The sequence below is a fragment of the Mesorhizobium sp. M0633 genome, assembly GCF_040320645.1.
GTDB lineage: Bacteria > Pseudomonadota > Alphaproteobacteria > Rhizobiales > Rhizobiaceae > Mesorhizobium.
In genome coordinates this window covers 1-56,069 of record NZ_JAMYQC010000019.1, presented here as the reverse complement: position 1 = coordinate 56,069, position 56,069 = coordinate 1, and the positions used below count along the sequence as shown (strand labels likewise).

Annotated in this window: 52 protein-coding genes and 1 pseudogene (1 of these 53 running past the window's edge); 20 read left to right on the top strand and 33 right to left on the bottom strand. The window is 61.9% G+C overall.

The window, feature by feature from the left end:
• From NKI47_RS20200 to epmA, 5 genes are all read right to left on the bottom strand, one after another.
• On the bottom strand, positions 1 to 273 hold the start of the coding sequence (locus NKI47_RS20200; RefSeq protein WP_023674379.1) for a lysophospholipid acyltransferase family protein. Its footprint begins 507 nt before the window's first position; the window shows 273 of its 780 coding nt (coding positions 1–273); its start codon is at positions 271 to 273; the stop codon falls past the left edge of the window.
• 5 nt (positions 274 to 278) lie between these two features.
• Positions 279 to 524, bottom strand: a complete 246-nt coding sequence (locus NKI47_RS20195; RefSeq protein ID WP_023674378.1) for a DUF4170 domain-containing protein — start codon at positions 522 to 524, stop codon at positions 279 to 281.
• Positions 525 to 598: 74 nt separating this feature from the next.
• Positions 599 to 1,405, bottom strand: coding sequence for a 3'(2'),5'-bisphosphate nucleotidase CysQ (locus tag NKI47_RS20190; RefSeq protein ID WP_352569792.1), 807 nt, complete (start codon positions 1,403 to 1,405; stop codon positions 599 to 601).
• On the bottom strand, positions 1,392 to 2,735 hold the full coding sequence (locus NKI47_RS20185) for a TldD/PmbA family protein (RefSeq protein WP_352457105.1): 1,344 nt from the start codon (positions 2,733 to 2,735) through the stop codon (positions 1,392 to 1,394). Before NKI47_RS20185 ends, NKI47_RS20190 begins: the two co-directional genes overlap by 14 nt.
• A 167-nt stretch (positions 2,736 to 2,902) precedes the next feature.
• Positions 2,903 to 3,949: an EF-P lysine aminoacylase EpmA gene (epmA, locus tag NKI47_RS20180; protein ID WP_352593087.1), complete on the bottom strand. Its 1,047-nt coding sequence runs from the start codon at positions 3,947 to 3,949 to the stop codon at positions 2,903 to 2,905.
• Positions 3,950 to 4,063: 114 nt separating this feature from the next.
• Here epmA and efp point away from each other — a divergent pair, with 114 nt between their 5' ends.
• Positions 4,064 to 4,630, top strand: coding sequence for an elongation factor P (efp, locus tag NKI47_RS20175; protein WP_352569791.1), 567 nt, complete (start codon positions 4,064 to 4,066; stop codon positions 4,628 to 4,630).
• Between the two features lie 131 nt (positions 4,631 to 4,761).
• Here the strand turns inward: efp and NKI47_RS20170 are convergent, their stop codons facing one another.
• Positions 4,762 to 5,769 (bottom strand): AraC family transcriptional regulator, encoded by a 1,008-nt coding sequence (locus tag NKI47_RS20170; protein WP_023674373.1) that lies wholly within the window; start codon positions 5,767 to 5,769, stop codon positions 4,762 to 4,764.
• 224 nt (positions 5,770 to 5,993) lie between these two features.
• Here NKI47_RS20170 and NKI47_RS20165 point away from each other — a divergent pair, with 224 nt between their 5' ends.
• The 6 genes from NKI47_RS20165 to NKI47_RS20140 all read left to right on the top strand — a co-directional run bounded on the left by NKI47_RS20165 (position 5,994) and on the right by NKI47_RS20140 (position 11,188).
• Positions 5,994 to 7,376, top strand: a complete 1,383-nt coding sequence (locus NKI47_RS20165) for an FAD-binding oxidoreductase (protein ID WP_352452295.1) — start codon at positions 5,994 to 5,996, stop codon at positions 7,374 to 7,376.
• A gap of 648 nt (positions 7,377 to 8,024) precedes the next feature.
• Positions 8,025 to 8,177 (top strand): hypothetical protein, encoded by a 153-nt coding sequence (locus tag NKI47_RS20160; RefSeq protein WP_352578310.1) that lies wholly within the window; start codon positions 8,025 to 8,027, stop codon positions 8,175 to 8,177.
• Between the two features lie 142 nt (positions 8,178 to 8,319).
• The gene (locus NKI47_RS20155; RefSeq protein WP_352593083.1) at positions 8,320 to 8,646 is read left to right on the top strand and encodes a hypothetical protein; all 327 of its coding nucleotides are present in this window, start codon (positions 8,320 to 8,322) and stop codon (positions 8,644 to 8,646) included.
• A 30-nt stretch (positions 8,647 to 8,676) separates the two neighbouring features.
• A complete protein-coding gene (locus NKI47_RS20150; RefSeq protein WP_352593080.1) occupies positions 8,677 to 9,300 on the top strand; it encodes a hypothetical protein in 624 nt (207 codons plus the stop codon).
• On the top strand, positions 9,300 to 10,334 hold the full coding sequence (locus tag NKI47_RS20145) for a hypothetical protein (RefSeq protein ID WP_352593077.1): 1,035 nt from the start codon (positions 9,300 to 9,302) through the stop codon (positions 10,332 to 10,334). Before NKI47_RS20150 ends, NKI47_RS20145 begins: the two co-directional genes overlap by 1 nt.
• Before the next feature lie 113 nt (positions 10,335 to 10,447).
• The gene (locus NKI47_RS20140) at positions 10,448 to 11,188 is read left to right on the top strand and encodes a gamma-glutamylcyclotransferase (protein ID WP_352569789.1); all 741 of its coding nucleotides are present in this window, start codon (positions 10,448 to 10,450) and stop codon (positions 11,186 to 11,188) included.
• Here NKI47_RS20140 and NKI47_RS20135 read toward each other — a convergent pair.
• The 9 genes from NKI47_RS20135 to NKI47_RS20095 form a co-directional block, all read right to left on the bottom strand.
• Positions 11,175 to 13,166 (bottom strand): glycoside hydrolase family 127 protein, encoded by a 1,992-nt coding sequence (locus NKI47_RS20135; RefSeq protein ID WP_352593074.1) that lies wholly within the window; start codon positions 13,164 to 13,166, stop codon positions 11,175 to 11,177. The two genes, NKI47_RS20140 and NKI47_RS20135, sit on opposite strands and share 14 nt — an antisense overlap.
• Before the next feature lie 27 nt (positions 13,167 to 13,193).
• Positions 13,194 to 14,051 (bottom strand): carbohydrate ABC transporter permease, encoded by an 858-nt coding sequence (locus NKI47_RS20130; RefSeq protein ID WP_352593071.1) that lies wholly within the window; start codon positions 14,049 to 14,051, stop codon positions 13,194 to 13,196.
• The gene (locus tag NKI47_RS20125) at positions 14,051 to 14,977 is read right to left on the bottom strand and encodes a carbohydrate ABC transporter permease (protein ID WP_023674365.1); all 927 of its coding nucleotides are present in this window, start codon (positions 14,975 to 14,977) and stop codon (positions 14,051 to 14,053) included. The genes NKI47_RS20130 and NKI47_RS20125 overlap by 1 nt, the downstream gene beginning before the upstream one ends.
• Positions 14,978 to 15,158: 181 nt before the next feature.
• Positions 15,159 to 16,412, bottom strand: a complete 1,254-nt coding sequence (locus tag NKI47_RS20120) for an ABC transporter substrate-binding protein (protein WP_352593068.1) — start codon at positions 16,410 to 16,412, stop codon at positions 15,159 to 15,161.
• Between the two features lie 70 nt (positions 16,413 to 16,482).
• Positions 16,483 to 17,538 carry a LacI family DNA-binding transcriptional regulator gene (locus NKI47_RS20115; RefSeq protein ID WP_352593065.1) on the bottom strand — a complete coding sequence of 352 codons (1,056 nt, stop codon included), beginning with the start codon at positions 17,536 to 17,538 and terminating at the stop codon, positions 16,483 to 16,485.
• A 239-nt stretch (positions 17,539 to 17,777) separates the two neighbouring features.
• Complete coding sequence (locus NKI47_RS20110) at positions 17,778 to 18,581, bottom strand: HNH endonuclease family protein (RefSeq protein WP_352593062.1); 804 nt, start codon at positions 18,579 to 18,581, stop codon at positions 17,778 to 17,780.
• The gene (locus NKI47_RS20105; RefSeq protein ID WP_352593059.1) at positions 18,578 to 20,227 is read right to left on the bottom strand and encodes an AAA family ATPase; all 1,650 of its coding nucleotides are present in this window, start codon (positions 20,225 to 20,227) and stop codon (positions 18,578 to 18,580) included. The genes NKI47_RS20110 and NKI47_RS20105 overlap by 4 nt, the downstream gene beginning before the upstream one ends.
• The gene (locus tag NKI47_RS20100) at positions 20,214 to 21,818 is read right to left on the bottom strand and encodes a restriction endonuclease subunit S (RefSeq protein ID WP_352593057.1); all 1,605 of its coding nucleotides are present in this window, start codon (positions 21,816 to 21,818) and stop codon (positions 20,214 to 20,216) included. Before NKI47_RS20100 ends, NKI47_RS20105 begins: the two co-directional genes overlap by 14 nt.
• Positions 21,815 to 23,395, bottom strand: coding sequence for an HsdM family class I SAM-dependent methyltransferase (locus NKI47_RS20095; RefSeq protein ID WP_352593054.1), 1,581 nt, complete (start codon positions 23,393 to 23,395; stop codon positions 21,815 to 21,817). The genes NKI47_RS20100 and NKI47_RS20095 overlap by 4 nt, the downstream gene beginning before the upstream one ends.
• A gap of 610 nt (positions 23,396 to 24,005) precedes the next feature.
• On the opposite strand from NKI47_RS20095, the gene NKI47_RS20090 reads away from it, so the two are divergent.
• Complete coding sequence (locus NKI47_RS20090) at positions 24,006 to 24,398, top strand: dihydrofolate reductase family protein (RefSeq protein WP_352593051.1); 393 nt, start codon at positions 24,006 to 24,008, stop codon at positions 24,396 to 24,398.
• An 81-nt stretch (positions 24,399 to 24,479) separates the two neighbouring features.
• Positions 24,480 to 26,210: an adenylate/guanylate cyclase domain-containing protein gene (locus tag NKI47_RS20085; protein ID WP_352593048.1), complete on the top strand. Its 1,731-nt coding sequence runs from the start codon at positions 24,480 to 24,482 to the stop codon at positions 26,208 to 26,210.
• 1 nt (position 26,211) lies between these two features.
• On the opposite strand, the pseudogene NKI47_RS20080 reads toward NKI47_RS20085, so the two are convergent.
• Positions 26,212 to 26,454: pseudogene (locus NKI47_RS20080) on the bottom strand (hypothetical protein); the annotation flags it as partial.
• A 36-nt stretch (positions 26,455 to 26,490) separates the two neighbouring features.
• Here NKI47_RS20080 and NKI47_RS20075 point away from each other — a divergent pair.
• Positions 26,491 to 27,027 (top strand): dihydrofolate reductase family protein, encoded by a 537-nt coding sequence (locus NKI47_RS20075; protein ID WP_352593045.1) that lies wholly within the window; start codon positions 26,491 to 26,493, stop codon positions 27,025 to 27,027.
• Positions 27,028 to 27,197: 170 nt separating this feature from the next.
• Here NKI47_RS20075 and NKI47_RS20070 read toward each other — a convergent pair whose 3' ends face one another.
• Both NKI47_RS20070 and NKI47_RS20065 read right to left on the bottom strand, forming a co-directional pair.
• Positions 27,198 to 28,103, bottom strand: a complete 906-nt coding sequence (locus tag NKI47_RS20070; RefSeq protein ID WP_352593042.1) for a LysR family transcriptional regulator — start codon at positions 28,101 to 28,103, stop codon at positions 27,198 to 27,200.
• A 30-nt stretch (positions 28,104 to 28,133) separates the two neighbouring features.
• Positions 28,134 to 28,265 (bottom strand): hypothetical protein, encoded by a 132-nt coding sequence (locus NKI47_RS20065; RefSeq protein WP_023674354.1) that lies wholly within the window; start codon positions 28,263 to 28,265, stop codon positions 28,134 to 28,136.
• Between NKI47_RS20065 and NKI47_RS20060 the strand changes: the two genes are divergently transcribed.
• Positions 28,243 to 29,139, top strand: coding sequence for an MBL fold metallo-hydrolase (locus NKI47_RS20060; RefSeq protein ID WP_352593039.1), 897 nt, complete (start codon positions 28,243 to 28,245; stop codon positions 29,137 to 29,139). The genes NKI47_RS20065 and NKI47_RS20060 overlap by 23 nt on opposite strands.
• An 89-nt stretch (positions 29,140 to 29,228) precedes the next feature.
• On the opposite strand, the gene NKI47_RS20055 is transcribed toward NKI47_RS20060, so the two are convergent.
• The 5 genes from NKI47_RS20055 to NKI47_RS20035 form a co-directional block, all read right to left on the bottom strand.
• Positions 29,229 to 30,098 carry a patatin-like phospholipase family protein gene (locus NKI47_RS20055; RefSeq protein WP_352579217.1) on the bottom strand — a complete coding sequence of 290 codons (870 nt, stop codon included), beginning with the start codon at positions 30,096 to 30,098 and terminating at the stop codon, positions 29,229 to 29,231.
• A gap of 270 nt (positions 30,099 to 30,368) precedes the next feature.
• Positions 30,369 to 31,613, bottom strand: coding sequence for a M16 family metallopeptidase (locus tag NKI47_RS20050; RefSeq protein ID WP_502898060.1), 1,245 nt, complete (start codon positions 31,611 to 31,613; stop codon positions 30,369 to 30,371).
• Between the two features lie 166 nt (positions 31,614 to 31,779).
• Positions 31,780 to 33,144, bottom strand: coding sequence for a M16 family metallopeptidase (locus NKI47_RS20045; RefSeq protein WP_352593032.1), 1,365 nt, complete (start codon positions 33,142 to 33,144; stop codon positions 31,780 to 31,782).
• A 97-nt stretch (positions 33,145 to 33,241) separates the two neighbouring features.
• Entirely contained in the window at positions 33,242 to 33,796 is a 555-nt protein-coding gene (gene rsmD / locus NKI47_RS20040; protein ID WP_352593029.1) for a 16S rRNA (guanine(966)-N(2))-methyltransferase RsmD, read from the bottom strand.
• Entirely contained in the window at positions 33,777 to 35,705 is a 1,929-nt protein-coding gene (locus tag NKI47_RS20035; RefSeq protein ID WP_352593026.1) for a pseudouridine synthase, read from the bottom strand. The genes rsmD and NKI47_RS20035 overlap by 20 nt, the downstream gene beginning before the upstream one ends.
• Before the next feature lie 76 nt (positions 35,706 to 35,781).
• On the opposite strand from NKI47_RS20035, the gene NKI47_RS20030 reads away from it, so the two are divergent.
• On the top strand, positions 35,782 to 36,234 hold the full coding sequence (locus tag NKI47_RS20030; protein WP_352593023.1) for a nucleoside deaminase: 453 nt from the start codon (positions 35,782 to 35,784) through the stop codon (positions 36,232 to 36,234).
• Positions 36,235 to 36,306: 72 nt separating this feature from the next.
• Here NKI47_RS20030 and NKI47_RS20025 read toward each other — a convergent pair whose 3' ends face one another.
• Both NKI47_RS20025 and ileS read right to left on the bottom strand, forming a co-directional pair.
• Complete coding sequence (locus NKI47_RS20025) at positions 36,307 to 36,987, bottom strand: hypothetical protein (RefSeq protein ID WP_352458053.1); 681 nt, start codon at positions 36,985 to 36,987, stop codon at positions 36,307 to 36,309.
• Positions 36,988 to 37,182: 195 nt separating this feature from the next.
• On the bottom strand, positions 37,183 to 40,173 hold the full coding sequence (gene ileS / locus NKI47_RS20020) for an isoleucine--tRNA ligase (RefSeq protein ID WP_352593020.1): 2,991 nt from the start codon (positions 40,171 to 40,173) through the stop codon (positions 37,183 to 37,185).
• 309 nt (positions 40,174 to 40,482) lie between these two features.
• Here ileS and NKI47_RS20015 point away from each other — a divergent pair, with 309 nt between their 5' ends.
• Together NKI47_RS20015 and NKI47_RS20010 are read left to right on the top strand one after the other, a co-directional pair.
• Complete coding sequence (locus NKI47_RS20015) at positions 40,483 to 40,857, top strand: Xre family toxin-antitoxin system antitoxin (protein WP_352593017.1); 375 nt, start codon at positions 40,483 to 40,485, stop codon at positions 40,855 to 40,857.
• Between the two features lie 2 nt (positions 40,858 to 40,859).
• Positions 40,860 to 41,294 (top strand): RES family NAD+ phosphorylase, encoded by a 435-nt coding sequence (locus NKI47_RS20010; protein ID WP_352593014.1) that lies wholly within the window; start codon positions 40,860 to 40,862, stop codon positions 41,292 to 41,294.
• On the opposite strand, the gene NKI47_RS20005 is transcribed toward NKI47_RS20010, so the two are convergent.
• Entirely contained in the window at positions 41,287 to 42,114 is an 828-nt protein-coding gene (locus tag NKI47_RS20005) for a MipA/OmpV family protein (protein WP_352593011.1), read from the bottom strand. The genes NKI47_RS20010 and NKI47_RS20005 overlap by 8 nt on opposite strands.
• Positions 42,115 to 42,312: 198 nt before the next feature.
• Entirely contained in the window at positions 42,313 to 43,218 is a 906-nt protein-coding gene (locus tag NKI47_RS20000; RefSeq protein ID WP_031211148.1) for an alpha/beta hydrolase, read from the bottom strand.
• A 343-nt stretch (positions 43,219 to 43,561) separates the two neighbouring features.
• On the opposite strand from NKI47_RS20000, the gene NKI47_RS19995 reads away from it, so the two are divergent.
• Positions 43,562 to 44,116 (top strand): HdeD family acid-resistance protein, encoded by a 555-nt coding sequence (locus tag NKI47_RS19995; RefSeq protein ID WP_023674340.1) that lies wholly within the window; start codon positions 43,562 to 43,564, stop codon positions 44,114 to 44,116.
• Positions 44,117 to 44,194: 78 nt separating this feature from the next.
• Here the strand turns inward: NKI47_RS19995 and NKI47_RS19990 are convergent, their stop codons facing one another.
• Complete coding sequence (locus tag NKI47_RS19990) at positions 44,195 to 45,178, bottom strand: bifunctional riboflavin kinase/FAD synthetase (RefSeq protein WP_023674339.1); 984 nt, start codon at positions 45,176 to 45,178, stop codon at positions 44,195 to 44,197.
• Between the two features lie 9 nt (positions 45,179 to 45,187).
• On the bottom strand, positions 45,188 to 46,048 hold the full coding sequence (locus NKI47_RS19985; protein ID WP_352593008.1) for a TIGR01459 family HAD-type hydrolase: 861 nt from the start codon (positions 46,046 to 46,048) through the stop codon (positions 45,188 to 45,190).
• 332 nt (positions 46,049 to 46,380) lie between these two features.
• On the opposite strand from NKI47_RS19985, the gene NKI47_RS19980 reads away from it, so the two are divergent.
• Positions 46,381 to 48,336 (top strand): pilus assembly protein TadG-related protein, encoded by a 1,956-nt coding sequence (locus NKI47_RS19980; protein WP_352593005.1) that lies wholly within the window; start codon positions 46,381 to 46,383, stop codon positions 48,334 to 48,336.
• Positions 48,337 to 48,455: 119 nt separating this feature from the next.
• Positions 48,456 to 49,088 carry a LysE family translocator gene (locus NKI47_RS19975; protein ID WP_023674336.1) on the top strand — a complete coding sequence of 211 codons (633 nt, stop codon included), beginning with the start codon at positions 48,456 to 48,458 and terminating at the stop codon, positions 49,086 to 49,088.
• Positions 49,089 to 49,094: 6 nt separating this feature from the next.
• Here NKI47_RS19975 and NKI47_RS19970 read toward each other — a convergent pair whose 3' ends face one another.
• Together NKI47_RS19970 and NKI47_RS19965 are read right to left on the bottom strand one after the other, a co-directional pair.
• On the bottom strand, positions 49,095 to 49,919 hold the full coding sequence (locus NKI47_RS19970) for a DUF2189 domain-containing protein (protein ID WP_352453716.1): 825 nt from the start codon (positions 49,917 to 49,919) through the stop codon (positions 49,095 to 49,097).
• A gap of 143 nt (positions 49,920 to 50,062) precedes the next feature.
• Positions 50,063 to 50,767 (bottom strand): glutathione S-transferase family protein, encoded by a 705-nt coding sequence (locus NKI47_RS19965; RefSeq protein WP_352593002.1) that lies wholly within the window; start codon positions 50,765 to 50,767, stop codon positions 50,063 to 50,065.
• A 105-nt stretch (positions 50,768 to 50,872) separates the two neighbouring features.
• Between NKI47_RS19965 and NKI47_RS19960 the strand changes: the two genes are divergently transcribed.
• Positions 50,873 to 51,238, top strand: coding sequence for a winged helix-turn-helix transcriptional regulator (locus NKI47_RS19960; protein WP_023674333.1), 366 nt, complete (start codon positions 50,873 to 50,875; stop codon positions 51,236 to 51,238).
• Between the two features lie 276 nt (positions 51,239 to 51,514).
• Here NKI47_RS19960 and NKI47_RS19955 read toward each other — a convergent pair whose 3' ends face one another.
• Positions 51,515 to 51,964, bottom strand: a complete 450-nt coding sequence (locus NKI47_RS19955; protein ID WP_352592999.1) for an SgcJ/EcaC family oxidoreductase — start codon at positions 51,962 to 51,964, stop codon at positions 51,515 to 51,517.
• Between the two features lie 62 nt (positions 51,965 to 52,026).
• Here NKI47_RS19955 and NKI47_RS19950 point away from each other — a divergent pair, with 62 nt between their 5' ends.
• Together NKI47_RS19950 and NKI47_RS19945 are read left to right on the top strand one after the other, a co-directional pair.
• A complete protein-coding gene (locus NKI47_RS19950) occupies positions 52,027 to 52,482 on the top strand; it encodes a MarR family winged helix-turn-helix transcriptional regulator (RefSeq protein ID WP_352592996.1) in 456 nt (151 codons plus the stop codon).
• Between the two features lie 235 nt (positions 52,483 to 52,717).
• The gene (locus tag NKI47_RS19945; protein WP_352592993.1) at positions 52,718 to 53,233 is read left to right on the top strand and encodes a CAP domain-containing protein; all 516 of its coding nucleotides are present in this window, start codon (positions 52,718 to 52,720) and stop codon (positions 53,231 to 53,233) included.
• Between the two features lie 43 nt (positions 53,234 to 53,276).
• Here NKI47_RS19945 and NKI47_RS19940 read toward each other — a convergent pair whose 3' ends face one another.
• Complete coding sequence (locus tag NKI47_RS19940; RefSeq protein ID WP_352592990.1) at positions 53,277 to 55,961, bottom strand: EAL domain-containing protein; 2,685 nt, start codon at positions 55,959 to 55,961, stop codon at positions 53,277 to 53,279.
• Between the last annotated feature and the right edge of the window lie 108 nt (positions 55,962 to 56,069).

The following is a 56,069-nucleotide window of genomic DNA, read 5'->3' as shown; positions in this document are numbered from 1 at the left end:
GTAGGCCGGGGTCAGCAGGTGCTGGCCGTGCCAGAGCGCGATGATGCCAGGCTCGAGCTGCGCATAGGCGCCGCCGGAAAACTTGGCCGATCCGTCGACCATGCGGTTGGTCAAGCGGACAAGGCGGACGAAATACGCAAACAGCGCGGCAAGCGCATTCTTGACGAATCGCGACTGCGCCAGCGGTTCGCGGATCTTGCGCCAGAACGTCTTCGGCTTGCGACGTCTGACCGCCGACCGCGGGGCTGATCGCTTGACCGCTTCATGGTTCATCGATGTCAACCGACAGCCTTGTTTTCGGGGTCGAGCAGGCGGTGCAGGTGAACGACGAAATAGCGCATATGGGCATTGTCGACGCTAGCTTGCGCCTTGGCCTTCCAGACGGCGTGCGCCGATTGATAGTCCGGATAGATGCCGACAATATCGAGCGCGTCGAGATCGCGGAATTCGGTGCCGCCCAGCTTCTTGAGTTCGCCGCCGAACACCAGGTGCAAAAGCTGTTTCTTTCCGTCTTCAGCGGCCATGTCGATCCTTCACATATCGTGAGTTTGGGACAGGTCTAGACCAAAGCCGCCGACTTTGGAACTATTGATAGTGGTCAATTGTCCAGCCCGGCGATGACGCCGGCGAGCACGGCGAGGAGTTCGCCGCTGCCGGCGGCGAGCGGTCCGTGACGGATCACTTCGCCGGCATAGAGCGGCGCGCGGCCATGCCGATCGAGCAAGGCGCCGCCTGCCTCGCGCAGGATGAGATCGGCCGCGGCGATGTCCCAGTCATGCGCGTTGGCCTTGACGAAGGTGGCATCGAGCTGGCCGCCGGCGATCATCGCCAGCCGGTAGGCGAGCGAAGGAATATAGAGCACGCGCTTCAGCCGTTTGTGCCATTTCGCCGGCATCAGGTCGATCATCGCCTTCGGTCCGGCGATTTCGGCCGTTTCCGACGGCGGACGCACGCTGATGCGCCTGCCATTCAGGAACGCGCCCTCGCCCGGCAGCGCCCAATAGATTTCGCCCTTCGCCGGGCAGTCGAGCACGCCGGCAAGCGTTCGGCCGTTCTCGACCACAGCGACGCTGACGCACCATGTGGGCAGCCCTTCGAGGAAGCCGCGCGTGCCGTCGATCGGATCGACGACAAAGGTGCGGCGCGCGACGAGCCTTACCGGGTCGTCGACGGTTTCCTCCGACAGCCAGCCATAATCCGGCCGGGCCGCCAGCAAGGTCTCGCGCAGATATTTGTCGGCGGCGTGATCGGCTTCGCTGACCGGCGAGGTGCCGCCCTTCATCCACACCTGCGGATTGTTGTTGAAGTACTGCATGGCGATGAGTCCCGCCTCGCGGGCGGCATCGCGCAACAGCTGCAGGTCTTCAGTAGCGCCGGCCGAGACGGCCGGGTCAAGCTCCGGCAAGGGTCATTCCTTCGATCAAAAGCGTGGGCGCGGCAGTGCCGAAATTGCGGTCGAGATCGCTCGCCGGAACCATGTTGAGGAACATCGTCTTCAGATTGGAGGCGATGGTCACCTCGGCGACGGGATAGGCCAGCTCGCCATTTTCGATCCAGAAGCCGGAAGCGCCGCGGCTATATTCGCCCGTCACCATGTCGACGCCCTGGCCGAACACTTCGGTGACGTAGAAGCCGGTCTTGAGCGACTTGATCAGCTCTTCCGGCGTATTTTCCCCGGGCTCGATGGCGAGATTGGTCGACGACGGCGAGACCGACGAGCCGCTGCGCGAGCCGCGCCCATTGGTGACGAGGCCGAGTTCCCGAGCCGCCGAAGTCGACAGGAACCAGTGGTTGAGCACGCCCTTGTCGACCATGAACAGTTTTTCGCCCTCGACGCCTTCGCCGTCGAACGGGCGCGAGGCCTGTCCACGGCGCCGGAGCGGCTCGTCGGTGACGGTGATTGCGGCCGAAGCCACCTTCTTGCCCATCATGTCGCGGAGAAAGCTGGTCTTGCGCGCCACCGCGGCGCCATTGATGGCACCGGCAAGGTGGCCGGCAATGCCGCGCGCCACACGCGGATCGAACACCACGTCGACAGGCCCGGTCGCCGCCTTGCGCGCGCCAATGCGGCGTACGGCGCGCTCACCGGCCTTGCGGCCGATGTCTTCCGGCGCGTCGAGATCGGAAAAATGCTGGCGCGAGGAGAATTCGTAGTCGCGCTCCATGCCGGTGCCCTCGCCGGCGATCACGCTGGTCGAGCGCGAAAAACGCGAGGCGACGTAATGGCCGACGAAGCCGTGCGAGGTGGCGAGCACCAGGCCGCCAAGCCCGGCACTGGCGCCACTGCCGGCCGAATTGGTGACGCCCTTGACGGCAAGCGCCGCCGCTTCGGCGGCAAGCGCTGCTTCCTTCAACTGGTCCGCCGACACCTCGGTGGCGTCGAACAGATCGAGGTCGCGCGGTTTCTTGACCAGCAAGGCCGGGTCGGCGAGGCCCTGATAGGGATCCTCGGGGGACACCTTGGCCATGGCGACCGCGCGCTCGGCCAGCATATTGGGGTCGGATGCCGCCGTTGCCGAAACGCTCGCTACCCGCTTGCCGACGAAGACGCGCAGCGAGACGTCCTCGCTCTCGGACGCCTCTGTGCCTTCGACCTTGCCAAGCCGCACCGACACGCCGGTCGAGCGGCCGCGCACCGCAACGGCATCGGCGGCATCGGCGCCGGCCCGTTTGGCAGCCTCGACCAGGGCCGCGACGCGATCGGTCAGTTTCGCTGCGTCGAGCGTATCGGTCATGCGCATGATCCTGTTATTTCCGGCCGGCTGAAGGGCAGCCGCTGCTGCACCATCTATTGTCCCGATGCCGCTTCTGCAATGGCGAAGCGGGCAAACCGGGTGCATCAAGCGCCCAAACAGGACCGCAGGCCGCAGGCGGATGAACGGCGAGCGAGATCGACAATCCCTCAGGAAGCGGCCACCGGCGTCCAGATCACGTCGTCGATCCTGAGCGCGCCGGTGGCGAGCATCACCAGCCGGTCGAAGCCGAGCGCGGCGCCGCTCGCCTGCGGCATGATGGCGAGCGCGGCGAGGAAATCCTCGTCGATCGGGTAGCGTTCGCCATAGACGCGCTGCTTCTCATCCATTTCGGCGGCAAAGCGCCGGCGCTGCTCGGCCGGATCGGTCAATTCGCCAAAGGCGTTGGCGAGCTCGACGCCGCAGCAATAGAGCTCGAAGCGCTCGGCGGTGCGCGGATCGTCGGCGCTCGGCCGGGCCAATGCCGCCTCCGAGATCGGATATCCGAAAAGAATGGTGTTGCGCCCCTGCCCCAGCGCCGGCTCGATTTTTTCGACCATCACCCGGCTGAACAGGTCGGCCCAATTGTCATCGGGCGCGGTCCGCAATCCGGCCTGGACCAGGGCGGCATGCAACCCCGCGCGGTCGGTGCTGCCATCGGCTGCAACCGTCGCCAGCAGATCGATGCCGGCATGGCGCATGAAAGCTTCGGCGACGCTCAACCGTTCCGGCTCGGCGAACGGATCGGCTTCACGGCCGCGGAAGCTAAAACGCTTCGCTCCGGCCCGTTCGGCCGCCAGCGCTACGAGCTCGGCGCAGTCGCGCATCAGGCTCTCATAGGTCTCGCCGACGCGGTACCATTCGAGCATGGTGAACTCAGGATGGTGCAAGGGGCCGCGCTCGCGGTTGCGCCAGACAGCCCCGAGGCTGAAGATGCGCTCCTCGCCGGCGGCAAGCAGCTTCTTGCAGGCGAATTCCGGCGACGTGTGGAGGTAGAGCGGCTGGCGCTGCCCGTCCGGCCCGATCGCCTCGGTGGCAAAGGCCGACAGGTGCGCTTCATTGCCGGGCGAGACCTGCAGGGCCGATGTCTCCACCTCGACGAAGTCGCGGCGGGCGAACCAGTCGCGCATCCCGGCGGCAATGGCATTGCGCAGGATCAGCCGTGGCCGGCGGTCGGCGTGGACATGCGGCGTCCACCACGGCGAGGCGGCGGTCATCGGCTTCAGGGGAATTGCACAGAGGGCTGGCGATTGCGGCCAAGATGCGCTAGGCCGCACGCAACGGCCTCTCCAGCCGATTTGCGCCAACAAATTTTATCAGGATGGAAACCCGTGAAGGTCATCGCCAGCTCCTTACGCAAAGGCAACGTCGTCGAAAAGGACGGCAAGCTTTATGTGATCCTCTTTGCCGAAAACATTCATCCTGGCAAGGGTACGCCGGTCACCCAGCTCGACATGCGGCGTATCTCCGACGGGGTAAAGGTTTCCGAGCGTTACCGCACCACCGAGCAGGTCGAGCGCGCCTATGTCGAGGAGCGCGAGCACACGTTCCTCTACCGTGACGGCGAAGGCTTTCACTTCATGAATCCGGAGAGCTACGACCAGGTCGCGGTGCCGGAAAGCGTGATCGGCGACATGGCGCCCTATCTGGTGGAAGGCATGCCGGTGCAGATCTCGCAATACAACAACATCGCCATCTCGCTGGTACTGCCGCAGCGCGCCACTTTCGAGGTGGTCGAGACCGAGCCGGTGACCAAGGGCCAGACGGCGTCCTCGTCCTACAAGCCGGCAACGCTGTCCAACGGCGTGCGTACCCTGGTGCCGCCACACATCAGCGCCGGCACCCGCGTGGTGGTGATGACGGCCGATGGCGCCTATGTCGAGCGCGCGAAGGATTGAGGCGCGAAGTCTGACACGCCTCGCCGAAAGCGTCGCGGCGGCCGGTCATCGTCTACCGCTTTGTGCCAGGGGCTTTCGAGCATTGGGACGCTGCACGCAGACCGAAGCGTCAACGCCCTGCCAGTTCTTTCCTATTGTACGACGCCAGCGGGCAATCTCTGAGCCTCGAGCAACGCCGACCGTCCCTTTCGCCAGGTGCCAGGTGGAATGCCGACGAACTTTTTGAAGGCGCGATTGAAGGCGGCTTCCGACTCGTAGCCGACCTCGGCACCCGCTTGCGCGATGCTCATTTCGGGCCGTTCGAGCAAGCGTCCTGCCAGTTGCAGACGCCAGCGAGCAAGATAATGCATGGGGGAGACCTCGACATAGTGGGTAAAGCGGCTCGCAAACGCCGTGCGCGAGAGCCCTACTTCGCGGGCGAGCCGGTCCAATGTCCATTCCTCCCTTGGGCGAGCGTGGATGAGCCGGAGCGCCTCGCCGACGTGTGGATCCCGTAGGCCTGACAGCCAGCCGCGCGAATCGTCGGGGAGGGTCTCGAGATGGCGGCGGATGATCTCGACAAACATCAGCTCGCTCAGCTTGGCGAGTATCGTTTCACAGCCCGCCCGCCCACTGCCGCCTTCGGCCAGCGCCAGCCGAAAAAGGTCGATAACCCAACTGCTTCCATCGGCGGGCTTGCGGGCACACAGGATGGCCGGCAATGCGGCCAGGAGAGGATTGAAGGGACGCGCATCGCAGCCAAGATACCCGCAAATGAATCGGGTCCGCTCGTCTCCGCCGCCACCATGGATCACCGCGAACGGCAGGCTCTCGTCTATCGGCCGATAATACATCGCCATATTGGGTTCGCCCCGCGCCCCCGGCGAGGAGCTCAACACGTTCGGAACACCACCGGGGAAGACAACGACATCACCGGCGTTGACGAGCACCGGCGGCACCGAATCGTCTCCCAGCGCGGCCCAGCACGAGCCCGACATCACGGCATGAAAAGAAATGATGTGCTCTGCCTCCGGCATGACGGCGGCGGCAATGTCGGCCGTGCCCGGCGACTCGCCAACCCAGGGAGAGCTGGCGTCGACGTCGAAATAGATCGCACCGGTGAGGCGAACGGCTCGGAGCACATCGGAAAGGACATCCATGCACTGCACCTCCGGAAACGATCGGCTACTCCCTTTGACAACGAGTTTTTCGGTCAGGCATCGAACTATCCGGCAATATGGCCGCCCGGGCAACCATCCATCTGGTCTAATCCTACTCTGAACGATCGGGCAACAGAAATGGACGATGTGACATTTGCGGGAACAGCGGACGAGACTAGCGTTTCATCGACCGGCCGACAGGTCCAATAATAGGGAGGAATGTCATGAACGATGAAGACATCACCAAATTCGCAGCAAGCCTGCGAGGCGAAGTCATCCGCGCCGGCGACGCCCGCTATGACGAGGCCCGCAAGCTCTACAACGGCATGATCGACAAGCGGCCGCTGATCATCGCCCGCTGTGTCGACGTCGCCGACGTAATCACAGCGGTGAATTTCGGCCGCGACAACAATTTGCTGGTTGCGGTACGTGGCGGCGGCCATAACGGACCAGGATTGGGGAGCTGCGACGACGGTCTGGTGATCGACCTGTCGGCGATGAACGGCGTGCGCGTCGATCCGGATGCCCGCACGGCGCGAGTAGGCCCGGGCTGTACTCAGGGCGACCTCGACCATGCCACCCATGCCTTTGGCCTGGCCGTACCGGCGGGCATCATCTCGACCACCGGGGTCGCCGGACTGACGCTGAGCGGCGGCCATGGCTATCTGACGCGCAAATATGGCCTGACCATCGACAATCTGATCGAGGCCGATGTCGTGCTTGCCGATGGAAGCTTCGTCACCGCCAGCAAGGAGCGGAACCCCAACCTGTTCTGGGCGCTTCGCGGCGGCGGCGGCAATTTCGGCATCGTCACCAGCTTTGTGTTCAAGCTCCACCAGGTCAGCATGGTCTTTGCGGGGCCGATCGCATGGGATCAGCGCCACGCCCGCACCATCATGCAGCATTATCGCGAGTTCCTGCCGAACGCGCCCGAAGAACTCGGGATCTTTCTCGGGCTCAAGACCGTCCTCTCGAGCGCACCCTTCCCGGAAGAGTTTTGGGGAAAGCGGATGTGTCTGCTGATGTGCTGCTACAACGGCCCGGAGGAAAAGGGCAGAGAGGCGCTGGCCCCGCTGCTCGATGCGCTGCCCGCGCCCTGGTTCAACTGGATGGGAACGATGCCCTATCCCGCGGTGCAGAGCATGTTCGATGGGCTCTACCCAAAGGGAATGCAGTGGTACTGGCGGGGCGATTTCGTCAAGACGCTGTCCGACGAGGCGATCGACGCCCATCTCAAGCAGGCGGCGAAGACGCCGAGCGAGCTATCGCTCATGCACCTCTACCCGATCGATGGTGCGGTCCATCGCGTCGGCAAAGACGAGACACCCTGGAATTACCGTGATGCGACCTGGTCGATGGTCATCGCCGGGATCGATCCGGACCCACAGAAAGCGGGGCCGGTGACGCGCTGGACCAAGGCCTACTGGGAGGCCGTGCATCCGTTCGATCTGGGCGGCGCCTACCTGAACTTCATGATGGATGACGAGGGCGATGCAAGGCTCAAGGCGGCTTATGGCGACAACTATGAGCGCCTGGCTACGCTGAAGAAGAAATACGACCCGAACAACCTCTTCCGGGTGAACCAAAACATTCGACCGGCTGCTTGACGGCGGCCCTCGTCAGGCCGGCAAGCGTACCGGCCGGCCCAGCTAAGGCTCGGCCGGTACGATAGCTGCCGGTCAGGACGCTCTGATCCAGACCAGCATCTCGCCGGAATCGTGGTGTCCCAGGCGACATACGGCACGGTGACTTTTGCTGCCTCGACCGCCGGTGATTTTCAAACGCCTCTTTCCTGTCAATAGCCGACAGCGTGACGACGTCGCCGGGCACGTTCGAGAGCTGACTACATTTGAAACCAGGCCAGACGACCGCCGAATGGCGTCCAATGAGCCATGCCGGGCTGCTTTTCAGGCTACCCCGCGCTTCTGATCGTAGTGGGCCGCGTACTGTCCATGCACAAGTCCGGACCTGTTTGGCGACACCATCATGACTGGATCGTTCGCACATGATCGACAAAATGACCCGGAAATGACCGAGATACAAAGCTTTCCTTCAGTTGTGCATCAATAAGCCGCGACAATTTTTTAGCCAATCTTTAGGCAAATTCTCAGGTTTATCGACAGACAGCAGACAATTCGGCAAAACGGTCTTTGCTGGATTTATGTGGATGGGCAATGCATCCCTACTTGACACCGGGACAAGCTGAAGAGCTATGCTGAACATGGGTCGCAAGTTTGCGCGGAGGGAATCTGTTCATGGATTTCATCGAGAGTTGGTTTGGTATTTCACCTGACGGCGGCGACGGATCGACCGAAGCTCTCTACATACTTGCCGTTGTCGCAATATTGGCGCTCGCATTTCACAAGCGCATCGTGCAGTTCGCGCGCGGTTTCTTCGCGCGGAAATAGCCCGCGTACCGTTCGAGCCCAGCTTTATTCGTCTGACCAGAGTACAAACGGCACCAGTCGTCTGACGCTCCAATACACTGTTGCCGCGCGAATCCCGTTGTTATCAGAGCGTTGCCCTGCGTTAGCTTCAGAGGGGAAGTCGATGCGAGGAATAGCGGCAATCCTGCGAGCATTGTTCTCCGCCTGGATTCCGGCACTGATCGAGATGGCTCGCCGTTTCTGTCGCCGGTGGCGGCTAGGGGGCGACCGCCGGGTCGACCAGAAAGGGTCCCGGGCGCATTGCGTACCGATCGATCACCCTGCTTTCTGCCGGCCTGACCCGCTGATCTACGATCAGTATTATCTGATCGGCCTTGGTCTCGCGGTCACCTGGGATAATCCCGATATCGAGCTACGCCAGGGTGGTGTGCCCGTTCCCGCCGGCAGGTTGCAGGCGGACACCGACTACGAGGTGCGGGTTCGCGTATGAAACGCCTCCCCGGATGCCGTCGTCGTCAAGATGCCGGTCCATCTGTCCTATCTGTCGTTTGGCATCGGAACCGTGTCGAATCCGATAGCCACGAGGCCGGTCTCGGTCGGGGTGATCGGATCCGCCAGCCAGCCTGGGTTCGTCTCCTTCGACTGGCATACGCCGCAGCAAGCAGGTCACTATTGCCTGCAAGCTTTGCTCGACCCGGCCGATGACGCCAACTTCGCCAACAATCTCGGGCAAGAAAATACCGATGTCGGACTGGCGCAGTCGCCAGCAACATTTCAATTCGAGTTGCGCAACGCTACCCGTCGGCCGCATCGGTACCGGTTCACCGTCGATGCCTACACCATTCCGCCGCTCGGCCCCTGTCGCGACGACCGGCAGCCAACGGAAGAGACCGCCAAGGCGGAGCAAAAGCGCCGGCTGGCGGCACACTTGCCGTCGGCTCATCCCCTGCCGCCGGGCTGGAAGGTCGAGATTTCGCCTGACCTGCCGTCGCTGGCGCCGGGCGAACAGGTGACGATCACGGCGGTCGCTACGCCGCCGGACGGCTGGACCGGCCGGCAAGCCCTCAATCTGAATGCATTTGACGAGGGTGACCGCGCCAGCGGCGGCGTCACCTTGACCGTCCTCAGCAGCTTGGAGCCGTGATGGCCACCGACGACAAATCCTGGACCAAGTGCACGACCGCCGACGAGGTGATTTCGGTCAACCAGTACATCAGCGCGGCGATTACCAGCGGCATATTCGCAGCCGTGATGGTCGTGGTGGTGGTCGCGATGGGCGAGCCGTGGTGCATACCGATCGCGCTGGTGGTGACTGAGATTGTGTGGATTCTCGCTTATTGCGACTGGTGGCTCAACAAACGGCTGGTTTGCCTCGGCGAGCCGGTGAGTATCGTCGGCATGGTCATCAGCATCGAGCCGCCGTCGGAGAAGACCTGGCCAGGAAGCCTGGACTCCGACTACAGCCTCAATTTGCTGCTGCCGAACAACCCGGTGGGCGTCTCCCAGGCCGTTGCCGCCGCCAGTGCCCCGTTCGGCTATCTGATGGCCGAAAACGCAATCACCTCCTCGCACGGCTTTCTGTTCACTGGGAACCCGGCGGAGGACAAGGTGACCGGAGTAAAGTCAGAGGCGCTGCATGTGGAGTTCGAAGGGGCATCGATCCATGACCTGCAGACCGTCAACATCCTCGCCCTGATCGCCGCCCTGGCAGCGCTGGCGCTATGCATGTCGGGCGTCGGCGTGGTCGTCGCCTACGTATTGGCGCTTCTCGCCTTGCTCGCTTCGCTGCTCGGCGCGGCCTTCAGCAGTTCGGACACCGCTAGTCCGAGCGATGCCGGCCTGCCCAGCATCGAGACCAACAAAGGCGATGGAACCGGAGCGACAATCCTGGGGGTGACCGGCCGGTGGGTCTATGATGCCGGACACATCCACGACAGCTTTCATGAAGGCCACAACGAACTGCATCCGGTCCAACAGGCCCAGATTCTGGGACGGCCATGGGACGGCGACTGGCCCGACGATATCGACGAAATCGTTCGGGGCTACCAGGACGGCTACGCGCAGTCCCAGGATCCGCTCACCAAGGCGCAACAGGCCCGGCCCGGCTCCCGGTGGTCGGTCCATCCCTATGTTGACGGCTGCAACGACACCGTCCGGCCAGATCAGCCTCCGCACTAAGCCAGTCAAGCTGTTGGACACGATAGTTCGAATCCCGATACCGCGCTGGTGTACTCGGCCCTTGAGAATCCTTCAGCCTTCGGCAACATGGCGGCAAGGCTGAGAGCATGAGGATGAGCAAGGTCATTTCCGCCGCATCACGGCGTTCGCCGCGCAAGACACCGATGGCGCTGACCGAGGCGCTGGTCGCCCGCACCTTGCGTGCGGTCGAGGATGCCGGGCCGACGCCGGGCATGGTCTATATGACCGATGCCGATTACGCGCGCATTCGCGACGAGGTGCTAGCCGGCGCGCCGGCCGGGCCGGTGAAGCTGTTCGCCTATGGTTCGCTGCTGTGGAAGCCGGCCGGCGAGGTCAGGGGTGGCGAACGGGCCGTGGCGACGGGCTGGCACCGTTCGTTCTGTTTTACGGTGCAACGCTTCAGGGGCACCGTCGAGCAGCCCGGCCTGATGATGGCGCTCGACCGCGGCGGCCAATGTCAGGGCATGGTGTTCGAGGTCGCCGAGCCAGTGGGGGCCAATCTCGAAACGCTGCTGCGACGTGAGATGACCATCCTGCCGGCCGTCAACGTGCCGCGCTGGCTGCAGGTCAGGACGGGCGACGGCACGGGCCAAGCGCTTGGTTTCGTTGTCGATCCCGCCAATCCGCGCTATGCCGGCAAGCTCGAAAAGCGAGCGATAGCGGCGACCCTGGCCACGGCCGTCGGCCATTGGGGTTCGGGCGCCGAATATCTGTTCGAGACCATTCGCCATCTCGACGCCTGCGGCATCCGCGACCGCAATCTCTGGCAGTTGCAGGAACTTGTGGCCGAGGAGATCGGTCGGGCGCTGCGGTCGGGCTTCATTCGTCCCTGAGCCAGACCAGCATCTCGCCGGGGTCGCGGTTGTCCCAGGCGAAATACGGCACGGCGGTGATTTTCGCGTCCTCGACCGCCGGCGGTTCGGTGCGGTAGAGCCCCTCTTCCCAGTTTTCGAAAGCCTCCTTTTTGGCAATCGCCGAAAGTATCACGACGCCGCCCAGAAGGTTCGGCTGCTGACGCGCCTCGATGTCGGCCGTTCGCGGCAGAGCGATGCGGTGCAGCTGGCTGGAATTGTCGGTCTCCTCGACGCAATAGATCAGCGGGCCGCGCGCCAGTGCGACACGGCCGATATCCTGCCGCACCTGTGGATCGGCGTAGAGGCGGTCGACGGCCATTTCGAGGTCGAGCTCGACGCGGTCGCCCTTGCGCCATTCGCGGCGGATCGCGGCATAGCCGTCGCTGCTGATGGCAGCCAGATCGACATCGGCGCCGTTGACCTTGAGCGCTGCCTTGCGGCACCAGGCCGGCAAGCGCAGGTGCAAAGTGAACTCGGTCGGAGCTTCCGGTTCGACAGAGATCGAGACCGCGCCGTCCCATGGATAATTACTGGTCTGGGTGAGCTCTATTTGCCGGCCCGCGATATCGAAACGAGCCGTGCCGTTTCCATAAAGATGGACGGCGAGTGCGTCGTCCGACAGGCCGTAGAAATAGCTGCCGATCGAGGCGACCATGCGCCCGACATTGGGCGGGCAGCACGGGCAGCGGTGCCATTTCCAGCGGTGGTGGGCGCCGCGGCTTTCGAGCGGATTTTCGTAGAAGAACAGCGAGCCGTCGAGCGACAGGCCGGAGATCGAGCCGTTGTAGAGCGCCCGCTCCATGATGTCGGCGTAGCGCGCGTTGGGGCCCATGCCGAGCATGCGGCTTGCCCAGAACACCAGGCCGACCGAAGCACAGGTTTCGGCATAGGCGGTGTCGTTGGGCAGGTCGTAATCGGCAGTGAAACCCTCATTGTGCGAGGACGGCCCGAGGCCGCCGGTGACGTAGAGGTTCTTGGTCATGAGGTCGTCCCACAGCCGGTCGAGCGCCACCCGCAGCGTGTCGTCGCCATATTCGGTGGCGATGTCGGCCATCCCCGAATAGAGGTACATCGCCCGCACCGCATGGCCGACGACCTTGTCCTGTTCGCGCACCGGCTTGTGCGACTGGTTGTATTCGTAAGTCTTGAAATGATAGGCCTTGGGGTCGGCGCCGCGTGCTCGCGCCTCCTCGTCGAAATAATGCGGCTGCTGGCCGCGCTGATCGATGAAATATTTGGCAAGCTCCATGTATTTGCGCTCGCCCGTCACCCGTGCCAGCTTGACCAGCGCCAGCTCGATCTCCTCATGGCCGCAATAGCCCTTCTTCTTGCCGGGCTCGGGACCGAACGTTTCGGCGATGTGATCGACATAGCGGCACATGATGTCGAGCAGCTTGCGTTTTCCCGTGGCCTGGTAATAGGCGACCGCGCCTTCGATCAGGTGGCCGGCGCAATAGAGCTCGTGGCAATCGCGCAGATTGGTCCAGCGCAGGCCGGGCTGGATGCGCTGGTACCAGCTCGACAGATAGCCGTCGGGCTGCTGCAGCTTGCCGTACATGTCGATGACTGCGTCGATCTTCTTCTCCAGCTCGTCGTTGCGGCGGCGGTAGAGCGAATAGGCGGCGGTCTCGATGGTCTTGCCCCAATCCGAGTCCCAGAACATCTGCGTCGTCACCGTCGATCCGGTGAACTCGTTACCGGCGGTGGCCGCCTCGTCCGGCGAAGGTGAGTGGAACGGAATAACGACGCCGGGCGACGGCCGGTCGGGGTCGATCTGCTCCAGCATGCGCGCCTCGACGCAGCGGTCATAGAGGATGCCGGCGGTTTTTGAGGCGACGGCATCGACGCGGTCGCCCCAGAAGCCGCGCACATCGACCTGCGGCACCGGCAGCGGGCGGAAGGCGAGTTTTGGCTTGCCGGGCTCGGCAGCCGGCTTGGTGGACAGCGATGCGGTCATCAATTTACTCCGGTTCGGTTCGATTGGTCACTTCACGGCCCCTGCCATGAGGCCGCGGATGTAGAAGCGCTGCAGCAGCAGGAAGAGCACCAGGCACGGCACCATCATCACGGTGACGCCAGCCTGCACGGCGCCCCAGTCGATGGCGCCGAAGCGGCCGGACTGCAGCGCGGTCATCATGATCGGCAGCGTGAATTTGGACTGGTCTGTCATCAGCACAAGCGCCGCCAGAAACTCGTTCCAGGCGCCGAGGAAGGCGAACAGCGCGATGGTGACGATGCCCGGCCAGACCAGCGGCAGCATCACTCTGAGCAGCATGGTGACGTTGTTAGCGCCGTCCATGCGCGCGGCCTCCTCGATCTCGCGCGGCACCGCATCGAAGGCGTTGCGCATCATGAAGATCGAGAACGGCAGCTGCAGCGTGACGTAGACGCAGACCAGCCCGGTCAGCGTGTTGTGCAGGCCGATTTTTGTCAGCACCAGGAAGATCGGCGTCAGGATCGACTGGAACGGGATCATGATCGTCGACAGGATGACGACGAAGAGCAGGTTCTTCAGCGGAAAGCGGAAGCGCGAGAAACCGTAGCCGGCGAGCACGCTGACGATCACCGACAGCACCACCGTCATGACCGAGACATAGATGCTGTTTTGCGCCGGCAGCCAGAGGCCGTCACCAAAGGTGTTGAGCGTGGCGTAGTTCTCGAGCGAAAAACCCGTCGTCGGCCACGGCGGCAGCGGCGGCTGGCGCGCCTCCTGCGCCGGCTTGAAGGCCGAAAGCACCGTCCAGGCGATCGGCGCCAGGAACAGTAGGGATGCGATGATGCCGGTCGAGTGCTCGGCGATCTGCATGCCGATGCGGCGTTTGCGGCTCCTTGCCTGCGCCATCAGTCGACCCCCTCGGGATTGCGCAGCAGTCGCAGCTGGATGAGGCTGAGCGCCACCAGGATGACCAGCAGGACCATCGAAAGTGCTGCGCCATAGCCGAGCTTGAACGACACGAAGGACTGGTTGAAGATCCAGTAGACGGCGGTCAGCGTCTGGTTGCGCGGGCCGCCGCGCAGGATGATGTAGAACTGGTCGAAGGCGAGGATCGAGCCGGCCACCGACAGGATCAGCGCCAGCGCCAGCGTGCGGCGCATCAAGGGCAAGGTAATCGCCCGGAACCGCGCGAATGGCCCTGCCCCGTCGATCATCGCCGCCTCCTGCAGGTCCGGCGGGATCGATTGCAGGCCGGTCATCAGGATGATCATGGTGAAGCCCGCCACCTTCCACACGACCATGGCGATGATCGACCAGAAGGCCGGCTGGAAGGTCGCCAGCAGGTTGAATTTCTTCTCGGTCAGGCCGAGCTCGAAAGCGGCCGGGCTGAACAGGCCGGAATCGACATTGAGCAGCCATGACCACAAAAGGCTCGCCGAGGCGAAGCCGATGACCGCCGGCATGAAGAAGGACGTGCGGTAGAAGCCGGTCAGCTGCCGCGGCCTTTCGATGAACAGCGCCAGCGGAAAGGCGACGGCGAAGATCGCGATCGTCACCACCACCGTGTAATAGCCGGTGAACTTCAGCGCGTTCCAGAAGCGGGTGTCGCGCAGGATCGCCCAGTAATTGTCGAGGCCGATGAAGCTATGCGCGCCCATCAGCGGCCAGTTGTGCAGCGACATCCAGGCGGTCATGCAAAGCGGCACGATGAAGAAGACGACGACCAGGGCGACGGCCGGCGCGACATAGAGCAGGCCGATCCACTGCCGGCGGCCGGCGCCGACCAGTTTGTATGCGCGCGCTGGCGCGGAGATTGCTGTGATGGTGGTCATGCCGTGGTCTTCCGTTAGCGCTACGTCCCCCTCCCCCTTGAGGGGAGGGTCCGGCCGAAGGCCGGGGGTGGGGTCCTCCGCGAAGCGCGCCGACGGTTCTTTCTGTCGGCGCGTTTCACGGAGGACCCCACCCGGACCTTCGGTCCGACCTCCCCTCGAGGGGGAGGTGGGCGCCGGCGCTTTACTTCTGCGGCGCCGAATCGATGATCGACTGCATGGTCTCCTGCGCGTTGGCGATGGCGCCGTCGACGTCTTCACCGAAGAAGACCTCGTTCATCATCTGGTTCCACGGACCGTTGGCCGAGTTGATCAGATCGTTGAACACCACCGAATAGGGCGTGCGGCCCTTGGCCATGGCTTCGGCGGCGACCTTGTAGCGCGGGTCGAGGTCTTTCAGCGCCTCATTGGCGATGTCGCCGCGCACCGGAAGGCTGCCGTATTTCGCCAGGATCGTCTGGCCCTCGAGCGAATAGGCGAAGTCGAGGAACTCCTTCACCACCGCGACCTTGGTGGTGCCCTTGGTGACGACGAAATTATCGCCGCCGGCAAACGACGACCAGCTGCCATCCTTGCCGGGAAGGAAGGTGATGCCGTAGTCGATGTCGGGATATTGCGTGTTGAGCGCGCCGATGGCGAAGGCGCCGGACGGCGAGATGCCGATATTGCCGGTGGCGAAGGCGGCAAAGAAGTTGGAGCCGGTGTCGGTCTGCGCGCCTGAAGGCACCAGGTCCTTCTTGACCATCGAACGGTAGAGGTCGATGGCGCCGCGCATCTGCGGCGTGTCCAGCGTCGCCTTCGAGCCGTCCTCGGTCAGGATGTCGCCGCCCGAGGCCCAGATCAGCGGCGTGAAGGTGAAGATGTTGCAGCCGCCGCAATTGCCGGAGAAGTAGAAGCCCTTGATGTCGCCGCCGAGCGCATTGACCTTTTCGGCGTCGGCTTCGATTTCGGCCCAGTTGGTCGGGCCCTTTTCCGGGTCGAGCCCGGCCTGCTTGAACAGCTTCTTGTTCCAGATCAGTACCGAGGAATCCGCCGAGAACGGCAGCCCGTAGATGCGGCCTTTATAGGTGCCGGTCTTGACATGCGCCGGCGACAGGCTGGCGAAATAGGGCAGCGATTTCGCCCAGTCGGTGATGTCTTCGAGCTGGCCGGCGGCGGCGAAGGACGGCGTGTAGATCAGGTCGAGCGACAGCGCATCGGGTGCCGTGCCGCCGGCGGCGGCAGCGCCATATTTCGGGATGATTTCGGCGTTGGGGATGATGTCGAGCTTGATCTGGTTCTGATGCCCCTTGTTGAAGGCATCGACGACGCGCGGCATGAAGTTCGAGCCGTCGGCGCGCACCCAGATGTTGGCGGTGTCGGCGGCGGCCGAGCCGACTGTCGCCAGCGTGCCCAAAATGCTCGCGGCGATGGCGAGCCCGGTAATGGTGGTTCTCATGCTTCTCCTCCACATGGTTCTAATTTAGCCGCGCCCCCAAGCGGGTGACTATCGACACGGCCCGTTTCGTTCAGCCGTCCGGCGGACGGCCGCATGACTGACGCACCACCAGCCGGCACGGCAGTTTTCTGATGCCCGGCTCGGCGGGTTCGCCGCCGACGAGCGAAAGCAAGGCAAGGCCGGCCTCGCGGCCAAGTGCTGAAAGGTTCATGTCGACCGAGGTCAGCGGCGGCCGGGTCGCCTCGGCGACGATCTGCCAATTGTCGAAGCCGATGACGCCGACCTCGTCCGGCACGCCGATACCGCGCTCGCGCAAGGCATCGATGACGCCGCGCGCGATCTGGTCGTTGCCGCAGAAGACGGCATCGGGCTTTTCGCGCGTGCCGTCGAACCCCTCGCCGTCGAACAGTTTTCTGACCGCCTCGTGCCCCCAGGCCTCCGACCACGGGCCGAGCAGCGGCTCCATGACCGGCAGGCCGTTCTCGGCCAGCACCGCGCGATAGGCCTCGGCGCGGGCATGCACCACGGCAAAGCTCGCGGGACCGCTGACATGGGCGATGCGCCGCCGCCCGAGCCGGCAAAAGTGCTCGACCGCCAGCCGCGCCCCGCCGGCATCGTCAGAGACGAAGGCGATGGCGCCGGGATCGGGCTGGGTGAAGGCGTAGATCGCCGGAATGCCGAGATTGGCGAGGTCGACCGGCAGATGGCGGTCGATGCGCTTGCCGGTGGCGATGATGCCGTCGACGCGCTTGTCGAGCATGGCATCGACATGCAGCTGGGCAAGGCGCGGGTCGTCCTCGACATTGCACAGGAACACCGAGACGCCGGCATCGACCAGCGCATCGGAAACGCCGGCCATCAGCGGCAGCGAAAAGCGGCCATAGGTGTCGTTGGTCAACAGGCCGACGGTAAAGGAGCGCCGCCGCAACAGGCTCTGCGCCAGGCTGTTCGGGCGAAAGCCAAGCCGCTGCGCCGTCTCGCGAATCCGGGTCCGCGTCTCGGCCGTCATCCGCCCCTGCCCGTTGAGGGCCTTGGACGCCGTGGCGACGCTGACGCCGGCGAGTGCTGCCACCTCACGCAGGGTGACGGGCTGCTTAGCGGGCGTTGGCTGGACGTCGGACGCCATGATTCGGATATCGATCCTCCCAGGTGGGAAAAGCTTTTCTCTTATGGGCCTCCGGGGTGCTGAATGGTGAGGTCAGCGGATGCGGGGCGATTTGGGAAAAGGTTTTCTCAGAGGGAGATTAGGGAAAGGTGTGAGGGATGGCAAGGGGGAATGGCGGGGTGGCCGGTGGCTTCCCCCAGATCGAACTCTGGTGCTACTGCATTTCCGAGCGCGACGCATCGGTTTCGAAAGCTTGTCGATCACGCAGCTTTCTTGGCCTCAAGTCTAAACTTATGGCGGGCTAGTTGAAGCAACACGTCGCCATTCTGAATGGTTGCCTTCGCCGCCATGGCTGTCGCAGTGAACTCAGAGGCGTCGTCAAATAATTCAGCAATATCCTTGCAAAGGTCGGACGAAAAGTCCGCTGCATCCGAGTTCTCCTGGTGCCTTTTGTCTTCGACAATTGCTTGGAGCTTGGTCAATTTTTCGGTGCATTTTCGCCATTTTGCGCGCCGCTCGTCACATAAGATTTCGCTGTCCAAACCGTAAGTAGGAACCGTAGAATTCACTCGGGACACTGCACTTGAATCGTCGGGCTTTGAACAAACCGGCTCTCCTTGGTCTGAGAACGTCAGCAAATCCGGGTCGCTCAAGACCGTAGGGTCGAGCAGCAGCGGCCGTTCCGCGTTGCAGGATACCGCCCACGTCGAAGCGCGGGAGGCCTCATTTTCAAGGGGGAATTTGTCGAGCTTTTTTCGATTTGGCTTACCACCACAAAGGCGAAAATTTTTCCATTCAAACGCCAGCCATGGATAGATTTTCTTCGGCCGATAGTGGTCTACCTCGAAATATGAAACTTTCTCCCGAGCCTCGCTATACCAACATTTCCCATTATTGGCGCTGTCAAGAACTGGCTTCAGCTCAGACCAAATGGCAGCTTTGCCGTTGATAAATTTCCGTCTCTCGCCCGGATCAGCGATCTCGAACGCCTGCTTAAGAGCCGCGGCTGCTTTTTCGGCCCATTTTCCTTCAATTTTGGAAATGTCAAGGTAAACGTACTTCAATTTAGCTTCTCAATGAGTTTCTTGATATAAACAGCCTGATCGACAAGTTCCTGTGGAGTGTACGAGCGCTTGCGTTCAATTTCTAATTCGTGCCTGGCCCTCAAATAGGCGTCGTAATCCGGGTCACGGCTCTGATATGCTAGGCCAAACGCGTCCAACTTTTTGTTAATGAGCCGCAGCTGCCCCTCAATGTCTACATCCTTCTGCATTGCTAAGAGGACGTTGCGTTTATCGATCCATCCCTGCGTCTCAGGATCAAGCGTCGTTCTCATCCCAAATATCTGACGCAACACACCTGCCATTCCGAGACCCTGCGGATCAACTGGTGGATGGTCGACCTCTGTCTTGCCGGTTTCGCGATTCTTATAGACGATCTGAACATCCTCTCGTTTTAGACCGGCGATTGTCAGAGGATCATGGCTGGTTAAAATGAACTGGCAATTTGAGATATTACCCCCCTGCTCCTTGATCGTGCGAAGGAAGTCCCACTTCCAAGCCGGGTTCAAATGCGTGTCCGGCTCATCTAGCAGAAAAAGGGTCTCTTCGCCGTGGGTAAGGTACAGCAGGCCGACAATGGTGAGGAGCTGTTTCTCGCCGTCACTGATCTCCTTAGAGGAGATTTCCTGTTTCACGCCATTGCGCGTAACCCAAACTTGCGCGTCATCCAAAATATCGAGAACCGCTAGGGCTTCTAGCAAAGCGAAGAACCGCTGTTCATTCATCTCACTGCCGTAGGCCCGAGACAAAGACTGTTCATCGGAGAAGAACAGAAATATTTTATCCGTTTTGGCCGGCTCAGACTCGGGTTCGCGGTCGTCGCGAGGATCATCATTCTCGATGCTAGCGACAAAGGGAGCCAGCGCGGCTTTCCAAAGTGCCAACAAGAACTCTCCGGCTTCATTATCCAGAGATCTTGTCACATCCCACGGGAACGCATTGGCCGAACCTGGTTCAGCAGGCAATACAAACCAATCTGGCCGCTTGAGCGTGATCAGGGCGCTGTCAAACCCGTCGATCGACAGCTCCGACTTGAGAAAGCTTTGCAGACCCGCCTTGCCAGACGCAAAATAGGAAAGCAGCACCAGCGGCGCGTTTTTTAAATGTCCGTAGAAAAACCGGCGCATGGTGCCCGGCAACGTGAAGCGGCCTTTTGCCAAATCCGGCTCATCCTCCTCGATCTCGGTCCTTTCCGCGATCGAGAGGCGTGCGTCATGGAAAATGTTGCTCTCATCACGCATGAAGATGCGCTGCAGATTTTGCCGAGTACCAGAGTAGTAGCCGAAGATGTTGGCAGGCAGGTATGACTGTCCATCGTAGAACTCGTCCATTGAAATTTTTCTTTGCCTCCTCTCCCCGACATGTTTCACACTAACTGAAGTGCGCCTGCCGGATTTGGCGCTTCGGCTATGCTCTATTGAGATCGTGGCCGAGCGGATTTGGTAGCGAAGCTCATATGCGAAAAGTGTCTCTTCTCGAAAGGCCAAATCGCGAAAAATAGTAGCGATGACTTCCAGAAGGTTCGATTTCCCTGAACCATTTTGACCAACCAGCACCACAGCATCACCAGCTGAGGAGAAGTCGACGGTGACGTCCTCTAGATTTTTAAAACCGCGGACAGTCAGCTTTCTATTTTCACGCCGCTTCAAGCTCGCTGCTAACCGATTCTCGAATAGACTTCGCCTTCATCTCAAAGCGCAACTGCTTGTAGAACTCGTCAATCGACATTCCGCTTTGCCGCCATAGCTTTTCGGGAGGCATATTCCCTTCTTCTTTCAGCAAGCCCGTAAGGTGGTCATTACTCACATCATTTCGCGTTTTTTCCATGCTCCCCGCGCTCTCGTATAGTTTTCGTGCTTTTTGAGTCGAAATGAGGTTGTCTCGTACTTCTCCGTTAGGACCTGATGGCTTTTGTGATCTTGTTTCGATCCGTTCATCAGCTATTCGCTCCAGCAACACGGAAGCGGGCTCATCACCCGGGTCTTGAGGCACCAACCCCCCCTTCACGGCCTTGGCGAGAATGGCTTGGTCTAGTCGATTTGTCAGCGCCAGCGCACACTTTGCCTCGGCGAGAACCTGATCAATTTTGGCGAACGCGGATTCGATCCGCAGAACAATCTCTCGCTGTTCTAGCAATTCCGGCAGTGGAAAAAAAAAGGCCTTAAGTTTGGATGCATTGATATTGGACTGGCTGACACCGTCGCTTTTGACTCTCCAGCAATATTTGCGACCCAGAGGGCTATTCAAGCAGTGGGTCAGGTAAAGAGGGTCTAGCCTAGGCTGACATATTACACGTATCAGATAACCGGCATATATAGCGGGCCGTTCATCCTGATACAAAGCAGTTTTTCCAACAAGGGCAGGACTGTTTGTTCGATTGAACAACACGTCGCCCTTCCGAAGGGCATACCTCTCAATTTCATTTTTGTCGGATGTGTATACCAAGCTGCTCCAGTCCAGGATGCCATTTTGAATATTCCCCATTCGGAGCACTGGAACGGTCCCATAGGGTAGAGACTTCGACGCTGATCCGTAGGAAAAATCTGTCGCGACTTCGCCAAGTTTGACCTCTTTTGCCGCAGGCAAGTTGTTTGCAGTCCGCCACTCGGCGGTAAGATTACCGCTGAAGGCCTTTTCTAGAAGTTTCTCCTTGAAGCGGGCGGCGAGTGCGCCAATGCGGGATAGCTCCTCACGGGCACGGGCGCTTTTAGCGGTCAAACCCTCAACTTTGCCGACTATTCGCCTTTGTTCCACAAGAGGTGGGACAGGTAACTCCAACAGTTTTAAACGACTGCTCGCGATTCGTTGCCGCGTCGATCCGCTCGCTTTTCCGGCAATTATTTGTCGAATATTCGGACTATTAATGGAATACATGACCCAGTTGGTGTCTATGTTGCCACCTTGTACGCGCCAAATTAGTATATCCACCGACGTGATCGCCTCTCGCCCAAGTCCTGGGAAAATGCATGCCCTGCCGAGTGGGTCAGGCATTCTGGCGATCAACAAATCACCCTTCTTCAAGAAAGTGCATCTTAGACGCCGCGCGGTGACTTCTGTTACAAATCTAGCGGATCGATTGCGGAAAAAACCGTCGCCTATATCGGCCAATTGTATCAGACGAACCTGACCGTTTGGGTCCTGATCTTTGCTTTCAATCCAGTCTCCGTCTGAGACCAATCCCCCAGTCCCCGAAAGTGTTTGCAGATTTGCAACAGCCCAGCCTGTTGGCAACTCGCTCATTCTTCCAACTCCTTTTCCGCAAGCTCCATTTGCAGTGATTGGATTTGCTCCAACGCAGTCTGGAGATGACCGAAAATGGCCGCAGCGATATCGTCTAACTCGATCAAGCCATCGTCCGGGGTATCATTCTCCTCTCGAAGCCAAGTGACATCGAGATTGTCGTTTCGATCGGCGATTTGTCGCCGACTGAATTTCCGGAAGCGGCCTCCCTCGCCTTCATCCTGCCGGTCTGCGTTGCCATCGGGATCGTCACCGTAAGCGGCAATGAATTCTTGAAAATGACCAGGCGTCAGTTGATTTGTTTTGCCGAATTGAGGCATTTGATTGCGGAGATCGTAAAACCAAACCTCCTTGGTTTCGTCAACTTTAATGCTGGCACGATTAGGCTTGGCGCCCTTTTGCAGAAAAATAACGTTTGTCTTGACCCCTTGGGCGTAGAAGATGCCGGTCGGTAGTCGAAGAATCGTGTGGACCTTGCATTCGCGCAGCATCTTGCTGCGCAGCGTCTGTCCTCGCCCGCCTTCGAACAGCACGTTGTCCGGAATGATGATTGCCGCTCGCCCTTCGGGTGCAAGATTGCGAATGCAATGTTCCACGAAGGGCAGTTGATAGGAGGAGACGTTTGCAGTTTCGACCAGATCGTCTCGGGTCGGTGCGCCACCCGCCGGACCGAAGGGCGGATTGGTCAAAATGAGGTTGGCAGGTTTCATACGTGCGCCTGCCGGAGACAGCGTATCACCGAGCTCCACATGCGCCGGCGACAGACCGTGCAAGAACAGATTCATCAGCAGGAGGCGGTAGGTAGCCGGCACATTTTCAAATCCATGAAAAGCTTGGGTCCGTTGGAATTCCTGTTTCTTCGTGTCGGCTAGTTCACGATAGTCGTCCGCGCGCGCGCGGATATAGCGATCCGCAGCGATCAGAAAACCGCCAGTACCGGAAGCGGGATCCTGGATGATCTCGCCGGGCTTCGGTTTCATCAATTTGACAATTACATCGATCAGTGCGCGAGGAGTGAAATATTGCCCGGCGCCTCGCTTGGTCTCTTCGGCGTTCTTCTGTAGCAAGCCTTCATACAGATCACCGAACTGGTCGCGCTCTTCGCTGAACCAGTGGAGCTTGTCGATAGCCTCGACAAGTGTTTTGAGATTGCCCGGCTCACGAAGAAAGGTGGATGAATTGGCAAAAATCGCTAGGACCATCCAAGGGAGAGGAGAGGCAGCGGCGTAGTCACCCGCAACTTTCTTATGATGTGTCTTCCGCTCCTTGCTAGCCTTTGCCGACAGGATTGTGGGACGAGCTACAATCTTGTCTTTGCCATTGATCCGGACTTCGGTGTTACCGAGCAAGGCCAGGGTCTCACGGTAGAGCTGGAGCCGATTGAGACCCTCAGTCCTCAATAGGTCAACCCACCGATGGCCAAGCGGGATGCTGCCTGCCTCCTGCCCGCGCTCCTGCATCATTTTCAGGAAGAGGAGATAGGTCAGCTCGGTCACATACTGTTGGTAGGTAATGCCATCTTTGCGCAATATAGTGCAGAGGCGCCATAGCTCCTGGACGACGTTTTGCGCGTTCATACCACTCCCCCCGAATCACCCGTGTCGGCGATCAGTTCGTGTAAAACATCCTGCCCTTGCGCACTGAACTTGTTTCCAATTTGGCTGATCTTTCCACGGTTAGCAAAGGCCCGTCGATCAAGAGCTGCGACATCCCTATTCGCATTTCATTTAACGCCTGGCCAACGCTTTGGCTCGCGTCGCTGGACGGCACTTTCAACACAGCAACGATTCTTTCCTGTGCACGCATACTGTTCACCCGCGCTTCGTAGGAGATCGCAGAGTTCGCCGAGTCGGACATGGGACCAAAGATTTATCGAAGCAGCGATCTGGCGCAAGCTTGGAGGATACAAAGTTTTTAGCAGCCCCGCACCTTCCCAGTCCTGCCACACCCCTGCACCCGGTTAGGATCCTACCTGATTGCACCAGACCCCGTCGTGCTTCAGCGCGCTGGTGGTGAACACCCTGTCGACGATATCGGGGATGTCGTTGCGTTGGAAGGCCGGCGGCCTGAGACCGGCGGCGTCGCCGGTGCGCTTGCCCGTGGCGATGATGGCGCTAGGTCAAGGGAGGCCGACGTTCGTCTCTGATATGTCTAAAACGACTAAGCGCCGCGCGTTTTTCACGCAGCGTGTCGCAGAAGCCCAACGCGCCATCCGTCCTCCGCCAGAAAGGAACCCGCGATGCCAAACTCATCGTCACCGAATTCATCAGCGTCGATGGCATCGCCGAGGTCGAGAAGCTGCCGAGCGTGACCTGGAACGATGAGATGCAGAAATTCAAGGACGACGAGCTGGCCGACAGCGGCGCCATGCTTTTGGGGCGCACGAGCTATGAGATCTTTGCCGGCTCGTGGCCCAAGGAGACCGGAGATTTTGCCGACCGGTTCAACGCGCTGCCGAAATATGTCGCCTCGACGCGCTTGACGCCGCGCGGATCCCTCCCGCGATTGATGCGATCGAGTTCGCAGCCACCCGGCGGAAGGCGGAAGGTTCTGATCCGCCCTTTCTTGCTGCTGCGGTAGAAGACGTCTTGATTCAGCCACAAGCCCAAATTGCTGGATTTGGCAGCCCAGGAAGGATAGGCTTGGTTTTTGGTTCAAGCGATGGAACAGAGACTAGCCGCAATTCTGGCTGCCGATATGGCGGGCTACAGTCGGCTAATGGAGGCCGACGAATCCGGCACGCTCGCACGCCTTCGGACCCATCGCATAGAACTGGTCGATCCCGCCATCGCGAAGAACAAGGGCCGGATCATCAAGACCACCGGAGACGGCATGCTCGTTGAGTTCCAGAGCGTGACCGATGCCGTGAAATGCGCCGTGGAAATCCAACAGCGCATGAAACGGCGCAATTCGGATGTGCCGCAAGAACGGCGTATCGAATTCAGGATCGGCATAAATCTCGGCGACATCATTTTCGACGATGAGGATATTTTCGGCGACGGCGTCAATATTGCCTCGCGCATCGAGCAACTCGCCGACGTCGGCGGTATCTGCGTGACCGCAGCGGTGGCGACCCAAATTGCCGACCGTCTCGAAATTGCCATGGAGGACCTGGGCGAGAAGACGTTAAAGAACATCAGCCGCCCGGTTCGCCTTTATCGCGTTGGGTTTGATAGTTCTGTCCTGCCGGAAGTCGAGGCGAAGCGATCCATCTCGAAACCTTCGATAGTGGTGCTGCCATTCACCAACATGAGCGGCGACCCCGAGCAGGAATTTTTCGCGGACGGACTGACCGAGGACATCATCACCGAACTGTCCCGCCACCATGAGCTGTTCGTCATCTCGCGCAATTCCAGCTTCGTCTACAAGAACCGCGCCGTGAATGTGCGCGAGGTGGCCGAGAAACTCACCGTCCAATACCTGGTGGAGGGAAGCGTCCGCAAGATCGGCGACAGGGTGCGCGTGACGGTTCAGCTCATCGACACGGCGAATGACGCTCATATTTGGGCAGACAAATATGACCGGAAGCTGGACGACATATTCGCGATTCAGGATGAGGTGACGGCGGCGATCGCAGCCACGCTGCCCGGTCGTGTCGAGGCGGCTCAGCGGGACCAGCTCGCGCGGGCGAAACCCGCAAACATGGCCGCGTATGAATGTGTGCTTGCTGCCAAGGTGCTGCATCACCGAAGCACGATTACGGATAATGAACGCGCGCAAACCTTGATAGAAAGGGCCGTCACGCTCGACCCCGATTATGCCCATGCCCATGCCTGGCGGGCCTGCATTCTTGGCCAGGCCTGGGTCCATAACTGGTGCGAAGACAGGGATGCCGTCTGGAACAACATCATGGCGGCGCTGGACAGGGCGCTGGCGCTGGACAACAACGATGCCGATGTCCATCGCATCCTCGCGGCAGTGAACGTGAACAACAATGAGCTGACCACAGCGCGCTACCATCAAGAGCGGGCGCTGGCCCTCAATCCCAATTACGACCTCGTGGTGGTGCAGCAAGGCGAGTTATTGACGTGGCTGGGGAGGCCGGAAGAGGGAATTGAATGGATCCGCAAGGCAATGCAGTTGAACCCGCACCACCCGGAGAGGTTCTGGAGCCATCTGGGAAAGGCGCATTTCGCCGCGCGCCAGTATGGCGAGGCGATCGAAGCTTTCATGCATCTGTCAACCATGGACTCGGCTCAGCACGCTTTCGCCGCTGCCTGCTACGGCTGGCTCGGCGACGAAATCGCGGCCGCGGCGCATCTAGGCAAGATCAGAACGCTCGATCCCCAATTCGACCTCGATTCATTCATCGCCACCCTGCACTTTGCCCAGGAGTCTGATGTGCAGCACGTCCGCGAAGGACTGCTGAAAGCCGGTATTGGCCACCTGTAGCCAGCCCGTAACTCGCACGATCGGCGATAACCTGGACCTTAGCCACGGCGAAATAGCTACGGCTCTCTTCTACCTTGCTGGGCTCATAGTAGATGATCCAGTCGCCGACGCATGCTTCGACGTGGCGCAGATACTGGTCAGGAAACTGGTATTGCGCAGCGGGGCGGTCATTGTAGATCGAATCTGAACAGGGAAAGCCCTCCCCCTGAAAAAGCGCCGCGCTAGTTGACGGTGCAGTTCGCACAAGACCCGCACGGCCGTCCGACAGAAGGAACCCGCCATGAGAAAACTCATCATCACCGAATTCATCAGCGTCGATGGCATTGCCGAGGTCGAGAAGCTGCCGAGCGTGGCCTGGAACGATGAGATGCAGAAATTCAAGGACGACGAGCTTGCCGACAGCGGCGCCATGCTGTTGGGGCGCACGACCTATGAGATCTTTGCCGGCTCGTGGCCCAAGGAGACCGGAGATTTCGCCGACCGGTTCAATGCGCTGCCGAAATATGTCGCCTCGACCAGCTTGCAGGCGCTCGACTGGCAGCCGGCCGAGCTGCTGCAGGGCGCGTTGCCGGAAGCGGTCAGAGGGCTGAAGCAAGGCAGCGGCGGCAACATCTATGTGCATGGCAGCCTCAGTGTCGCGCAGGAATTGCTGCGCCACGGCCTTGTCGACCGCATCCGCCTGCTCAGCTATCCCGGTGCCGTCGGCCAGGGCAAGCTGCTGTTCCCGCCCGGCGCACAATTGCCGCTCGAGCTGATTTCGGCCACGCAATTCAGCAACGGCGTGGTGGCGCTGGAGTATGCGGCTGGAATGGGGTGATGAGCCAATCTCCCCCCTTGAGGGGGAGATGCCCGGCAGGGCAGAGGGGGGCGTCTCGCGTAATGCGCCAACCCCCACCGACGCAAGAGGCAGGCCGCGCCCGGTCGAACCGACCCCCTCTGGCCTGCCGGCCATCTCCCCCTCAAGGGGGGAGATCGCAGCTTCGCCCATCAGCGCCCCCGCCCGCCTGCCTCCAGCTTCTGCTCGGCCGCGATCAGCATCTCGACAAACCTCGTCACCTTGGGCGGGCGGAAGCGGGCGGCGGGGTAGACTGTGTAGATGCCGCCGGAGGGCAGCCGCCACTCGGGCAGGATCTGCACCAGCCGCCCGGCGGCCAGTTCGTTCCGCACCAAAAAGTCCGGCAGCACCGACAGGCCGGCGCCGGCGCGGACCGCTGCCAGCACTGCCGGCGTTGCGTCGATCGAAATCGTTGCCTGCATGCGCACGGTCTGCTGCTCGTCATCGCCGCGCGAAAATTGCCATAGCAGCGGTTCGCGCAGCGCCATGTTGGCGACGAAGGGCAGCCCGGCGAGGTCTTGCGGTTCGCCGGCGGTGAACCGGCCTGCAAAGCCGGCGCCGCATACCATGAATTGTTGGAAGGTGCCGATGCGCCGGGCCTGCAGGCTGGAATCGGCCAGCCAGCCGACGCGGATGGCCACGTCGATGTGGCCGGAAACCAGGTCGATCGTCTCGTCGCCCAGCGTCAGCTCCACCCGGCAGGCGGGATAGCGCGCGCTGAAGGCGGCGACCACCGGCACCACCGCCGATGTGCCGTAGTCGTTGGACGCAGCGATGCGCAGCGTGCCGGTCGGCTCGGCGGCGGCCTGCGCGAGCTCGTCGAATGCATCCTCGGCCTGCTGCAGGACCTGCAGGCAGCGGGCATGGAACGTTCGGCCGGCCTCGGTCGGATGGACGCGCCGCGTCGTGCGGATCAGCAGCGTCGTTCCGACATCGCGCTCCAACCGCGCCACCTGCTGGCTGACCACCGCCTTGGTGATGCCCAGCCGCTCGGCGGCCCGCGTGAACGAGCCGGCATCGACCACCGCCGCGAAATAGGCCAGCCGGTTCAGGTTCATGCTTCGCTCATGGCGGAGGCAGTCTCATTGTCAGGCAATGGCATACATTACGTCTATTTTGTCGGCCTTCAATACGCATTCCGCTTTTGCCATCTTGCGGGCATCGAGGCCGCCGAATTCCGGATCCCAGGAGACATCCATGTTCACACGGAGAAGCATCATGAAAACCACCCTCGCCGCCGGCGCTGCCGCGGTCTTTGCTCCCGCCGGGCTTGGCCATGCGGCAGGCGGGCTTTCCTGGAAACATTTCCCCGCCGGGCAAAACGGCTTCTTCCGCGCCCCGGTGCTGGTCTCCGGCGCCGCCGAAGCCGTGCTGATCGATGGCGGTTTCACTTACCCGGACGGCCGGGCGGTGGCCGAGGCGATCAAGGCGACCGGCAAGACGCTCACCACCATCTATGTCAGCCAGTCCGACCCAGACTATTATTTCGGCCTCAAGCCGATCAAGCAGGCGTTCCCGCAGGCACGAGTGATCGCCGCAGCCGAGACGGTGGCCGCCATCAACGGCAATGTCGAAAAGAAGCTCGCCGTCTGGGGGCCGCAGCTCAAGGAGAATGGCCCGCAGGCGCTAGCCGACGTCGTCATCCCCGAAGCATTCGACGGCAAGACGCTCAACGTCGATGGCGAGACCATCGAGATCGTCGCCGCGGAAGGCCTCGCCAACCGGCGCTATCTCTTCGTGCCGTCGCTGAATGCGGTGTTCGGCGGGGTGATGATCTTTGCCGGCGTGCATGTCTGGACCGCCGACACGCCGACCAGGGAACTGCGCGCCGCCTGGCTCGCCAATCTCGAAAAGATCGCGGCGCGCAAGCCGGCAATCGTCGTGCCCGGGCACATGACGCCTGAGGCCGCTACGGACCTTTCAGGCGTCGAGCACACCAAGACCTATCTCATCGCCTTCGAGGAAGAACTGGCCAAGGCCAAGGACGCGGCCGCACTGAAGAGCGCCATGGAAGCCCGCTTCCCCGGCCTCGGCATGGGCGTCGCGCTCGACATCGGCTCCAAGGTTGCCACCGGGGAGATGAAGTGGGGCTGAGATGGCCGCCAATCGCGAGCTGATCCGCGCCACTTACGAAGGATACGCTCATGGTCCAGCGGGCGCTGACGCCGGACGCTTGATTACGGTCATCCGCCGAGACGGTTCGTGCGCTTGCTGGCTTCGGCTTTGGCCCGGGCCTCGACCGCCTTTTCGATCTCGCGCTTCAGCTCGTCCTTGATCGCCACCGTCTCTGCCATCAGCGCCTCGACTTTCATGAAATCGAGCACCCGGTATTTCGAGACGGCCGGCCGGATCAGAATGTCGGGCCGGCTCTGGTTCAGCTTGCTGGCGATGATCGACTGCATCATCAGCTGCGTGGCGCCGAACATCAGGTCGACGGAGGTCGGGAATTTGCGGCCGGCCTCGGTCGGCGCGCCGACCACGTCGACGGCGATGATGATGTCGGCGTCGAGCTCGATCAGGTCGAACGGCACGGGATTGTAGATGCCGCCGTCGATCAGCAGCCTGCCGTCGCGCATCACCGGGCGGAACACCGCCGGGATCGCCGCCGAGGCAGCCAGCGCCGAATGCAGCTCGCCTTCGTCGAACACGGCGAGCTGGTGGCCATAAAAGTCCGTTGCCGTCACCTTCAGCGGTATCTTCAATTCGGCGAAGGTTTCGGGAATGGCGTCGGGCAGGAACGCCTTGAGGATGCGCTCGACATTGAACTGGCTGACCCGCAGGCCGCCCTGCATCGCCTCGGCAAAAGTGCCGGGCCGCGCCCGCCACATGCGCGTCGCCACTTCGGCGCGGCGGCCGAGGATCGAGCGCGTATAGTCGTGGATGTCCTTGCCGGTCATGCCCGAGGCCATGCCGGCGCCCATGATGGCGCCGATCGACGAGCCGGCGATTGCTGCCGGCCTTATGCCCAGCTCGTCCAGCGCCTCGATGACATGGATATGCGCCAGCCCACGCGCCCCGCCGCCGCCAAAGGCAATGCCGAAGCTAGGCGCCATTTTGGCTGCCCCATGTGGCGGAGCTATCGAATTTGGGCAAATGCCCCCTCGCCCGGATTGTCGGCAGTTTGCGGCCGTGGCGCGTCTTTCCTTCTCCCCTTGTGGGAGAAGGTGGATCGGCGCGGAGCGCCGAGACGGTTGAGGGGTGTTGGACGGAGCTCGGTCGATGCCAAGCTGGAGCACCCCTCATCCGTCGCCTTCGGCGACACCTTCTCCCACAAGGGGAGAAGGGGGAGCCAACCGGCGCAGGCCAGTGCGGGAAAAGTGGGCTCATCCCTTGCTTCCCAGCTTCGGCCCGACCACCATGACGGCCGGCTCGGCGGAGAGCAGCTTTTTCGCCACCGCTTTCACCTGGTCCAGCGTCACCGCGTTTATCAGGGCGGCGCGGCGCTGCATGTAGTCGATGCCGAGCTTGCCGAGCTGGATCTCGAGCAGCGTTGAGGCGATCGCGCCGGAGGAATTCAGATTGTTGATGGCATAGGCGCCGATGATGTATTTCTTGGTCGCCGCCAGCTCGGCTTCGGTCGGCCCCTCCTCGGCCATGCGCTTGACCACGTCGCGCACCACGGCCAGCGTCTCGGCCGCCCTATCGGCGCGGGTCGAGGTGGTGATGGACAGCGCCTCGGAATGCTGGTGGTCGACGAGGTCGGAGCTGACGCTGTAGGCCAAGCCGCGCTTCTCGCGCACCTCGTCGAACAGCCGCGAGGTGAAGGTGCCGCCGCCGAGGATCTCGTTCATCAGCACCGCGGCGAAGAAATCCGGCGCATTCCGCTTCACGCCGGGATAGGCGAGTTGCAGCGAGGCCTGCGGCTGGTCGTAGACGACCTCGAGCTGCTGGCCGAGCTTCAGGTCGATGTCGGGAACGGACGTAAGCGCCTGCTTTTCCGGCAGGCTGCCGAACACCAGGTCGAGCTTCTGCTTCAGCGTCTCGGCGTCGATGGCGCCGACCACCGCGACATGCAGGCCGTCACGGGCGAAACTTGCCTTGTGGAAGGCGCTGAGATCGGCCGGCGTGATCGTCGCGATGCTTTGCCTGGTGCCCTGGTCGGGCCGCGCATAGGGATGCCTGCCGTAGATCGCGTCCAGCCATTTGCGTTGGGCGAGCGTATCGGGATCGCGCTCGTTGGCGATGATGCCGGACAGGATCTGCGCGCGGATGCGGTCGATCGGCACCTGGTCGAAGCGCGGCTGGATGACCGCCACGCGCAACAGGTCGAAGGCGCCGTCGCGCTGCTCGGCCAGCATGCGCATCGAGCCGTAGATGCCGTCGCGCTGCGCATCGAAGCTCATCTCGGCGCCGACATCGTCAAGCTTGATCTGGAAGGCCTCGCTGTCGAGGTTGCCGGCACCTTCGTCGAACAGGCCGCTCATCAGATTGGCAAGCCCTTCCTTGCCGGGCGGATCCTGCGTCGCGCCGCCATCGAAGACGAAGCGGATGGCGACGATCGGCACCGAATAATCCTCCACCAGCCAGGCGGCAATGCCCTTCGACGAGGTCACCTCCTGGATGTTCATGGCGGCGCGAGCGGAAAGCGCCGGCAGGATGACAAAGAGAAGGGAGAGGAACAGGGTTGCTAGAAGAGAGCCGGCGTGCGGGCGCTTCCGTTCTCCCACAAGGGAAGAAGGGGAGGAGCCCACGAGGGGAGAAGGCAGAGCAGGACCATGCTGGCTCATCATCAAATCAATTCCCAGCTTGGGTTTGCGGCAGAAGATAGCCGGTCGTTGCGTGGTCGAGATTGAGATAGCGGGCAGCGACCGCCTTGACCTGGTCGGCGGTGACCTTGCGGATGCGGTCCGGCCATTGCTGGACGTTCTGGACGTTACCGCCTGTGGCGAGCGTCGAGCCGTAGATGTTGGCCATGTCCTCCTGCTTGTCGCGGGCAAAGATCATCGAGCGTACGAAACGGTCCTTGGATTTTTCCAGCTCGTCGCTGGTGACGCCGTCTTTCGCGATGCGGGCGATCTCGGCGTCGACCGCGGCCTCGATGTCGGCAAGCTTGGCATCGCCGCGCGGCGCGCCGTAGACGGTGAAATTGGTGTCGTCGAGCATGGTGCCCTGGAAGAAGGCGCCGGCCTCGGCGGCGATGCCTTGCCTGACGACAAGCTCCTGGTAGAGCCGGCTGCGGTTGCCGCCGCCGAGGATTTCGGACAGCACGTCGAGCGCTTCGGCTTCGCCGGGCTTTGCCGTGTGATAGGACGGAACCACCCATTGCGTGGTAAAGCTCGGCACGCTGACGCGCCCGTCGGTCAGCGTCACCGTGCGCCTGGTGTTCTGCTCGGGCTCGACGGGTCGGATGCGCGGCGGCAGGTCCGGGCCGCGCGCGATCTTGCCATAGGTCTTTTCGGCCAGCGCCTTGACCGTTTCCGGTTCGACATCGCCGGCCACCACCAGCACGGCGTTATTGGGTGTATAATATTTGTTGTAGAAGGCCAGCGCGTCGGTGCGGTTCAGCTTCTCCATCTCCTGCATCCAGCCGATGACCGGAATGCGGTACGGCTGGTTCTGCCACAGCGTGGCGTCGATTTCCTCGTCGAGCACCGCCTGAGGATTGCTATCGATGCGCGAGCGGCGCTCCTCGAGGATGACGTCGCGCTCGGTCTTGATGACGTCGTCGTTGAGGATGAGATTGCGCATGCGGTCGGCCTCGAAGCCCATCATCTCACCGAGCGCCTGCGGCACCACTGTCTCATGAAAGGCGGTGTAGTCGTAGGAGGTGAAGGCGTTGTCCGAACCGCCGATGGCAGCGACGGCGCGGTCGAGCTCGCCCGCCGCATGGTTGCTGGTCGCCTTGAACATCAAGTGCTCGAAGAAATGGGCAATGCCGGACTTGCCCGGCGGCTCGTCGGCGCTGCCGATCTTGTACCAGACCATATGGGTGACGATCGGGGCGCGGTGATCGGGGATGACGACGACCTCCATGCCGTTGTCGAGCAGGAAATCGGTCACGACGCCATCGTCAGGATTGTTGTCCGCCAGAGCCGGCGCGGCCATCCCAAGAGCCAGTCCCAAGAGCGCTCCGCGCAGCCATTCAGCCTGAAATGTCATAGATGGCTCCGGTTTGTAGTGGGACGATAGGCGGGGTTGCTGGTCGAGGCAAAGCGAATTGTTCGTCATTTTGAAGGCGCCATCGCGGAAGCCGAACTCAGGCGGCCTCGATAAACCGGATGACCGTCTCGCCATAGTTGCGCTCGTCGACAACCGAAAAGCCCGGCCCTGCCTCGAACGGCGCCGCGGCCGCTTCCTCGACAACGCAGAGCGCGCCGGGGGCAAGCCAGCCGCCTGCCTTGGCCGAGCGCAACGCGCGTTCGCCAAGGCCTTTGCCATAGGGCGGATCGGCGAAGACCAGGCCGAATGCGGCGATGGTGCCCGCCTCGCCCAAGCCCGTCGCGTCGCGGCGGAAAATCTTGGTGCGGCCGGTGAGGCCGAAGGCCTCGACATTGGTGCGGATCAGGCCGCGCCCTTCGGCGGATTCCTCGATGAAGACAGCGTAGGAGGCGCCGCGCGACAGCGCTTCGAGGCCGAGCGCGCCGGTGCCGGCGAACAGGTCGAGCACGCGCGCGCCGTCCAGTCTTTCGGGAAAGCGATGCGCCAGCACGTTGAAGACCGCCTCACGCGTGCGGTCGGTGGTCGGGCGGATGGCAAAGGTGCGGGGCGCCGCCAGCGGACGCCCGCGAAACTCACCGCCGACGATCCGCATTGCTTCCTTTCGGGCCGCCGCGCGGCCGGTCGCCGCCGCCATCCGGGCGCTCGCCGCGCGGTTTGCCGAACGGCTTTGCACCGCCGCCTTGCGGCTTGCCGCCGGGCTTACCATAAGACGGCTTGAACGATGCCTTACGCGCCTTGTTTTCTGCCGCCTTGGCGGCGTCTGCCTCCGCCCTGCCCTTGCCGATCGGCCGTGCGCCCGGCGCCATCCAGACATTGGCCTTGCGCTGGCCCGGCGGCTCGATCGGCCGCTGCTCGCGTTCGGATTTTTTCCCACCGAAGCCGCCACGAGGCTTGTCGCCACGGGGTTTGTCCCCGAAGTCGCTGCGTTCAGGTCTGGGGCCACGCTCGCCAAAGCTCTTTTTTGGCGCAAAGCTCCTGTCAGGGTTTGTCGACAGCTTGCCGAGCGCTTCGTCGCGGCTGCCCTCGCGCCGCTTGCGGTTCTTGATCAGGCCGCCCTCGCCGATCGGCCGGCGTTCGCCGTCGCGGGTGAATTTCGGCCGCTCGGGCTCCTCCTCGCGCTCACGCCTGACCGGCTTGTTGGAAAACGGCTTGGCGATATCGGCATCGAAATTGGCGCCGGACTCTTCGACCAGGCGCTCGCCGAGCTGGTCGCGCAGCACGCGGCCCTTGATCTCCAGCACATGGCCTTCCGGTAAATCGTCGAGCTGGAACGGCCCGTAGGAAATACGGATCAGCCGCGTCACGTCGAGACCGAGCGCGCCCAGGATGTTCCTGACCTCGCGGTTCTTGCCTTCGCGCAGGCCGAGTGTCAGCCACGCGTTCGAACCCTGCTCGCGGTCGAGCGTCGCCTCGATGGCGCCATAAAAGACACCGTCGACGGCAATGCCTTCGCGCAGGCCGGCAAGCGCGCTTTCCTCGACCTTGCCGTGGACGCGCACGCGGTAGCGTCGCAACCAGCCGGTCGCCGGCAGTTCGAGCACGCGCGACAGGCCGCCATCATTGGTGAGCAGCAGCAGGCCTTCGGTGTTGATGTCGAGCCGGCCGATGGTCATCAGCCGCGGCAGCCCGGGCGGCAGCACGTCGAAGACGGTCTTGCGGCCTTCGGGATCGCGGTTTGTCGTGACCACGCCGGCCGGCTTGTGGAACAGGAAAAGCCTGGTGCGCTCGATCGGCGGGATCTCCATGCCGTCGAGATGGATGATGTCGCCGGGCATGACGTTGAAGGCCGGCGAGGACAACACCTTGCCATTGACCTTGACGCGGCCGGCCGCAATCAGTTCCTCGGCGTCGCGGCGCGAGGCCAGGCCGGCACGCGCCAGCCGCTTGGCAATGCGTTCGCCGGCTTCTTCCGTTGCCTCGACGCGACGCGGGCGCGGCCTGAAGCCGCCTTCCGATGCCGCCTGTGCCCTTTGTGCCCCTTGCGGTCGATCGCCGCCAAAATCACGCTTGGGACGATCGCCAAAATCACGCTTGGGACGGTCGAAGCGCCTCTCGCCGCGCTCGCTTTCGGCAGCTGCTGGCCGGTCGCCGCGCGGTGCGTAAGGCTTGCGCGGACCTTCGCGCTTTTCATAAGGCGTGCCCTCCGGACGCGGCCCTTTGCTGAACGGCCTGTCGCCGCCTTTGAAGTCGCGCTTCGGCCGCTCGCCTTCGGCAGCTGCCGACCGGTCGCCGCGCGGCGCATAAGGCTTGCGTGGACCCTCGCGCTGTTCATAAGGCTTGCCTTCCGGACGCGGCCCTTTGCTGAACGGCCTGTCGCCGCCTTTGAGGTCGCGCTTCGGCCGTTCGCCTTCGGCCGCCGCCGGCCGGTCGCCGCGCGGAGCGTAAGGTTTTTTGGCGCCGAAGGGCGGCTTGCCGCCCTTGCCGGGAGCGCCATCGCGACCACGCGGCCCCGCCGGCTTCGGGCCGGCCTTGCGCGGGAATTTCTTGTTTTTGTCGTCCATGTGGCCTTTGCTCGTTTGCGCGGGTAGTAACAGGATCGCGCTCTAGTGGCGAGGAGATAATCGGAATGGAAACCGCGTGAAGCGGCAGGATTTCATGGCGCTGGCGCTTAAAGAAGCCGAAGCCGCCGCCCTGCGTGGCGAAGTGCCGGTTGGCGCGGTCGTCGTCGGCGGCGATACGGTCGTTGCGAGTGCCGGCAACCGCACCCGCGAGTTTGCCGATCCCACCGCCCATGCCGAGATGCTGGCGATCCGCGAGGCCTGCCGCAAGCTTTCCACCGAGCGGCTCAGCGGCCACGATCTCTATGTGACGCTGGAGCCGTGCGCCATGTGTGCCGGCGCCATCTCCTTCGCCAGGCTGCGCCGGCTTTATTTCGGCGCTGCCGACGAGAAGGGCGGCGCAGTGGTCAACGGCGTTCGCTTCTTCACGTCACCGACCTGCCACCATGTGCCCGACATCTATCCGGGCATGGCCGAGAACGCAGCAGCAGCATTGCTGAAGGACTTTTTTCGCGAGCGACGCGGACCCTGATTTTCTGGTCCAGCAGACGGTCCAAATCCAAGTCAGCCAATCCAGGGCAAGAACGTCTCTGGCGCCGTCAGCCTACCAGGGCAGCCAGTCGAACATGCCGCCGCTCTTACTCTTGGCGGCCGCCTCCCTCTTGAGGCGGCGTTCCTTCTTGTACTCGTCCTCGCCGAGGTCACCCTGCGGCGCGGTGGCGGCGGCAGCGCGGTATTGCACCGGCGGCTCGCTCAGATATCTGCGGGTGGTCGGGTCGCCCTGTTTGCCTTCAGCCCGGCGGCGCATGATTTCCGCGGCGCGGCTCTTGTCCGAATCGGCCGGAGTCCAGGCTGGCGGGTGGCTCGAGCCCGACTGCTTCAGCGCGGCCTTGACCGACGCCGGATCCGTCTGCACGTCATCGATGACCTGCGCCTGGTAGGCCGGGTCGTCCTGATGCAGGGTGGCATCGGCGCGCAGGCGGGCACGGCGCTGCTCCGGCGATTCGGGCCATTCGGCACTCGCCGTCTCGATGCTTTCCTGCGGCGGCGGCAAGACTTCCTTCTGCCCCGGCCCCGGCTTCACCAGCGTGGGGCGCGGCTTGTAGTCGATACTATCCTTGCGCTTGGGTGCGAAGGAAAAAGCCCCGGTGAGGTCGCCGGCAAGCTGCGCGCCCGCGGTCTTGTCGGTCCCGTAAGTAGGCGAGCCCATGCAGCCGGACAAGGCGAGGCCCGATACGACAAGCGGCGCCAGCAGCGCAACGCGCGCGTAAGTTCTCTCGGTCATGCCAAAAAGTCCCACTGTAGACAGCCTCTCGATTGCCGCCGGCCAAAGAAAGGTCCGGTCCCCATCGCCTATGCTCTTCCGACGGAATTCCGGCGACAATTTGTCGTCCGGAGTTTCGCGTGTTTACCTCAACCACTCGTTAAGGGCAACGCGCGGGGGCCGATCGGCCGCCCGCCGTGGCATTTGTGCACCGCCTTAAAGACGGCTCAAAGCCTTCAGCTCATGCAGAACAGCGGCGTCACGGGCCGAAACATCCGGGAATTCCGGATCTGAGCCGACATCGGCGGTGTAGCGCCAGGAGCGCGCGCACTTCACCAGGCCACGGTCCTCCGCCTTCTCGACGACCACGGCGACGCCCTTGACGTCGTCGAGGGTAAAGCTGCCCGCCGGCGCTTTGCCGTGCATGATAACCAGATCGCTGGTGATCGCCATCTCGGCCATGTCGACATCGGCGATCGCCGCTTCGAGCACGGCATCGTCGAGGGTGACGACCGGCACCGCTTCCAGCGAAGAGCCGATGACCTTCTGCGCACGGGCGATTTCCAACGCCCCGGTGACGACACGGCGGACCTGCCGCACCTTGCGCCACTTCTCCGCCAGCGCCTCGTTCTTCCAGTCCGCCGGGATCTCCCGGAACTGGTCGAGATGCAGGGAGACCGCATCCGGATGACGGTCGAGCCAAGCCTCTTCCATGGTGAAGGGCAGCATCGGCGCCAGCCATTTCACCAGGCAGTCGAAGAGATGGCGCACCACCTGCACGGAAGCCTTGCGCTTCACGCTGGAAGGCGCTTCGCAGTAAAGCGCGTCCTTGCGGATGTCGAAATAGAAGGCCGACAGCTCGACCACCATGAAGTCGAGCAGCGCGCGGGTGATGCGCTTGAATTCGAACGCGTCGTAGCCCGAGCGTACGACTTCATCGAGTTCAGCGAGCCGGTGCAGCATCAGCCGCTCCAGCTCCGGCATCTTGTCCAGCGGCACCTCCTCACCGTCGTCATGGGCGAGCGTGCCCAGCATCCAGCGGATGGTGTTGCGCAGCTTGCGGTAGGCGTCGATATTGGTCTGCAGCACGTTCTTGCCGAGCCGCTGGTCTTCCCAATAATCGGTCGTCACCACCCACAGCCGCAAGATGTCGGCGCCGGACTGCCTGATGACGTCCTGCGGCACGACGGTGTTGCCGAGCGACTTCGACATTTTCCGCCCCTCCTCATCCATGGTGAAGCCATGGGTGACGACGGTGTCGTAGGGCGCCCTGCCCCTGGTGCCGCAGCTTTCGAGCAGCGAGGAGTGGAACCAGCCGCGATGCTGGTCGGAGCCTTCGAGATAGACGTCGGCCGGCCATTTCAGGTCGGGCCGGTCCTCAAGCGTGAAGGCATGCGTCGAGCCTGAATCGAACCAGACATCGAGGATGTCCATGACCTGCTGCCATTTCGAGGCATCGTGATTGCCGAGGAACCGCTCCTTGGCGCCGGCGGCGAACCAGGCGTCGGCGCCTTCTTTCTCGAAGGCGTCCATGATGCGCTGGTTGACTGCCTCGTCGCGCAGCACATTGCCGTCGGCATCGGCAAAGACGGCGATCGGCACGCCCCAGGCGCGCTGGCGCGACAGCACCCAGTCGGGGCGCTCCTCGATCATGGCGCGGATGCGGTTCTGGCCGGCGGCGGGCACGAAGCGGGTATCGTCGATGGCTTTCAGGGCGCGGCTGCGCAGCGTCGTGCCGTCGCCAAGCTCCTTGTCCATATAGACGAACCATTGCGGCGTGTTGCGGAAGATGATCGGCTTCTTCGAGCGCCAGGAATGCGGATAGGAGTGCTTCAGGCGGCCGCGCGCGAACAGCGCGTTGCGCTTGATCAGCTCGTCGATGACAGCCTGGTTGGCGTTGCCCTTCTTGCCATTGTCGTCGATGACGCGCGCCGCTCCACCCTCGCGGTCCGGGCCGAAGCCCGGCGCGTCCTTGGTGAAGAAGCCGGCATCGTCGACGGTGAAGGGGATCGCGGTGTCGATGCCACGCTGGCGAAGGTCAGAGGCAGCATCCATCCAGGCGTCGAAGTCTTCGCGGCCATGTCCCGGCGCGGTGTGGACGAAACCGGTGCCGGCATCGTCGGTGACGTGATCGCCGGCGAGCATCGGCACGGGAAAATCGTAGCCGCCGCCCAGAGCTTTGAGGGGATGCGAAAGCGTAAGGTTTTCAAGCTCTTCGGCGCCAACGCTGCGAAGCCGATTCAGAGTGACCTTGGCCTTAGCGGCAGCGTCGTCCGCAAGTTTCTCGGCAAAGATCAGCTTTTCGCCGGGCTGAGGACCAAAGGCGTTCTCGGCCGCCGTAACCTCGTAGAGACCATAGTTGATGCGCGGCGAGTAATTGACGGCGCGGTTGCCGGGGATTGTCCACGGCGTCGTAGTCCAGATGACGACGTTGGCATCAAGCAGATCGAGCGACGTCTGCGTCAGCTTGGGGTCCAGGGCTGGCTGCCCATCCTCGATGTTGATGACCTGGCGAACGAGGCTGACGACCGGAAACTTCGCCCAGATCGTGTCCGACTCATAGTCCTGGTATTCGACCTCCGCCTCGGCCAGCGCGGTGCGCTCGACCACACTCCACATAACCGGTTTGGAGCCGCGATAGAGCTGGCCGGACATGGCGAATTTCAGCAGCTCGCCGGCGATGCGCGCCTCAGCATGGAAAGCCATTGTTGTATAGGGATTGTCGAAGTCGCCGACGACGCCGAGCCGCTGGAATTCGGAACCCTGCACCTTGATCCAGTGCGCCGCAAACTCGCGGCATTCCTGCCGGAACTCGTTGACCGGCACCTCGTCCTTGTTCTTGCCCTTGGCGCGGTACTGCTCCTCGATCTTCCATTCGATCGGCAGGCCGTGGCAATCCCAACCGGGTACATAGTTCGAGTCATAGCCGCGCATCTGGAACGAGCGGGTGATGACGTCCTTGAGGATCTTGTTCAGCGCATGGCCGATATGGATGTTGCCATTCGCATAGGGTGGGCCGTCGTGCAGCACGTATTTTTCGCGGCCGGCTGCGTCTTCGCGCAACTTGCGGTAAAGATCCATGTCCTGCCAGCGTTTGACCAGCAGCGGTTCCTTTTCCGGCAAACCGGCGCGCATCGGGAAATCCGTCTGCGGCAGGTAGAGCGTTTTGGAATAATCGATCGTCTCGGCGGTCTCGGTATCAGTCATTCGTCTGCCATATGCGTTGCCCGGCGGCAAAAGAGCCCGGGCGTTGAACTATCATGATCTGGAAAAAGCGCGAGAGGCGCGCGCAAGATTCCCGGCGGCTCCGGCGGCGGTCAAGCCGCCCGGAACACCGGGCCTGTAATTCGTATCGCAGTCGCGGGAAGGCGCGAAAAGCTCGTCATGGCTGGGCTTTTAACCGAGACAGGCGACGTTGAAAAGCCCGAACTCTGATGCTTCCTTGCGTCGTGTGCCAATTGCGCATACATTTGTAGGCAAATGGCAAGCAGAATGGCCTGTGCCAAGGAGACGTTCATGTCGGTCGCAGCAAGGGCAATTCGCGCAACACACGACTTTTCCGTCCCTACGGACAAGATCGATCATCTGCGCAGTCTGGGTTTCAGTAGCGAAGAACTCTATCGTATCGTTGCCCCCCGCCGCACGCTGGCGCGTCGCAAGGAACGTGCCGAGCCGCTTTCGACAGCTGAATCCGACCGCGCCCTGCGCCTAGAACGCATCGCCGAGCAGGCGGATCGTGTATTCGGCAGCCATGAGAAAGCCCAGCGTTGGCTGAGAAGCGAGATCATAGCATTGGATGATGCAAGGCCGATCGATCTCCTCGAGACAGAGACCGGCGCCCACGTCGTTTCCGAAGAGCTTATCCGCATCGACTTTGGCATGCTTGCCTGACGATGCGCATCTGGCGCATCTCCAATTTCGCGGATCTCTCGGGTCGTGGCGGAACGCTCGTTGATGGAAGATGGAACAGGCGCGGGATGCCCATCGTGTATTGCACCGACCACCCTTCGACGGCACTGCTGGAGATACTGGTGCATGGGACGCGCGAAACCGTTCCGGAAACCTACCAGCTTATCGAAATCGATGTTCCGGACGGAATAGAAATGACCGAACCGGTTATCCATGACGGCTGGGACAAGGATATGGAATCGACACGGCGACAGGGCACGGACTTTCTCTCGGCCAATCGTTACGCGCTCATGAAAATTCCTTCGATCATAATGCGCAAAGCAAACAACTATCTGCTCAACCCGACCCATGACGATGCGTCACGCATTACGATTGCGGGCCTATACCGTTATCCGTTCGACAGCCGTTTGATCAAATGAGCCGACGCCTACCCGCACACATCGAAAAATCGAAGCGATAGGTCGTCGACACGCCGATCATGAACTGATCCCTGGAGCCGCGCTCCTTGACCAGGCTGGAATCGGCGGCCGGGCCCATCAGGCGGGAATATTCGCCGAACAGACTGGCCGTCATCGGCTCGGTCACCTTCCAGGTCACCGCGCCGCCCAGGCCCGCCGACTTCACCCCGCCGCCGGGATGATATTCGCTAAGTCCCGAGGCCAGGGACTCCTTGGCATCAACGCCGTAATAGGCGTCGAAATAGTCCGATGAGGCGAACGAAACGCGCGGTCCGGCCGAAATCCTGACGTCGGGCGTCACATCGTAAAAGGCGTCGGCGGCGATGTCGGCGACAAAACCGTTATGGGCGCGAATGCCGTGCCGCAATTCGGCGCGGGCACGCAGCCAATCCAAAGGATAGAATTCGAAGAAGCCGCCAGCCTCGCCGCCCCAACGTACCGGGTCGAGACCCTTCAATTCGTCGGCGTCACCACCGTCGCGGGAAAACAGGAACTTGCCTGTCAGGCCGGCGCGGACGCCGCCATCGTCGATCAATGCCAATGAAATATTGTCGTTGCGCGAGGTGAAGCGCGCCGCGGGACCAGCCTTGCCGAGCGAGATGATCGGCGAGGCACTGAGCAGGTACTTCTTGCCGCCCTCGAAATTCGGGGCAACCATGCCGGTGGCGCCGACCGTCAGGTACCAGTCTCCGGACAGCCAGCCGAAGGTGCCCTCGCCGGCCTTGGCAACGCCGCAGGTGCCGAGCATGAATGCGGCCAAGATCGTCGGGACAGACCGCATCGTTACTCCATACGTCGAACGCATTGGCCGATACAACCAGCCTTGACTGAAGCCATGGCGCCAGTTCGGTAAAATTTGACTTAATATCCGCAACATTGGCAGCGTTGGCCGGCCTGTTCCGCGTTGCAGTCGATTGTTTGGCGCACCAAGATTCCAGATCAAGTGTTTGGAACACGATAGCAGTTGCCTCGGCAGGGGTTACAAACATTCGCGGACAAACATGCCTGCGCTGTGAAGAGCGCGGCGACCGGCGCTCAACCCCGCATTCCAAACCGGCCAAGCGTGAATCATATGAGGCCAAATTTCGAGACCTACTTTAACGTCAGCCGCGCCAGCGGCTTCGGCGAGCCGAGTTGCGTCCGACAACAGCGTCTCGGCCGAACCGGCTTGTATCAGCATTGGGGGAAATCCGCTCAGATCGGCGAACAAAGGCGAGATCAGCGGATCGCGCCGACCAACGCCATTGGGAACATAGGCCGTTGCCAGTTCCTCCAAATACGCCCGGTGGATGATAGGGTCGATTGCGTCCTTGGTTGATAGTGTCGCGCCGGACATCGAAAGGTCCGTCCAAGGCGAAACCAGCCAAAGACATCGCGGCAACGGCTCGCCTGCCGTGCGCAATATACTGACCAGGCACAGAGTGAGGTTGCCGCCCGCACTGTCTCCGCCAACCACGATGCGATCCGACGCGATGCCTTGCCGGCTCAGAAAGCGCCATGCGGTGAGTGCGTCTTCATGTTGCGCAGGGAAAGGATGTTCCGGTGCGCGGCGATAGTCGATCGCGAGGGTGCGTATTCCCATTGCCCGACCTGCCTCGGTAACCATTCGACGATGACTTTTAAGGGAGCCGGAGCAGTAGCCACCACCGTGGAAAAAGAGCAGAACCTTATCCCTGTCACTCCCAGGCGCCAGGGACCACTCGCCCGCGAGGCCATCGAAAACCACATGCTCGCATCGGATGTCCTCCGCGACTGGCCACACCGAACCGACTTCGTCGAGCCGTGCCCGGCGTTCGTCCCAGCGGACCGTTCGAGGCTTTGAGGTCAACAACCTGCGGACGGCGTTGATCTCCGTCAGATCGAGGTGTTCGTCCGCATCGCTCATTTTGCTTCCCTAGCCTCATCAAGCGTAGAAAACGGCATATAGCAGCAGCACACGTCATCGTATAAAGGGCCAATGCCAGCACTGGGAATTTTCGTTACACTTGCGCCGCGGCGAATACACGGGACGACGGGTCGCCCGTAAACCCGCTTGTTATCTTTTAGCACTGGCTCACCCCCCACATGATCGAATTATTCCATCTGGTATTTGGCCGCTTCGGGTCAAAAACGGAGGTCTAGCGGATCGCTCGGGAGTGTGGCGCTCACAGCCTGCTCGCTGGACGGGCAAGGCGATCGGCGCTACCTTCCGGAACAAAGAAGCTAGGCAACCTTGAGGGAGAAGGGCAATGACCGTGCACAGCGATGCCATGAAAGATGCCATTGGCCAGACGCGGGCGAAATGGGGGTGGTTCGTGGCGCTCGGGGTGCTGCTGCTTGTCTTCGGCGGCATCGCCTTCGGCAATCTGTTCATCGCAACCGTCGCCTCCGTCTTTGTCGTGGGCTGGCTGATGCTGATGGCCGGCATTGTTGAGATTATCCATGCCTTCGGCGTGAAGACATGGGGCCGCTTCTTCTATTGGCTGCTCAGCGGCCTCCTCTACGCCGTCGCCGGCTTCTTCGCCTTCGACAATCCGGTCCTCGCCTCGACGGTGCTGACCTTCCTCCTGGCGGTCGCGCTGCTTGCTTCAGGCGTGCTCAGGGCCTGGGTAGGCTACAGCCACCGGCCGCAGCCGGGCTGGGGCTGGGTGGTCGCGGCCGGCATCATCAGCGCACTGGCGGGACTGGTCATCGCCATGGGCTGGCCGGTCAACAGCGTGTGGGTGCTCGGCCTGTTCCTGGCCGTCGACCTGATCTTCCAGGGCTGGACCTTCATCGCCCTTGGCTTGGCACTGAAGAGATAAATTCTGGTTGAGCATGATCTTAATCGGAAAACCGGTTCCCAGTTTTTGCTTCGCTGACCTTCAGTTCGGGACCATGCTCTAAAAAGCTATGGCCGCGTCCAGCCCGGAAAGCGGCCTGACGCCGGCGAGCAGTGCCTTCGCCTCGGCCTCGTCACGCTTCATCTGGGCGACCAGCGCGTCAAGCCCATCGAACTTCACCTCCGAGCGCAGGTAGCCGAAGAAGGACACGGCACAAATCTCTCCATAGAGGTCGCCGGAAAAGTCAAAGACGAAGGTCTCCAGCAGCGGCGCGCCACTGTCGTCGACCGTCGGCCGGCGGCCGAAGCTGGCGACGCCATCATGTAGCGAACCGTCGGCGCGGCGGAAGCGGACGGCATAAATCCCTTCCTTGAGGGTGGCTTCCGGCGAAAGCCTCATGTTTGCGGTCGGAAAGCCGAGTGTCCGGCCGAGCTGCTGGCCGCCGATCACCTCCGCCTGGACGGTGAAACGGTAGCCGAGCAAGCCGGCGGCCTCGGCCACATTGCCCTCGCACAGCAGCGTGCGTATGCGGCTCGACGACACCACCTCGGCGCTTTCGTCGCGAAACGCATCCACCAGCGTGACGCCGAAGCCGTGGCGCTCGCCGGCAGCCATCAGATAGGCCGGACCGCCCTGGCGGTCCTTGCCGAAATGGAAATCGAAGCCGGTAACGGCGTGGCTTATGCCGAGGTTGCGCTCGAGCACGCCGGTGACGAAGGCCTCCGCCGACAAGGAGGCGAACTCGCGTGTGAACGGCTGTTCGACCAGCGCCGCAAAGCCCAGATGCGACAACAGCCGCGCCTTCATCGGCGGCGGCGTCAGCACGAACAACGGCATGTCCGGCCTAAACACCTTTCGCGGATGCGGTACGAAGGTCAGCACCAGGGCGGGTACGCCGCGACGCTCCGCTTCGGCGCGCGCGCGTTCGAGCACCGCCTGGTGGCCGCGGTGGACGCCGTCGAAATTGCCGATAGCCACCACGCCGCCGCGCAGATGGGCCGGCAGCGGTGCGGTTGCGGAAATGCGTTCGAACATGGCCGTCATGGCTTGAACCTATTGCAGCCTGGGAATCACCGCGACCGGCCTGTAGCCATATTTTTCCAGGAAGGCCGCGAGCCTGGCCGGATCCGGCTGCAGCGTCTCACCGTAATCGCGGGCATGGATGCCGCCCGATACGTAGAGCACGTCGAAGCCATTGTCGGCCGCGCCCTTGATGTCGGTCATTATGCCGTCGCCGATGGCCAGAACTTGCGAACGCTCGACCGGGCGGCCGAGAATGACGGCGATCTCCTTCATGGCGACGTCATAGACCGGCGCGTAGGGTTTGCCGGCGATCAGCGTGCGTCCGCCAAGCTGTGCGTATTCGCGGGCCAAAGCGCCTGCGCACCAGATCATGCGTTCGCCGCGCTCGACGACGATGTCGGGATTGGCGCAAATGAAGGGCAGGTTCCTGGCACGCAGCCTCTGCAGAAGATCGGCATAATCTTCCGGCTTCTCCACCTCGTCATCGAACAGGCCGGTGCAGACCACGCCGGATGCTTCGAACTCCTCGACGAGTTCGACGTCGAGGCCCTCATAGAGCGTGAAATCCCGATCGGCGCCTATATGGAAGATCTTTCGCGGCCCTTCGGCGATCAGGTCGCGGGTAACGTCGCCGGACGTCACGACACGGTCGTAGGCGGCGGGCGGAACGCCGATGGCGCTCATCTGTGCCACCACGTCGGCGCTGCGACGCGGCGAATTGGTGATCAGCACGACAGGTATTTTCGCCGCGCGAGCAGCGATCAGCGCGGCAGCCGCCGCCGGGAAATGCCATTCGCCATTGTGCACCACGCCCCAGACGTCGCACAGGATGGCTGAATAGGCTCCCGACAAGTCTGCGAGCGAACCGATGATGTCGGGCGAATCCGCCATGCCGTTGTCCCTGTACCATGATGCTTGCAAGCGCCGCGACCGACGGTCCGTAGCGGCCGGCCCGGATTAACCGAAGCGCTTCGCTCTGTCACCAGCTTTCGTTGTGCCCGCAAGATTGCCGCCCGGCGACGCCGGCGAGGACGTGATGGCGAAAGCCTTCTTTTTCAGAGCCTTATGGGGCTTTGCCGCAGAGCAGCATTGCCGATTGCGGACGTGTGGTTAACAGGCATTGAAAAACCGTGCCGACCTTGAACGTATTTTAGCAATCGGAAATTTAAAAATGCGTGGCATCGTCCGGAAAAAAAACGGGGCGGGCGGGAATGCTGAAGGCAATGATCGGAAATTTCCGACGCGACAGACGTGGCAACTACTCCTTAATGACCGCAATCACCATTGTACCGCTGATGGGCGGGTTGGCGCTCAGCGTCGATTACGGGGAGTTGTTGCGCCAGAAGCACGAAACGCTGAATGCCCTTGACGCGGCCGGCATCGCCGCCGCCCAGCAGATCGTTGCCGGCGCCAGCGACGACGACGTCAAGGCCTACGCCAAGACATTTTTCGAAACCAATCTCGCACGTATCGACCCGGCGAACACAGCGCTGACCGTCACGCTGCCCAACAACAATGCCGGCGGCGGCACCTTGAAGCTCTGCGCCGGCCTCACCTTCCACCCCTATTTTCTACCGGCCGCCAGCGTGCTGATCGGCGGCACGGCAAGCGACACGACCTTCACCGAATGTTCGGAACTCCGCCTCAAGAACACCCTCGAAGTCGCGCTTGTGCTGGATAATTCCGGCTCGATGAGCGATCTCGGCTCCGGCACCGGCGAGAAGCGAATAGACCTGCTGAAGTCGGCCGCCAAGCAGCTTGTCGATACGCTGGCGCTTCAGGCGCAGCAGATGAAGCAGATCACCAAACCGGTGCAGTTTTCTCTCGTGCCGTTTGCGGCTTCGGTCAATGTCGGCCCTACCCACGACCAGGACGGCTGGATGGATCAGGACGGCATCTCCCCGATCCAGCACGAGGATTTCGACTGGACGACGATGAGTGCCGCCAACAATCCGGACAAATATGCCGAGAAGCTCAACGGCGTCTGGTACAAGCGCGGCACCGGCTGGGCCGAGACCAAGGACCAGCCGCTGACGCGTTTCAGCCTCTACGCCGACATGACGGTCGAATCGGGCCGCGAAGAGGTACCCAATTCGAAGCAATATGTCTGCGACACATACAAGAAGAACGGCACCTGCCAGTACGGCCACTGGAGCGCACCGGAATATATCTACACCACAAGCCGCTATGCGAGCTGGCAAGGTTGCGTCGAAGCACGGCCATATCCCTACAATGTCGACGACACCACGCCCGATACAGCCGCGCCGGCCACGCTTTTCGTGCCGATGTTCGCCCCGGATGAGGCTGGCACTCTGTGGCTCGATTTCAACCGTGACGGCATCAACGACGTCATCGGCACGTCCTACAATTACGGTAACAACTGGTGGGCCGATTGGCCCTATGTCGCCGGTCCTACGGCTTCCCAGCGCCAGTCTGACATGCGCAAATATTTCCTGGTAAAACCATACGGTTCGCAATCCGCAGCCGCGGGCGATGGGCCGAATTCCTCCTGCACCACCAACCCCATCACGCCGTTGAAGGACGTCAGTCAGGACGCAGAGAAGCAGGAGATCAAGGACGCCATCGACGCCATGGCGCCGAACGGCAACACCAACGTGCCGGAGGGCCTTGCCTGGGGCTGGCGAACTGTATCGAGCAACCCACCGTTCACCGATGGTCGGCCGAACAGCGAGAGGGGCAACGACAAGGTGGTCGTGGTGCTGACCGACGGAGCCAATACTTATAGTGCCGTCAGCGACGGCAGATACGCCAACAACAGGTCGACCTACGCCGCCTACGGCTACACTGGGCTGACCTATCCGGGATCTGGAAGCGTAACCCGCCTGTTCATGAATACCAGCACCGATATCGGCAAGACCACCTATACCGGTGCCAACTACACGGCAGCACTCGACGAGCAGATGAAAACGCTCTGCGCCAATGCAAAGAATTCGAACATTCTGGTGATGACGGTGGCGCTCGACCTGTCGCCCACAGATGCCAGCGACAAGAAGGCAATCGATGCGCTGAAGGCGTGTTCGTCGGATTCGCGCTTCCGCAAGGATTCGGCCGACCCGAGCAAGCCGGCCAAGCTGTTCTGGAATGCGACGGGCGCGACTCTGTCGGACAATTTCAAGGAAATCGCCAACGAATTGTCGAACCTGCGCATCGTCGGCTGAAGGCGATGGGATTGGCGACTAAGGCAGGGGCCCCGGCGCACTGGCGCAAAGGCTCCTGCCCTCATGCCCTTGCGGGTGATGGAAGCATGTGGTGAGTGTCCTCATCCGGAGATGCGCTCTTGCCTGAACCCGCCAACCACCTTGCCTTTGCGCTGGTCTGCCTCGGCATGGTGCTGACGCCCGGCCCGAACATGATCTATCTAATCTCGCGCTCGCTGTCGCAAGGGCCGAAGGCCGGGCTGATCTCGCTGGGCGGTGTGGCGCTCGGTTTTTTGTTCTACGTGCTGTCGGCGGCGTTCGGCATCACCGCGCTGCTGCTCGCCGTGCCCTTTGCCTATGATGTGCTGCGCCTTGCCGGCGCGCTTTATTTGCTGTGGCTCGCCTGGCAAGCGGTGAAGCCCGGCGGGCGCTCGCCCTTCCAGATCCGCGAACTGCCGAAAGACAGGCCGCGCAAGCTGTTCGCCATGGGCCTGATGACCAACCTGCTCAACCCGAAGGTGGCAGTGCTCTATCTGTCGCTGCTGCCGCAATTCATCAGCCCCGGCAAGGGCCACGTGCTGTCGCAGCTTCTGGTGCTCGGTGCCACGCAGGTCGCGATCAGCCTGACCGTCAACGCCATCATCGCGGTGACGGCCGGCTCGATCGCCATCTTCCTCGCCGGGCGGCCGCTATGGCTGGTGATCCAGCGCTGGATGATGGGCACGGTGCTGACCGCGCTGGCCGTCAAGATGGCAACCGACGCGCAACGCTGATCGGTCCTACATCGGCCGCCTGACCTGCTGTGCCCGCTCCGGTTCGACCACCCTGCGGTAGAGATGCCAGGTCGCGTGGCCAAGGATGGGCATGACGACGGCAAGCCCGGCAAATAGCGGGATCGAGCCGATGACCAGGAGCACGGCGACCATCAGGCCCCACAGCGCCATCTGCAACGGGTTTGTCATAACTGCCCTTGCCGACGTCTCGACTGCCGAGACCGCGCCGACATCGCGGTCGAGCAGCAGCGGAAAGGCGACGACAGTCGTCGCCAGCACGATCGCGGCGAAGGCGAACCCAGCCAGGTTGCCGAGCAGGATCAGTGTCCAGCCCTTGCTGGTCGTCAGCACTTCGCGAATAAAGCCGACGATAGAGGCCGGAGGCTGATTGCCGTACAGGCTGGTGTAGATCGATTGCGCGGTGAACAGCCAGAGCAGGAACAGTACCACCAGCATGATACCGATGACTGCAATCGCGGGCAGCGCCGGCGAGTGGCGCACGTCGAGCGCATGCCACCAGGATGTATCCATGCCGAACTCGCGCCGGCGGCTGATCTCGTAAAGGCCGATAGCGGCGAACGGACCGACCAAAGCGAAGCCGGACATCAGCGGATAGATGAGCTGGATGGCGTTCGAGCCCGAGGTCCATTGCGTCAGGATCAGGCCGACCACCGGATAGATCAGGCACAGGAACACATAATGCGAGGGCTTGGCCCAGAAATCCTCTACGCCGAGACGGAGCGCATCGATCAGATCCTCGGTGCTGATGCGGCGCACCGTGGGCTGTACATGCATTCCACGTGCGTCCGCCATGACATGAAAGCCGGCCATAACCTTTCTCCCGTGTGTCGGGGCGGTCACCGCCAGGATGGCCGCCCGCAGCTGCCACTTCAAGAACGCCCGTATGATAGCGGATCTCGGTGTGCTTGTCGCCACCGCCCGGCGCCGGGGCGCCGGGCGGCTGAACGAACGGATTAGGCCGCGAAGCGATCGATCACCTCGGCCAGCGGCACCTGACCGAGGCAAGCGCCTGACCCGGCGGGCTTTTCGCCAGCCTCGACAGCGAGCGCGTAGCGCACGGCCGGATCGGCTTCGATGCGGCGACGTAGCGCCGCCACCCTGGGATAAGCGGCGCCGTCGACCGCCTGGTGGAACTCCGCCCAGCGCGCCACGCCGATCAGCGTGGTATCGGCAAGCGTCAGCCGGTCGCCGACCAGGAAATCCGTGTCGAGGATCATCGCCTCGAGCTGGTCATGGCGGTTGGTAACGACCTTGCGGCCAAAGTCACGCAAGGTCGCCAGCAGCACCGGTTCGGCCGGCTCCATTTCATAAGCAGCCCAGAGCGGGGTGAAAGCGGCGGTGAAACCGGTGTTCACGAAAGCCATCAGCTGGTGCATCCGGTCGGCTTCCGGCGAGCGAGACTCAAAGCTGATACGACGTTGCGTATCGCGAGCTTCGAGCCAGGCGGCAATCGCCATGGTCTCGGTGAGCACCCTGCCCTCGTCCGTGATCAACACCGGCGTTTCCTGGCGGCCGTTGATACTGGCATAGGCGTCGTTCTTCATCTCAGCGAGCATGTCGACACGACACAGGCGGTAGGGCTGTCCGAGGCGTTCAAAAGCAGCGACAAGCCCCATCGAACTTCCCAGCGGGAAGCCGTAAAGGAGAATAGGTTCCATTTCTTTCTCTCTTCCATGTTAGGGGTCACGCTGCGCAGCGAAACTTGACCCTAAACGCTGGTCGCCCCATGTAAATTACGCACTATTCTGTAACCAGGTCCCGCCATGAAAGATGTCGTCTCACGCTGCCCGATCGAGGAGACCATGCGTGTGCTCAGCGGTCGCTGGCCCACCTTGCTGCTCTATTATCTCAAGGACGGTACCAAGCGCTTCAGCGACCTGAGGCGTGACAATCCGACAGTGTCGCACCGCATCCTGGCGCTCGAACTACGCAAGCTGGAGGAAGCCGGGATTGTGCGGCGAACAGCGCATGCCGGCTATCCGCTACACGTGGATTACGACCTGACGGAGCCCGGTCTCAAGCTTGTGCCGCTCATCGACGCCCTGGGCGATTGGTGGGAAGATACCGAGGACGATCGGGCCAGCCGGGCTACATCGACGCCGGAAACCAAACTCGTGGCGGCGGAATAGCCGACCGGCGATCACCGCGCCGCCAAGAACTGCCGGCGAGAGCCCAGCGCTCCAAGCCGTTCATACATTAGATCCCGCAAGACCAAGGCGACCGGCTATGAGGCGCGCCATTGTGGTCGGCCAAACCGGACAAGGCACGGGCCATCCAGCACCAACTCCTGTAGCATAGCTCGCCAATCCCGATCACCTGACCCGCCGTTCGATCTCATTGCCCGATCAGATCGGCTTGACTATGCTGGATGGCTGTCGCTTTCGATTCTGACGTGAATGAAGAGCCTACTTATCCTCTTGAAGTTTCTCCTGAGACTTTGCCATTTGATCGTCCCCAAGTTCCATATTGTGCATCGTTGTAATCAACCATTCATCATGATCCCGCGTCGCCACTACGCTGATTAATCCGCGCCGACGCGGCCATTCGTTTCCCATCGGATCGAGCGCGCCAGTCATGGACCACCGCAGGTCGAGCGTGGCAACGTCAGGGCGAACAAGCCTGTTCCGCGCGCTTTCGGCGGATAGATGGCTGTGCTTGAACATCTTCTCAAAAATTGGGGCATGGAACTGCTCGATCTTGTCACGTCCAGTCGCCTGCATACCGAAGACGTTTGTAAACTCGGCATCTGCCGCGAATACGGCGGCAAAGGCGCGAGCATCGTGACGATTCCAAGCTTCGATCAGCCTGTGCGCGACACTTTCCACCCCTTCAGTTCGGATGTTGCCGGTAGCCATGCTGATCTCCTGTCATATAGTTCGGTTGCCATACTATATGGGCACCATATAAGTTTGGAAAGATGGATAATCAGCCATACACGCAGTCTCTGCTTCTCTATGCTTATCAATCGTCGGCGAGCGCTTTGGTCCAGGTGCTCCGGGAGAGCGGCCATTCGGCAATCAAGCCCAAACACGGCGCTGTATTCGCCAACATCGACGCGGAAGGAACCCGACCCAGCGTCCTCGCAGAGCGTGCGGGCATTGGCAAAGCATCGATGGGTGAGTTGATCGATGAACTGGAGCGCCTCGGTTATGTTCGGCGTTCACATGATCCGAACGACCGACGGGCCAAATTAATCGTTGCAACTGACGAGGCGCTTGCGGTGATCCGGACCGTCCACGATTTCAATCAGCGTCTCGAAGACCAATACCGAAGGCTGCTTGGTGCTCAGGCGTACGAATCGCTCCGGTCGTCATTGCAAGCGATATCCCCCAGCGAAAATTTGCAACCGAGGATACCTCGCCAGCGCTCGTGAAGCCGCAAAGGTAGGGCAAAAGAAGCTCTCTGTCCGTGAATGCCTGACTGGGTATCGAGTCCCTGGGAGTGTCGAGCCCGAACAGCCGCCTGGGCGAATGCTGGCATCCGAGCAAGCCTGTTTCGATTGAGCGGTGAAATCAATCTGACACAGTGCCATCGCGTCGAAACCATTCATCACGCATTTTCACCGCCCTGCCCGGCAAAAGCCATGATCGCGGTTATGTCAGGCCGGCATGACCGTTACGAAAATCGAAAATTATGAGGCCCAACCAAGCCTAAGCAGGCGCGTGCTGCTCAGAGCTGCCGGCCTTGGCGCCCTTGCCGGGCTCGTCGCCTGCGCCACCGTGCTGCCCACCGGCGAAGGCGCCGGTGTCTCTGCCTCCGCCGCTGGCACGCTGGCCGGCATCCGCGCTTCGCCGGGTCTCGGGCCGCTTGTCCCCGATGCGCCGCTCGAGCAGGCGGCGCTGCAGCAGGCCGGCTATATGGCGCGCGGCGGCCGAATGAACCACACCACCGGCTGGGGCAAGGACTTTGCCTCGCGCGTCAAAGACAATGGCATTGCCGGCGCTGCCGCCGAAAACATCGCCGAAGGCCGCTTCGACCAGCAGAAGCTGTTTGATATCTGGGTGCATTCGCCAGGCCACCGCCGCAACATGCTCGACCCGCGCTTCACCCGCTTCGGCCTCGCCTATGTGCGCGACGGCCGCGACAGCACGCTTCGCTACTGGTGCCTTGTGCTCGGCAGATAACTTCCGCCATTTGGTCGGCAGAAGCCTGCTGGCGACCGATCCGTCAGTCTTTGCGGCCGCCGCCGAGCAATTCCTCGACGTCCTGCGCACAAATCGGCCTGCTGAAATGATAGCCCTGCATTTCGTCGCAATTGTTTCTGCGCAGGAAAGCCACCTGATCATCTGTCTCAACGCCCTCGGCGATGACCCTCAGGTTGAGATTTTGCCCCAATGAAATCACCGCGCTGGCCACAGCCTGATCGTTCTCGTCGGCGGCGAGATCCTTGATGAAGGACTTGTCGATCTTCAGCCGCGCCACGGGAAAGGTCTTGAGTGCGCTGAGGCTGGAATAGCCGGTGCCAAAATCATCGATCGAGATCTGGACACCCAGGCTTTGCAGGGCGTTCATGGTGGCGACCGCCAGCTCGATATCCTGCATGATAAGGCTCTCGGTCACCTCCAGCTCGAGATACCTGGCCTCCAGGCCGCTGTCCTTCAGCGCGCTGACGATGCGATCGATCAGGTTGCGCTCCCTGAATTGCCGCGCCGACACATTCACGCAAACGGTCAAGGGCGGCAGTCCTGCGTCTTGCCAGGCTTTGTTCTGCCGGCACGCCTCATGCAGAACCCAGTCGCCGATCGATACGATCAGACCTGTCTCCTCGGCGGTCGGGATGAACATCGTCGGCATTACCGTGCCAAGCGTTGGGTGGTTCCAGCGTATCAGCGCCTCGACCGCAAAAACCCGACCTGACCGAAGGTCCACCTGCGGTTGGTAGAGCAGCGTGAATTCCGAACGCGCCAAGGCGTTTCGCAACTCTTCCTGAAGCACGAATTTTTCATGCGCCCTGGTGTTGAACTCCGGAGCGTAAAACTGGAAATTATCGCGGCCGAACTCCTTGGCGCGATACATGGCCGCGTCGGCATTTGCCAACAGCGTATCGGGATCCGTCCCATCCTTGGGATAGTTGGCAATGCCGATGCTGGCCGTCGCCCGCACAAGATGCGCTCCGAGCTGAACCGGCTCGGCGAGTGCAGCCCTGAGCTTTTGCAAGGTCTCGGAAACGAGATCGACGTTCGCCGGCTGGTCGAAAAGCACGACGACGAATTCGTCGCCGCCAAGCCGCACGACGGTATCGGTCGCCCGGACGCAGTCGACCATGCGACTTGCGACGATCTTCAGGAGCTCGTCGCCGGCATTGTGGCCGAGCGTGTCGTTGACGAATTTGAAATTGTCCAGATCGATGAACACCACTGTCACCCAGCGATCGTATCGCTGGGCGTACAAGACTGCCTGTGAAAGCCGGTCCTCCAACAAGGCGCGATTGGGGAGCCCGGTCAGCACGTCATGATTGGCCATGAAGTGGATCCGGTCTTCGGCCTGTTTGCGTTCGATGGCGATCCCGGCGATGCGCGTGGTGAAATCGATGAGGCGAGTCTCGGCCTCGGTCGGTTCGCGCACCGTCACAGAATACATCGCAAAAACGCCGAGCACGGCGCCCTGATGCGACAGGATCGGCGTCGACCAGCATGAACGCAAACCGTGTGGCCGCGCGAGTTCGCGATAGTCCTGCCAAAGCGGATCCTGCATGATGTCAGCGACAATCACCGGCTCGCGCCGATAGACTGCGGTACCGCAAGACCCTGCCCTTGGGCCTACCGCGGCGCCGTCGACGGCGTCGGTGTAGTCTCTCGCCAGGCTCGGCGCGGCGGCGTGGCGCAAGTGGCTGCCATCCTTGTCGAGCAGCAAGACCGAACCGAATATCCCCGCCAGTTGGGACTCGACCAGACGCATGAGCCGCTCGAGCACGTCTTCGAGGGGAGCGCTCTTTGCGATCATCTCGAGGATATGCGCCTGCCCGTCGCGAAGGATTTCGGCCTGCTTGCGCGCAGTGATGTCACGGGCAATGCCGACGAGGCCGAAAATGTTGTTCTGAACGTTGCGCAACGGCAGTTTCGTAGACAGGAACCATTTGCCGGTGCCTGACGCATCGACGACGAACTCCTCCTCGTCGATCATCGGCTGTCCGTCGCGCATCAGTTGCTGCTCGATGACGCGAAATTTCTGCGCAAGATCCGGCGCGTGAAGGTCGAAGTCGCTCAGACCGATCATGTCGCTCGTGCTGTCTCGACCGCTGTCGGACGCAATGGCTCGGTTGGCGACGACGAAGCGGCTTTCGGTGTCCTTCACCCACATGTAGTCAGGCACCAGGTCGATCAGCGTCTGCAAGGAGATACGCTCGTCGACGACCAAGCGGTTGGCGCTGAGCTCGCTGATGTCCTCATGCGTGGCCACCCAGCCGCCGTCAGGCATCGGCTGATGGCAGACCTGAATTGTCCGGCCATCGGCGAGCTCGGCTGTCCAGTTCCCCGAAGCCGCGCCCGAATTGACTGCCCGGGCCAACGCCAGATAAGCGTCCGCATTCATTGCCGAGGTTCCGACAGCGACGCGCCGCTCGACGATTTCGCGCAGCGCCGCACCCGGCTGCAATTGCTCCGGTGCAAGGCGATAGATTTCCGCATAGCGTCGATTGCACAGGATCAGCCGTTCATCGGCATCAAAGAAACAGATGCCTTGCGAGATGTTCTCTATCGCGGTCTGGAACCGCAGTGCCTGGTCCTGAAGTGCCGCAATCGTGGCGCGAAGCTCGCGCTCGAGGGCCTCATATGAGGCAGTCGCCAGTTGTGCCAGCGTCGTCAAATTTGCGGATTCGGGCGCGTCGGTTTGCCTGGATGACTTCGTGGCCAAAGTATCCATCCGGTGAAGACCGCAGACGTGTATCCGGCGGCCATGAGGACCTGAGCACCGCGGTGCCGGCGTCAAGTTTTTGATGGGGAGACGCGATGATATTCTTCG

What these genes read in the sequence shown, in the direction of transcription:
- NKI47_RS19970 (WP_352453716.1), bottom strand. Translation starts at nt 49,919, where the DNA reads ATGGCCGGCTTTCATGTCATGGCGGACGCACGTGGAATGCATGTACAG.
- NKI47_RS19995 (WP_023674340.1), top strand. Translation starts at nt 43,562, where the DNA reads ATGACCGTGCACAGCGATGCCATGAAAGATGCCATTGGCCAGACGCGG.
- NKI47_RS20160 (WP_352578310.1), top strand. Translation starts at nt 8,025, where the DNA reads ATGGATTTCATCGAGAGTTGGTTTGGTATTTCACCTGACGGCGGCGAC.
- NKI47_RS20050 (WP_502898060.1), bottom strand. Translation starts at nt 31,613, where the DNA reads ATGAACATCCAGGAGGTGACCTCGTCGAAGGGCATTGCCGCCTGGCTG.
- NKI47_RS19955 (WP_352592999.1), bottom strand. Translation starts at nt 51,964, where the DNA reads ATGGCTACCGGCAACATCCGAACTGAAGGGGTGGAAAGTGTCGCGCAC.
- NKI47_RS19945 (WP_352592993.1), top strand. Translation starts at nt 52,718, where the DNA reads ATGACCGTTACGAAAATCGAAAATTATGAGGCCCAACCAAGCCTAAGC.
- NKI47_RS20185 (WP_352457105.1), bottom strand. Translation starts at nt 2,735, where the DNA reads ATGACCGATACGCTCGACGCAGCGAAACTGACCGATCGCGTCGCGGCC.
- NKI47_RS20115 (WP_352593065.1), bottom strand. Translation starts at nt 17,538, where the DNA reads ATGGCGTCCGACGTCCAGCCAACGCCCGCTAAGCAGCCCGTCACCCTG.
- NKI47_RS19950 (WP_352592996.1), top strand. Translation starts at nt 52,027, where the DNA reads ATGGATAATCAGCCATACACGCAGTCTCTGCTTCTCTATGCTTATCAA.
- NKI47_RS20130 (WP_352593071.1), bottom strand. Translation starts at nt 14,051, where the DNA reads ATGGCGCAGGCAAGGAGCCGCAAACGCCGCATCGGCATGCAGATCGCC.
- NKI47_RS20055 (WP_352579217.1), bottom strand. Translation starts at nt 30,098, where the DNA reads ATGGCGCCTAGCTTCGGCATTGCCTTTGGCGGCGGCGGGGCGCGTGGG.
- NKI47_RS20045 (WP_352593032.1), bottom strand. Translation starts at nt 33,144, where the DNA reads ATGACATTTCAGGCTGAATGGCTGCGCGGAGCGCTCTTGGGACTGGCT.
- NKI47_RS20155 (WP_352593083.1), top strand. Translation starts at nt 8,320, where the DNA reads ATGCGAGGAATAGCGGCAATCCTGCGAGCATTGTTCTCCGCCTGGATT.
- NKI47_RS20035 (WP_352593026.1), bottom strand. Translation starts at nt 35,705, where the DNA reads ATGGACGACAAAAACAAGAAATTCCCGCGCAAGGCCGGCCCGAAGCCG.
- NKI47_RS20170 (WP_023674373.1), bottom strand. Translation starts at nt 5,769, where the DNA reads ATGGATGTCCTTTCCGATGTGCTCCGAGCCGTTCGCCTCACCGGTGCG.
- NKI47_RS20135 (WP_352593074.1), bottom strand. Translation starts at nt 13,166, where the DNA reads ATGACCGCATCGCTGTCCACCAAGCCGGCTGCCGAGCCCGGCAAGCCA.
- NKI47_RS19990 (WP_023674339.1), bottom strand. Translation starts at nt 45,178, where the DNA reads ATGACGGCCATGTTCGAACGCATTTCCGCAACCGCACCGCTGCCGGCC.
- NKI47_RS19985 (WP_352593008.1), bottom strand. Translation starts at nt 46,048, where the DNA reads ATGGCGGATTCGCCCGACATCATCGGTTCGCTCGCAGACTTGTCGGGA.
- NKI47_RS20010 (WP_352593014.1), top strand. Translation starts at nt 40,860, where the DNA reads ATGCGCATCTGGCGCATCTCCAATTTCGCGGATCTCTCGGGTCGTGGC.
- NKI47_RS19960 (WP_023674333.1), top strand. Translation starts at nt 50,873, where the DNA reads ATGAAAGATGTCGTCTCACGCTGCCCGATCGAGGAGACCATGCGTGTG.
- NKI47_RS20070 (WP_352593042.1), bottom strand. Translation starts at nt 28,103, where the DNA reads ATGAACCTGAACCGGCTGGCCTATTTCGCGGCGGTGGTCGATGCCGGC.
- NKI47_RS20095 (WP_352593054.1), bottom strand. Translation starts at nt 23,395, where the DNA reads ATGAACGCGCAAAACGTCGTCCAGGAGCTATGGCGCCTCTGCACTATA.
- NKI47_RS20060 (WP_352593039.1), top strand. Translation starts at nt 28,243, where the DNA reads ATGTTCACACGGAGAAGCATCATGAAAACCACCCTCGCCGCCGGCGCT.
- NKI47_RS20120 (WP_352593068.1), bottom strand. Translation starts at nt 16,412, where the DNA reads ATGAGAACCACCATTACCGGGCTCGCCATCGCCGCGAGCATTTTGGGC.
- NKI47_RS20025 (WP_352458053.1), bottom strand. Translation starts at nt 36,987, where the DNA reads ATGACCGAGAGAACTTACGCGCGCGTTGCGCTGCTGGCGCCGCTTGTC.
- NKI47_RS20005 (WP_352593011.1), bottom strand. Translation starts at nt 42,114, where the DNA reads ATGCGGTCTGTCCCGACGATCTTGGCCGCATTCATGCTCGGCACCTGC.
- NKI47_RS20015 (WP_352593017.1), top strand. Translation starts at nt 40,483, where the DNA reads ATGTCGGTCGCAGCAAGGGCAATTCGCGCAACACACGACTTTTCCGTC.
- NKI47_RS20150 (WP_352593080.1), top strand. Translation starts at nt 8,677, where the DNA reads ATGCCGGTCCATCTGTCCTATCTGTCGTTTGGCATCGGAACCGTGTCG.
- NKI47_RS20125 (WP_023674365.1), bottom strand. Translation starts at nt 14,977, where the DNA reads ATGACCACCATCACAGCAATCTCCGCGCCAGCGCGCGCATACAAACTG.
- ileS (WP_352593020.1), bottom strand. Translation starts at nt 40,173, where the DNA reads ATGACTGATACCGAGACCGCCGAGACGATCGATTATTCCAAAACGCTC.
- NKI47_RS20065 (WP_023674354.1), bottom strand. Translation starts at nt 28,265, where the DNA reads ATGATGCTTCTCCGTGTGAACATGGATGTCTCCTGGGATCCGGAATTC.
- NKI47_RS19980 (WP_352593005.1), top strand. Translation starts at nt 46,381, where the DNA reads ATGATCGGAAATTTCCGACGCGACAGACGTGGCAACTACTCCTTAATG.
- NKI47_RS20075 (WP_352593045.1), top strand. Translation starts at nt 26,491, where the DNA reads ATGAGAAAACTCATCATCACCGAATTCATCAGCGTCGATGGCATTGCC.
- epmA (WP_352593087.1), bottom strand. Translation starts at nt 3,949, where the DNA reads ATGACCGCCGCCTCGCCGTGGTGGACGCCGCATGTCCACGCCGACCGC.
- NKI47_RS20195 (WP_023674378.1), bottom strand. Translation starts at nt 524, where the DNA reads ATGGCCGCTGAAGACGGAAAGAAACAGCTTTTGCACCTGGTGTTCGGC.
- NKI47_RS20145 (WP_352593077.1), top strand. Translation starts at nt 9,300, where the DNA reads ATGGCCACCGACGACAAATCCTGGACCAAGTGCACGACCGCCGACGAG.
- NKI47_RS20085 (WP_352593048.1), top strand. Translation starts at nt 24,480, where the DNA reads ATGGAACAGAGACTAGCCGCAATTCTGGCTGCCGATATGGCGGGCTAC.
- rsmD (WP_352593029.1), bottom strand. Translation starts at nt 33,796, where the DNA reads ATGCGGATCGTCGGCGGTGAGTTTCGCGGGCGTCCGCTGGCGGCGCCC.
- NKI47_RS19965 (WP_352593002.1), bottom strand. Translation starts at nt 50,767, where the DNA reads ATGGAACCTATTCTCCTTTACGGCTTCCCGCTGGGAAGTTCGATGGGG.
- NKI47_RS20000 (WP_031211148.1), bottom strand. Translation starts at nt 43,218, where the DNA reads ATGAGCGATGCGGACGAACACCTCGATCTGACGGAGATCAACGCCGTC.
- NKI47_RS20165 (WP_352452295.1), top strand. Translation starts at nt 5,994, where the DNA reads ATGAACGATGAAGACATCACCAAATTCGCAGCAAGCCTGCGAGGCGAA.
- NKI47_RS20140 (WP_352569789.1), top strand. Translation starts at nt 10,448, where the DNA reads ATGAGCAAGGTCATTTCCGCCGCATCACGGCGTTCGCCGCGCAAGACA.
- NKI47_RS20100 (WP_352593057.1), bottom strand. Translation starts at nt 21,818, where the DNA reads ATGAGCGAGTTGCCAACAGGCTGGGCTGTTGCAAATCTGCAAACACTT.